Annotated in this window: 52 protein-coding genes, 9 tRNA genes, 1 other RNA gene and 1 pseudogene (2 of these 63 only partly in view); 35 read left to right on the top strand and 28 right to left on the bottom strand. The window is 69.5% G+C overall.

Annotation, left to right across the window (positions count from 1 at the left end):
• The 4 genes from LK06_RS17155 to LK06_RS17140 form a co-directional block, all read right to left on the bottom strand.
• A protein-coding gene (locus tag LK06_RS17155) for a MobC family plasmid mobilization relaxosome protein (RefSeq protein ID WP_234367429.1) crosses the window boundary here: on the bottom strand, positions 1 to 246 show its start. The gene continues 498 nt to the left of window position 1, outside the view; 246 of the gene's 744 nt are visible here — the first part of the coding sequence; the start codon lies at positions 244 to 246; its stop codon lies off the left edge, out of view.
• Positions 247 to 418: 172 nt separating this feature from the next.
• Entirely contained in the window at positions 419 to 1348 is a 930-nt protein-coding gene (locus tag LK06_RS17150) for a DUF2637 domain-containing protein (protein WP_052318966.1), read from the bottom strand.
• 432 nt (positions 1349 to 1780) lie between these two features.
• Entirely contained in the window at positions 1781 to 3091 is a 1311-nt protein-coding gene (locus tag LK06_RS17145) for a DUF3631 domain-containing protein (protein ID WP_043434158.1), read from the bottom strand.
• A gap of 233 nt (positions 3092 to 3324) precedes the next feature.
• Complete coding sequence (locus LK06_RS17140) at positions 3325 to 3555, bottom strand: hypothetical protein (RefSeq protein ID WP_043434156.1); 231 nt, start codon at positions 3553 to 3555, stop codon at positions 3325 to 3327.
• Positions 3556 to 3649: 94 nt separating this feature from the next.
• On the opposite strand from LK06_RS17140, the gene LK06_RS17135 reads away from it, so the two are divergent.
• Positions 3650 to 4336, top strand: a complete 687-nt coding sequence (locus tag LK06_RS17135) for a helix-turn-helix domain-containing protein (protein ID WP_043434154.1) — start codon at positions 3650 to 3652, stop codon at positions 4334 to 4336.
• Positions 4333 to 5970, top strand: coding sequence for a site-specific integrase (locus tag LK06_RS17130; RefSeq protein WP_043434152.1), 1638 nt, complete (start codon positions 4333 to 4335; stop codon positions 5968 to 5970). Before LK06_RS17135 ends, LK06_RS17130 begins: the two co-directional genes overlap by 4 nt.
• A 34-nt stretch (positions 5971 to 6004) precedes the next feature.
• On the opposite strand, the gene LK06_RS17125 is transcribed toward LK06_RS17130, so the two are convergent.
• From LK06_RS17125 to LK06_RS33235, 4 genes are all read right to left on the bottom strand, one after another.
• Positions 6005 to 6077: transfer RNA gene (locus LK06_RS17125), tRNA-Lys, on the bottom strand.
• A gap of 99 nt (positions 6078 to 6176) precedes the next feature.
• The gene (locus LK06_RS17120) at positions 6177 to 7679 is read right to left on the bottom strand and encodes an amino acid permease (RefSeq protein WP_039650335.1); all 1503 of its coding nucleotides are present in this window, start codon (positions 7677 to 7679) and stop codon (positions 6177 to 6179) included.
• 167 nt (positions 7680 to 7846) lie between these two features.
• Complete coding sequence (locus tag LK06_RS17115; protein WP_043434150.1) at positions 7847 to 9952, bottom strand: DEAD/DEAH box helicase; 2106 nt, start codon at positions 9950 to 9952, stop codon at positions 7847 to 7849.
• A 343-nt stretch (positions 9953 to 10295) separates the two neighbouring features.
• Positions 10296 to 10817, bottom strand: a complete 522-nt coding sequence (locus LK06_RS33235) for a hypothetical protein (RefSeq protein ID WP_039650415.1) — start codon at positions 10815 to 10817, stop codon at positions 10296 to 10298.
• Positions 10818 to 11076: 259 nt separating this feature from the next.
• Between LK06_RS33235 and LK06_RS17105 the strand changes: the two genes are divergently transcribed.
• The 5 genes from LK06_RS17105 to LK06_RS17085 all read left to right on the top strand — a co-directional run bounded on the left by LK06_RS17105 (position 11077) and on the right by LK06_RS17085 (position 14099).
• Positions 11077 to 11427 carry a metallopeptidase family protein gene (locus LK06_RS17105; protein WP_039650339.1) on the top strand — a complete coding sequence of 117 codons (351 nt, stop codon included), beginning with the start codon at positions 11077 to 11079 and terminating at the stop codon, positions 11425 to 11427.
• A 210-nt stretch (positions 11428 to 11637) separates the two neighbouring features.
• Positions 11638 to 13158: a metallophosphoesterase family protein gene (locus LK06_RS17100; protein ID WP_039650417.1), complete on the top strand. Its 1521-nt coding sequence runs from the start codon at positions 11638 to 11640 to the stop codon at positions 13156 to 13158.
• An 81-nt stretch (positions 13159 to 13239) separates the two neighbouring features.
• Positions 13240 to 13312, top strand: a tRNA-Glu gene (locus LK06_RS17095).
• A 614-nt stretch (positions 13313 to 13926) separates the two neighbouring features.
• Positions 13927 to 14001, top strand: a tRNA-Asp gene (locus LK06_RS17090).
• A gap of 24 nt (positions 14002 to 14025) precedes the next feature.
• A tRNA-Phe gene (locus tag LK06_RS17085) sits at positions 14026 to 14099 on the top strand.
• 92 nt (positions 14100 to 14191) lie between these two features.
• On the opposite strand, the gene LK06_RS33230 is transcribed toward LK06_RS17085, so the two are convergent.
• On the bottom strand, positions 14192 to 14356 hold the full coding sequence (locus LK06_RS33230; protein WP_159025092.1) for a hypothetical protein: 165 nt from the start codon (positions 14354 to 14356) through the stop codon (positions 14192 to 14194).
• A 139-nt stretch (positions 14357 to 14495) separates the two neighbouring features.
• On the opposite strand from LK06_RS33230, the gene hrpA reads away from it, so the two are divergent.
• The 3 genes from hrpA to LK06_RS17070 all read left to right on the top strand — a co-directional run bounded on the left by hrpA (position 14496) and on the right by LK06_RS17070 (position 19071).
• Positions 14496 to 18452: an ATP-dependent RNA helicase HrpA gene (gene hrpA / locus LK06_RS17080; protein WP_043432658.1), complete on the top strand. Its 3957-nt coding sequence runs from the start codon at positions 14496 to 14498 to the stop codon at positions 18450 to 18452.
• Positions 18453 to 18549: 97 nt separating this feature from the next.
• A tRNA-Asp gene (locus tag LK06_RS17075) sits at positions 18550 to 18624 on the top strand.
• Positions 18625 to 18879: 255 nt separating this feature from the next.
• Positions 18880 to 19071, top strand: coding sequence for a DUF6274 family protein (locus tag LK06_RS17070; protein WP_039650343.1), 192 nt, complete (start codon positions 18880 to 18882; stop codon positions 19069 to 19071).
• 456 nt (positions 19072 to 19527) lie between these two features.
• On the opposite strand, the gene bldC is transcribed toward LK06_RS17070, so the two are convergent.
• Both bldC and LK06_RS17060 read right to left on the bottom strand, forming a co-directional pair.
• Entirely contained in the window at positions 19528 to 19734 is a 207-nt protein-coding gene (gene bldC / locus LK06_RS17065; RefSeq protein WP_003949541.1) for a developmental transcriptional regulator BldC, read from the bottom strand.
• A 586-nt stretch (positions 19735 to 20320) separates the two neighbouring features.
• A complete protein-coding gene (locus LK06_RS17060) occupies positions 20321 to 21163 on the bottom strand; it encodes a DUF8083 family protein (RefSeq protein WP_039650364.1) in 843 nt (280 codons plus the stop codon).
• 200 nt (positions 21164 to 21363) lie between these two features.
• Between LK06_RS17060 and LK06_RS17055 the strand changes: the two genes are divergently transcribed.
• Positions 21364 to 22479 (top strand): Leu/Phe/Val dehydrogenase, encoded by a 1116-nt coding sequence (locus LK06_RS17055; protein ID WP_039650366.1) that lies wholly within the window; start codon positions 21364 to 21366, stop codon positions 22477 to 22479.
• A 290-nt stretch (positions 22480 to 22769) separates the two neighbouring features.
• Complete coding sequence (locus tag LK06_RS17050) at positions 22770 to 23018, top strand: DUF3073 domain-containing protein (protein WP_039650368.1); 249 nt, start codon at positions 22770 to 22772, stop codon at positions 23016 to 23018.
• Positions 23019 to 23084: 66 nt separating this feature from the next.
• On the opposite strand, the gene purM is transcribed toward LK06_RS17050, so the two are convergent.
• From purM to LK06_RS17030, 4 genes are all read right to left on the bottom strand, one after another.
• Positions 23085 to 24167: a phosphoribosylformylglycinamidine cyclo-ligase gene (purM, locus tag LK06_RS17045; RefSeq protein ID WP_039650370.1), complete on the bottom strand. Its 1083-nt coding sequence runs from the start codon at positions 24165 to 24167 to the stop codon at positions 23085 to 23087.
• A 45-nt stretch (positions 24168 to 24212) separates the two neighbouring features.
• Positions 24213 to 25742 (bottom strand): amidophosphoribosyltransferase, encoded by a 1530-nt coding sequence (gene purF / locus LK06_RS17040; protein ID WP_039650371.1) that lies wholly within the window; start codon positions 25740 to 25742, stop codon positions 24213 to 24215.
• A 201-nt stretch (positions 25743 to 25943) separates the two neighbouring features.
• Positions 25944 to 26399, bottom strand: coding sequence for an META domain-containing protein (locus tag LK06_RS17035; protein WP_039650373.1), 456 nt, complete (start codon positions 26397 to 26399; stop codon positions 25944 to 25946).
• A 57-nt stretch (positions 26400 to 26456) separates the two neighbouring features.
• Positions 26457 to 27254, bottom strand: coding sequence for a maleylpyruvate isomerase family mycothiol-dependent enzyme (locus tag LK06_RS17030; RefSeq protein ID WP_039650375.1), 798 nt, complete (start codon positions 27252 to 27254; stop codon positions 26457 to 26459).
• A gap of 150 nt (positions 27255 to 27404) precedes the next feature.
• On the opposite strand from LK06_RS17030, the gene LK06_RS33225 reads away from it, so the two are divergent.
• A complete protein-coding gene (locus LK06_RS33225; RefSeq protein WP_159025093.1) occupies positions 27405 to 27545 on the top strand; it encodes a hypothetical protein in 141 nt (46 codons plus the stop codon).
• A 273-nt stretch (positions 27546 to 27818) separates the two neighbouring features.
• On the opposite strand, the gene purL is transcribed toward LK06_RS33225, so the two are convergent.
• Genes purL through purS form a run of 3 tightly spaced genes read right to left on the bottom strand, consistent with a single transcriptional unit; the run spans position 27819 to position 31023 of the window.
• On the bottom strand, positions 27819 to 30077 hold the full coding sequence (gene purL, locus LK06_RS17025) for a phosphoribosylformylglycinamidine synthase subunit PurL (protein ID WP_039650377.1): 2259 nt from the start codon (positions 30075 to 30077) through the stop codon (positions 27819 to 27821).
• Positions 30074 to 30754 (bottom strand): phosphoribosylformylglycinamidine synthase subunit PurQ, encoded by a 681-nt coding sequence (purQ, locus tag LK06_RS17020; RefSeq protein WP_039650379.1) that lies wholly within the window; start codon positions 30752 to 30754, stop codon positions 30074 to 30076. Before purQ ends, purL begins: the two co-directional genes overlap by 4 nt.
• Positions 30751 to 31023: a phosphoribosylformylglycinamidine synthase subunit PurS gene (gene purS / locus LK06_RS17015; RefSeq protein ID WP_039650381.1), complete on the bottom strand. Its 273-nt coding sequence runs from the start codon at positions 31021 to 31023 to the stop codon at positions 30751 to 30753. Before purS ends, purQ begins: the two co-directional genes overlap by 4 nt.
• A 310-nt stretch (positions 31024 to 31333) precedes the next feature.
• Between purS and LK06_RS17010 the strand changes: the two genes are divergently transcribed.
• From LK06_RS17010 to LK06_RS16975, 8 genes are all read left to right on the top strand, one after another.
• Entirely contained in the window at positions 31334 to 31651 is a 318-nt protein-coding gene (locus LK06_RS17010; protein WP_039650383.1) for a histone-like nucleoid-structuring protein Lsr2, read from the top strand.
• 213 nt (positions 31652 to 31864) lie between these two features.
• A tRNA-Gly gene (locus tag LK06_RS17005) sits at positions 31865 to 31936 on the top strand.
• Between the two features lie 80 nt (positions 31937 to 32016).
• Positions 32017 to 32089: transfer RNA gene (locus tag LK06_RS17000), tRNA-Gly, on the top strand.
• 248 nt (positions 32090 to 32337) lie between these two features.
• The gene (locus tag LK06_RS16995) at positions 32338 to 33276 is read left to right on the top strand and encodes an ABC transporter ATP-binding protein (RefSeq protein ID WP_043432813.1); all 939 of its coding nucleotides are present in this window, start codon (positions 32338 to 32340) and stop codon (positions 33274 to 33276) included.
• A 92-nt stretch (positions 33277 to 33368) separates the two neighbouring features.
• Positions 33369 to 34253: an ABC transporter permease gene (locus tag LK06_RS16990; protein WP_234367428.1), complete on the top strand. Its 885-nt coding sequence runs from the start codon at positions 33369 to 33371 to the stop codon at positions 34251 to 34253.
• Positions 34254 to 34270: 17 nt separating this feature from the next.
• Positions 34271 to 35638 carry a sensor histidine kinase gene (locus tag LK06_RS16985; protein WP_078858763.1) on the top strand — a complete coding sequence of 456 codons (1368 nt, stop codon included), beginning with the start codon at positions 34271 to 34273 and terminating at the stop codon, positions 35636 to 35638.
• Positions 35638 to 36252 (top strand): response regulator transcription factor, encoded by a 615-nt coding sequence (locus LK06_RS16980; protein WP_039650387.1) that lies wholly within the window; start codon positions 35638 to 35640, stop codon positions 36250 to 36252. The genes LK06_RS16985 and LK06_RS16980 overlap by 1 nt, the downstream gene beginning before the upstream one ends.
• A 23-nt stretch (positions 36253 to 36275) precedes the next feature.
• A tRNA-Gly gene (locus tag LK06_RS16975) sits at positions 36276 to 36351 on the top strand.
• 41 nt (positions 36352 to 36392) lie between these two features.
• Here the strand turns inward: LK06_RS16975 and LK06_RS16970 are convergent.
• From LK06_RS16970 to ffs, 6 genes are all read right to left on the bottom strand, one after another.
• A complete protein-coding gene (locus LK06_RS16970; protein WP_039650389.1) occupies positions 36393 to 37292 on the bottom strand; it encodes a phosphoribosylaminoimidazolesuccinocarboxamide synthase in 900 nt (299 codons plus the stop codon).
• Between the two features lie 111 nt (positions 37293 to 37403).
• Positions 37404 to 38906: a N,N-dimethylformamidase beta subunit family domain-containing protein gene (locus LK06_RS16965; RefSeq protein WP_039650391.1), complete on the bottom strand. Its 1503-nt coding sequence runs from the start codon at positions 38904 to 38906 to the stop codon at positions 37404 to 37406.
• Between the two features lie 212 nt (positions 38907 to 39118).
• Entirely contained in the window at positions 39119 to 41029 is a 1911-nt protein-coding gene (locus tag LK06_RS16960) for a M48 family metalloprotease (protein WP_043432810.1), read from the bottom strand.
• A gap of 264 nt (positions 41030 to 41293) precedes the next feature.
• Positions 41294 to 42553, bottom strand: coding sequence for a phosphoribosylamine--glycine ligase (gene purD, locus LK06_RS16955; protein WP_039656595.1), 1260 nt, complete (start codon positions 42551 to 42553; stop codon positions 41294 to 41296).
• Positions 42554 to 42652: 99 nt separating this feature from the next.
• Positions 42653 to 44980: a DNA polymerase III subunit gamma and tau gene (locus LK06_RS16950; RefSeq protein ID WP_043410506.1), complete on the bottom strand. Its 2328-nt coding sequence runs from the start codon at positions 44978 to 44980 to the stop codon at positions 42653 to 42655.
• Between the two features lie 87 nt (positions 44981 to 45067).
• Positions 45068 to 45166: signal recognition particle sRNA small type (gene ffs, locus LK06_RS16945), an RNA gene on the bottom strand.
• 72 nt (positions 45167 to 45238) lie between these two features.
• Between ffs and LK06_RS16940 the strand changes: the two genes are divergently transcribed.
• From LK06_RS16940 to LK06_RS16925, 5 genes are all read left to right on the top strand, one after another.
• Positions 45239 to 45326: transfer RNA gene (locus LK06_RS16940), tRNA-Ser, on the top strand.
• 397 nt (positions 45327 to 45723) lie between these two features.
• Entirely contained in the window at positions 45724 to 46305 is a 582-nt protein-coding gene (locus LK06_RS16935; protein WP_043410509.1) for a hypothetical protein, read from the top strand.
• A gap of 45 nt (positions 46306 to 46350) precedes the next feature.
• Entirely contained in the window at positions 46351 to 46734 is a 384-nt protein-coding gene (locus LK06_RS35290) for a transposase (RefSeq protein ID WP_043404360.1), read from the top strand.
• A gap of 32 nt (positions 46735 to 46766) precedes the next feature.
• Positions 46767 to 47759: an IS3 family transposase gene (locus tag LK06_RS16930; RefSeq protein ID WP_411572771.1), complete on the top strand. Its 993-nt coding sequence runs from the start codon at positions 46767 to 46769 to the stop codon at positions 47757 to 47759.
• A 44-nt stretch (positions 47760 to 47803) separates the two neighbouring features.
• Positions 47804 to 48187 (top strand): restriction endonuclease, encoded by a 384-nt coding sequence (locus tag LK06_RS16925; protein ID WP_107430817.1) that lies wholly within the window; start codon positions 47804 to 47806, stop codon positions 48185 to 48187.
• Between the two features lie 128 nt (positions 48188 to 48315).
• Here the strand turns inward: LK06_RS16925 and LK06_RS16920 are convergent.
• Positions 48316 to 48546 (bottom strand): annotated as a pseudogene (locus LK06_RS16920) (tyrosine-type recombinase/integrase); the annotation flags it as partial.
• On the opposite strand from LK06_RS16920, the gene mobC reads away from it, so the two are divergent.
• Both mobC and LK06_RS16910 read left to right on the top strand, forming a co-directional pair.
• Complete coding sequence (mobC, locus tag LK06_RS16915; protein ID WP_043404363.1) at positions 48508 to 48735, top strand: plasmid mobilization relaxosome protein MobC; 228 nt, start codon at positions 48508 to 48510, stop codon at positions 48733 to 48735. The pseudogene LK06_RS16920 and the gene mobC sit on opposite strands and share 39 nt — an antisense overlap.
• Positions 48725 to 50479 (top strand): relaxase/mobilization nuclease domain-containing protein, encoded by a 1755-nt coding sequence (locus LK06_RS16910; RefSeq protein ID WP_043404444.1) that lies wholly within the window; start codon positions 48725 to 48727, stop codon positions 50477 to 50479. The genes mobC and LK06_RS16910 overlap by 11 nt, the downstream gene beginning before the upstream one ends.
• A 328-nt stretch (positions 50480 to 50807) precedes the next feature.
• Here the strand turns inward: LK06_RS16910 and LK06_RS16905 are convergent, their stop codons facing one another.
• Positions 50808 to 51284: a hypothetical protein gene (locus LK06_RS16905; RefSeq protein WP_043404366.1), complete on the bottom strand. Its 477-nt coding sequence runs from the start codon at positions 51282 to 51284 to the stop codon at positions 50808 to 50810.
• 35 nt (positions 51285 to 51319) lie between these two features.
• On the bottom strand, positions 51320 to 52585 hold the full coding sequence (locus tag LK06_RS16900; RefSeq protein ID WP_071659329.1) for a helix-turn-helix domain-containing protein: 1266 nt from the start codon (positions 52583 to 52585) through the stop codon (positions 51320 to 51322).
• 352 nt (positions 52586 to 52937) lie between these two features.
• On the opposite strand from LK06_RS16900, the gene LK06_RS16895 reads away from it, so the two are divergent.
• The 6 genes from LK06_RS16895 (at position 52938) to LK06_RS16875 (ending at position 55941) form a co-directional block, all read left to right on the top strand.
• Positions 52938 to 53189 carry a hypothetical protein gene (locus LK06_RS16895; protein ID WP_043404369.1) on the top strand — a complete coding sequence of 84 codons (252 nt, stop codon included), beginning with the start codon at positions 52938 to 52940 and terminating at the stop codon, positions 53187 to 53189.
• On the top strand, positions 53186 to 53422 hold the full coding sequence (locus tag LK06_RS16890) for a DUF7848 domain-containing protein (RefSeq protein WP_043404372.1): 237 nt from the start codon (positions 53186 to 53188) through the stop codon (positions 53420 to 53422). The genes LK06_RS16895 and LK06_RS16890 overlap by 4 nt, the downstream gene beginning before the upstream one ends.
• A complete protein-coding gene (locus LK06_RS33220; RefSeq protein WP_159025308.1) occupies positions 53410 to 53550 on the top strand; it encodes a hypothetical protein in 141 nt (46 codons plus the stop codon). Before LK06_RS16890 ends, LK06_RS33220 begins: the two co-directional genes overlap by 13 nt.
• A 99-nt stretch (positions 53551 to 53649) precedes the next feature.
• Positions 53650 to 54810: a radical SAM protein gene (locus tag LK06_RS16885; protein ID WP_052318821.1), complete on the top strand. Its 1161-nt coding sequence runs from the start codon at positions 53650 to 53652 to the stop codon at positions 54808 to 54810.
• Positions 54807 to 55019 (top strand): hypothetical protein, encoded by a 213-nt coding sequence (locus LK06_RS16880; RefSeq protein ID WP_043404388.1) that lies wholly within the window; start codon positions 54807 to 54809, stop codon positions 55017 to 55019. Before LK06_RS16885 ends, LK06_RS16880 begins: the two co-directional genes overlap by 4 nt.
• A 121-nt stretch (positions 55020 to 55140) precedes the next feature.
• Entirely contained in the window at positions 55141 to 55941 is an 801-nt protein-coding gene (locus LK06_RS16875; RefSeq protein WP_234367614.1) for a phosphotransferase family protein, read from the top strand.
• A gap of 90 nt (positions 55942 to 56031) precedes the next feature.
• On the opposite strand, the gene LK06_RS16870 is transcribed toward LK06_RS16875, so the two are convergent.
• Positions 56032 to 56538: a hypothetical protein gene (locus LK06_RS16870; protein ID WP_052318822.1), complete on the bottom strand. Its 507-nt coding sequence runs from the start codon at positions 56536 to 56538 to the stop codon at positions 56032 to 56034.
• A 161-nt stretch (positions 56539 to 56699) separates the two neighbouring features.
• On the opposite strand from LK06_RS16870, the gene LK06_RS16865 reads away from it, so the two are divergent.
• Positions 56700 to 56951, top strand: the 5' portion of a protein-coding gene (locus LK06_RS16865) for a hypothetical protein (protein ID WP_043404395.1). Its footprint extends 2022 nt past the window's final position; the window shows 252 of its 2274 coding nt (coding positions 1–252); the start codon lies at positions 56700 to 56702; its stop codon lies off the right edge, out of view.

Genomic DNA, 56951 nt, shown 5'->3' with positions numbered 1-56951 from the left:
GTCCTCGTCGGGGCCGCCCACGGCCCCGACGTCCCGGCCTGGCGCCCCCTGACGCTGGGCCTCCTCCGCCACCCCCGGGGCGGAGACCCCCGAAGACCGGCCTGGAGTCGGACTCGGGGTACTACTGGCTCCGCCTGGGGCAGCCCGCCCGAACGCGCGGCGCCAACGGTCCACCAGCGTAAGGGACTTCGTCAGCGTCCTCGGCTCGGCGGGGGCGTTCTCGGGGTGGAACAGGTCGTGCTTCATGGACGGTTCTCCGGAGAGGGGTGGGGAGGGCATGCGGATCACCGCGAAGATCGGATGGAGTTCGGACGGTTACCACCTCATCCACAGGTGTGGACGATCGCGCGTTACGTGAGGGCGGTGACCGGCGGGCCGGGTGACCGGAAGGGTTCCGGTCACCCGGCAGCGGTTCCGTTCAGCCGCTGGGCCGATGGGTCTCGGCGGAGGGTTCGAGTTCGGCCCGGAGGATGTCCATCACCTCGGTCAGCCGCTCACTGCCGACCGTCAGCCCTTTGTCCTCAACCGCCGTTCGGACCACGGCCCGGGTGAGCTTGCCCTGCGCAGCGGCAGCAGCCCGGCCGATCTCCACGAGTACCTCAAGCGGGGCGCCGGGCGGACGGCCACCGCGCGACTTGCCTGCGGCAGCGGAGGCGGACGATTCCGTTGACGGGACGGATACGGCGGCCGAGGGCTCAGCGGCCGGGCCGGGTTCAACCAGCAGATCGGCAGGCCCGACTCGCGTGACCGGGAAAGCCTCGCCGGACTGACCGACCGTGGTGGTCAACGGCTCAGTGGGCTGGACGGATGTGGTGGCCGGTGGTTCCGGCGCCTGCGCTGAATCGGGGGCCGGATGGTCGGCGTCAGGCTGCACGACGTGCTCGTGGATCTGCCGCATCAGCACGCCGAAGGCCACCATCGCGGCGGCCGGGGGAACCGCGGCGACCACGTAGTCGAGCAACGGGACACTGCCGACTTCGCGCGTACCGGTCACCCCGGCCACGTTGAGCCCGATGGAGCCGACCGATCCGATGGCCGTCACGCCGATGGCCCACAGGTCGGTGACCTGGCGCAGGCCCGCACGAAGCATGAGCAGCTCGCCCGCGACGATGAACGCGTCCAGCGTCGCGGGCCACGCCCATCGGCGGGTCGGCGAATCGCGGAGTCCGTGCTGGGCGGCGACCTCGGCCAAGTGGGCGTAGGAGAGCCAGAACGCACCGGCGGTAAGGGCCACGATGACGACGCCGGCCGCGCGGAGCACGTACTGCTCCGCGGTGAGCTTCGTCTTCGCCGGCTGCTCCTGACCGGGCCGGTCTCCGCGCGGCGGGCGGTGTCGGCGACGGGACATGCGAGGGATCCTCAAGCGGGGCACTCCTGGGGTAGTGGTGTGGTGCGTCTTTGCCGTCTTGGCCGTTGCAGGCGCAGGTCACAGCGGGTACGGCAACCGCCTCGGCCCTCCGTCCCGGCAGGTACTGCCGACGTTGCATTCCGAGTCGGAACACGCGCGGGACATCCAGCCGAACCTGGTGCCGGTCTGGCCGTGCCCCCGGGCCGGGACGGTGGCGTCGCGTCTTCCGTCCCGGCGGGCAGGGCTGTGACCTGCGGCGATACGGCAGGACGGCGGCGGACGGCACAAGACGGATAAGGGCGGCATCTTGGCGGGAGGGGTGCGACTGATGATGGCGTTCCCGTCTTGGCCCCGGTTGCCGTCTTGCCTGTAGGCCGTGTGACCTGCGAGATCACGGCAGGGACGGCAGGTACGGCAACCAGGGGGCGGGGCTCAGCCCTCGCCGCGAGCGGGGTCGGCGTCGACGGGATGGACGGTGGGGCAGTACCGGCGCCAGGCGTCCAGGAACTTGTTGCGCATGTAGCCCTTGCGCTGTGTCCGGTCGGCCATCCGAACGTTGCCGGGCTTGATCCCGAAATCGCGCAGCAGCCTGCCCAATTCACGGGCGGTCAGCCCGCCCCGCCCCCACTCCGCCCACGGAGCCTCCGCGTCCTGGCGCAGATGGTGGAGGAGTTCCTCGGTGGACAGGCTGTCCGCCTCGCGCTGGGCGTAGAAGACCCGGCGGATGTCGGCGAGGATCCGCGCCCCGCTCGGGTGGTCCTCCTCGGCCGCCACTTCGGCGGCGACCATCCGCGCGCACGCCAGCCGCGCCAGCCGGGGCCAGTGCCCGCCGGCCAGGTCGGCGACGATGACCAGGGGCTCCCACGTGTCGGCGGCACGGTCCTCGACCGGCATCTCCGGCTCCAGGTCCGCGGCCTCCTCCAGCAGTGGCCGGGCCCACGCGTGGATACGGTCGCGCAGATCATGCAGGGCCGGGATGTCGCGCCGCGACCGGAAGGGCTTGACCTTCTCGCCCTCAGCCCTGCGCCGCATCCGGATCACCACCGACCGGTCCATGACCGTGTCCGGCAGATCGCCGATTCCCGCGATGGCCGCCATGGCGAAGGTGGCGAACTTGTGCGGGGTGTGATCGTTGCCGACGACCCGGGTCACATACCGGCCCCGCTGGTGACCGGCGTTGAGCAGGCCACGCGTCTCCTCGTTCTTCTCCGCCACCTTCGGGCCGAAGATGGTGTCGGCCTCGTCCACCAGCAGCGTCGGCGGCTCCTCCTCGGTGATCGACCGGAAGATCGCAGCCGGTGTGGTGTTGATGGTGAGCATCGGTTCGTGGACCGTCTCGGTCAGCACGTCCAGCAGCCGCGACTTGCCGCACCGCTTCGCCGGCCCCACCACCGCCAGACGCGGCGCGTGCTGCCACGCCGCCTGCAGATGCGTCGCCACTACCCACAAGGTGATCGCGTCCAGGGCTTCGGGCGAGGGCGGGATCACGAACTGGGCGATCCGCCCGCGCAGTTCGTCCAGCAGCTCCGAGCCGAGGGTCGGCTCCACATCGGGTATCGCTTCCAGACCACTCGGAGTGTCCGCTGCGTCAGCGCCGCAGGCGCGCGCACCGTCGCTCGCGTCCGCATCGGCGTCTTCAGCCTGCGCGGCGCGCAGGTGGGCGCCGGGTCGGCCGGGGATAGCCGCTGCGGGCCAGATGGCCTGTGCGGGGGCGGAATAGGACTCGGGGTTCTCGGGTTGCACTCGGCAGCTCCTCGTCTGGCGGTGGCGGGCTCGCACGCCCTTGCCGCCGGGTCGGTTCTTCCAGGGCCGTTCGGGGTTGCTCGGGCCTCCGGCGTTGCACCGCCGGGGGCCCACCCCTTGCTCGCGAGCGCCAGGCCATCGCGAGGGAACACGGACCGTACGTCCACGCCTGGCAACAGTCCAGCATTTCTGTGTCAGCTCAGCGCAGAACCTTCTGCTACGGCTCCCCGCTCTCACGCGGCCAGCCCCAGCAGGGCCAGCAGATCTGCGGTCACCACCCGGTAGGCGTTGCCCAGCCGCAGCACCTTGCACGGGTACTGGCCGCGCTTCGCCAGCTCGTACCCCTTGCTCCGCCCCAGCCCCAGCGCCCGATTGCCGGTCTCCAGGTCAACGGCCGCGGGAAGCTCCAGCAGCTCCTCGCGGCTCATGCCCTTCACCCGGCCGACGGGTTCGTTCTCGCGCATACGCGCTCCATCCATGACTGAGCCCTCGGCGAACACGGCGATCGCGCTCGTCTCCAGGCCATGGAATCAACGGTAGGCAAGTTAATGTGTCTGCATGACACAACGCCGTTCGGATGCTGGAAGGGACGAGGACGACGTCCCGGAGTGGGCGGACCAAGTGATGGCCACAGTGGCCGCCGAGGTTCGCAGACGGAGGAAGGAGCTGCGCATGAGCGCCCAGGACCTAGCTGACCGCTGCGAGGAGATCGGCCACCCGATCCCCCGCAATGTGATCGCCAACATGGAGTCCGGCCGCCGCGTCAACCTGCCCCTGGTCGACGTCATCGTCCTCGCCGAAGCCCTGCGGACCTACCCCATCTGCCTGCTCTACCCCGTCGGCTACGTCGACCGAGTCCAGCGCCTTCCCCTGCAGTACTCCGAGCCGACCTGGGATGCCATGCGCTGGTTCACCGGCGACAGCGAGGGCTTCGGCATGGAAGACGACATGCTCCGCTCCTTCCGCGCCCACGTCCGCCACCAGCGCGCCGCCCTGGCCGCCCTGAAGGGCGAGAAGCACGAGCGCTGGAAAGCCAAGACAGCACCCAACCAGGCAGAACGCGAAGAAGCCGTACTCGCCCAAGCCGACTACGCAGAGAGGGCGTTGGAAGCCAAGTACCGGCTCCGCAGCGCCCGTGCCTTCATCCGCGAAGACGGCGGCACGCCACCGACCCTGCCGCCGGAACTCGCCGACGTCGACCCACCCGAAACCGACCCCGACACCACCGAGGAAAACGATCTTTGAAGGGTTCCACCCACCGCCGCTGCTACTGCCGTGACCCTCACACCGGCAAGCCGCTCGGCAAGAAGTGCCCCAAGCTCTCCAGCCGCAAGCACGGCTCGTACTCCATACGCCAGGAACTCCCGCCTCGCGAGGACGGCACCCGCCGCTCCTTCAACCGCGCCGGCTACGAGTCCCTGAAGACGGCTCAAGCCGACCTCGACCACGTCCGCGCTCTGCTCGCCCTGGCGGACAAGGATGACCCCGACAGCCTCCAGCGCCTCGTCGCCCTGCTGGAGGAGGTCGCCGCAGAGAAGGCCCCGCTGCCCGCCATCGAGGAGACCCGACGCCGCCTCAGGGCGGGCCTGGCCCTCCGTGGCAGCCTCACCGTCGGCGAGTGGCTCGACCAGTGGTTCGCAGCGAAGAAGCGCCGCAAGACCACGCTCAACGGCTACGCCTCCCACATCCGCGTCCACCTGAAGCCGCGCATCGGCCACGTACGCCTCGACCGCCTCAACGTCGGCCACTTGGTGGAGATGTTCGACGGGATAGCCGACGACAACGAGGTCATCGCGGCCGAGAACGAGGCCCGCCGCGAGCAGATCGCCCGCTGCAAGCCGAGCAAGCCCGGACGCCCGGTAGGAGCCGAGCGGAAGCTGCTGGCGGCCGAGCGGGCCAAGCTGGCGGAGATGAAGCCGTTCCGGAAGATCACCGGCCCGGCATCCCGTCAGGCGATCCGCCGCACCTTGCGCGCGGCCCTGAATTCCGCGATCGCCCAGCAGCTCATCACATTCAACCCCGCGTCACACGTCGAGTTGGAATCCGGCAAGCGCCCGAAGCCGCTTCTCTGGACCGATGAGCGAGTCCGGCGCTGGCGCGAGACGGGCGAGGTCCCTGGCCCCGTGATGGTGTGGACCCCGCAGCAGTTCGGAGCCTTTCTCGACGCGGCCGAGGGCGACCGCCTGTACGCGATCTTCCACCTCATGGGTACCCGCGGTCTCCGTCGCGGCGAGGCGGTCGGCCAGGATTGGCACGAGATCGACCTCGACGCCGGCCTCATCACGCCCGCCAAGGAGATCGTGGTGGACGGCTGGGACCCCTACGAGTCCGAGCCCAAGACGGACGGCAGCGCGAACACGATCGCGCTCGACAGCACGACCGTCTCCGAACTGCGCGAGCACAAAGCCCGCCAGGAGAAGGAGCGCGCCAAGTGGGACACCGCCTGGCAGGACACCGGCAAGGTGTTCACCAAAGAGGACGGCTCCTGGCTCCACCCCGAGACGGTCTCCGAAACCTTCCGCCGCATCCTCGCCACGACTGACCTGCCGCCCATCACCCTCCGGGACCTCCGCCACGTCGCCGCGACGCTCACGCACGGAGGCGGCGGCGACATCCACGCGGTGAAGGAGACGCTGCGGCACTCCACCATCACGCTGACCTCGGACACGTACACGAGCCTGCTCCCTGAGCTGGACCGCGAAATCGCGGAGAAGGCAGCGAAGCTGATCCCTCGGGCACGTCAGGCGGCTGCCGAACCGTCCGCCCAAACGGCAGCCAATCCGCAGACCACGCCCACATCCGCTCACGCATCGCTCACGCAATGGCTCGAAAACGAGGAAGCGCCCGAGCCGACCGAAGCCGACCCGGACGCTGCGTAGCAGGTCAGAAGGGGTAACCCCTCCTCCACATCCGTAGGCCCTGTGGGACTCGAACCCACAACCAATGGATTAAAAGTCCACTGCTCTGCCAATTGAGCTAAGGGCCCATGCGTGGTTGCCAGTCCGAGCATAGCCGGACTGGGCCGTGTCTCCGATCAGGTATCGACGACACGGCCCCACCGGAAGACCGAAATCGCACGGAACAGTCACTTATGGACCGACTTGGGGGTGGGGGTGGGAGCCCGACCGAGGAACCAACGGCGGGCCGAAGCCAACCACCAGGTCGCCGCGAATCCGAGGACGACGAGGACGGCGACCGGGGCGTAGTTGAAGGTCTCCCAGGTGACCGGGGAGACCTGCGGGAGCATGAACAGGACCGTGATCACGGTGACCCACAGCATCGAGACCACGCCGACCGGTGCGGACCAGCGACCCAGGTGCCACGGTCCGCGTTCGAAGGCGGCACCCTTGCGCACCCGAAGGAAGGTCGGGATGACATAGGCGATGTAGAGGCCGATGACCGCGATCGAGGTCACCGCCGCGTAGGCCGTTGTGTTGATCAAGTAGGGCAGTCCCAGAGCCAGGGCGCCGAGCGCGGCCAGCCAGACCGCCGCCACCGGAGTGCGGGTGCGCGGGCTGACCGTGTGCCAGACGCGGGAGAAGGGCAGTGCGCCGTCGCGGGAAAAGGCGTAGATCATGCGGCTGTTGGCAGTGACCGAGGCCATGCCGCAGAAGAGCTGGGCGCCGATGACCACCAGGAGGAGGAGTTTGCCGGTCGTGGCGCCGAGGGCATCCAGGAGGATCTGGGCGGGCGGGGCCCCCGTGGGGGACGCGAGTTCCTTGTCGTAGGACTGGATGGCGAAGGTGAAACCGAGGAGCAGTACGAAGCCGGCGATCCAGGAGGTCCAGATCGAACGGACGATGCCTTTGGGGCCTGCCGTGGCAGCGTCATGGGTCTCCTCCGTCATGTGGGCGGAAGCGTCGTAGCCGGTGAAGGTGTACTGGGCCATGAGCAGACCGAGCAGGACGACGTACGGGCCGCTGCCCCAGCCGGTCTCGTTGACGAACTTCGTGAACACGAACGACGCCGACTGGTGGCGGTCGGGCACGAGGGCCAGCGCGCCGACGATCACCGCGACCCCGAGGACGTGCCACCACACGCTCATGCCGTTGAGGAACGCGACGATCCGGACGCCGAACGTGTTCAGCAGGCCGTGCAGGAGGAGGATTGCCGCGAACAGCAGCACCGTGCGGCCCGGAGTCACCTCGAAGCCGAACTGCAAGTTGAGGTACGCGCCCAGGAAGGAGGCCGCGCCGAAGTCGATGCCCGCGGTCACCGCCACCTGGCCCAGCACGTTGAACCAGCCCGTGAACCACGCCCAGGCCGCCGCCGAATGCGGGGGTGCCAGACGGTGGGCCCAGAAGTACAGGCCGGCCGAGGTCGGGTAGGCGGAGCAGATCTCGGCCATCGACAGGCCCACGAACAGTGTCATCAGGCCCACCGCCACCCAACCCCAGGTGATCACCGCTGGACCGCCGGTGGTCATGCCGAAGAGGTACAGGGTGAGACAGCCGGAAAGCACCGAGATGATCGTGAAGGAGACGGCGTAGTTCGAGAACGCCGACATACGACGGGCGAGGGCCTGGGTGTAACCGAGCTGGGCCAGCCGTTCCTCGTCCGACAGCCCGCTTGATCTCGCATCTGTCATGCCCCCAGCAATTCCCTCACCGGGGGCGCGACATGCGTGGCCCGTGGAGGTGGGCAAGCCCCTGCCGCCTACGCGGAAGGGCCCGTACGAGCGGAGTCGTACGGGCCCTTCCAGGTCACCCCGTGATCGGCGGCAACCGCCTACCGGCCGTTGCCGCGGACACGGTGTCAGCCGTTGCGCTTCCAGCGCGGCTTGTCCTCGCGACGGCCGAAGGAACCGGCGCCGCGGTGGTCATCACGGCGACCGTACGGGCGGTCGTGGCCGCCGGAACGGAAGCCCGGGCGGTCGTCACGACGGTCGCGGTTGAACGGACGGTCACTGCCCCGGTGCCCACCACGCTCGTCACGGCGGAAGCCGCCACGCTCGTCGCGGCGGTCGAAGGAACGGCCGGCACGGTCACGGTCGAACGAACGCCGGTCATCCCGACGCTCGAAACCACGGCCACCCCGGTCACCCCGGTCGTCCCGGCGCTCAAAGCCACGGCCGCCCCGGTCACCCCGGTCGTCCCGGCGCTCAAAGCCACGGCCGCCCCGGTCACCCCGGTCGTCGCGACGCTCAAAGCCACGGCCGCCCCGGTCACCCCGGTCGTCGCGACGCTCGAAACCACGGTCACGGTCGAACGAACGCCGGTCATCCCGACGCTCGAAACCACGGCCACCCCGGTCACCCCGGTCGTCCCGGCGGTCGAAGCCACGCCGCTCCTTGCGCTCGTACGGCGCAGAGACCGTCTGACGCTCCGCCCGCTCGGACTCGCGCTCCGCAGGCTGCTGGGCGGTGGACGCCTCGGCCAGCGCCTGCGCGGCGGACGCCTGGGCCTCGGCCACGGCGGCCTCCGGGTCCTCGCCACGCTCGCGGGCGACCCGGGCGACGAGCCGGTCGGACTCCTCGCGCAGCTCGGTGGCGCGGCGCTGGGCACGTTCCAGCTGCTTGGTGAGCTGCGCGACCTCGCGCTCGGCCTGCTGGGCGGAGTTGGCCGCGGACTCGGCCTGCACCTCGGTCATGGAACGGGCGCCGGTGATCTCGGCGACCTCCGGCTCGAAAGCAGCACCACCCTGGATGATGTGGCGGGCCGCGTCGACGCCGGCGTCCTCCATCAGGCGGAAGATCTGGCGCCGCTGGTGGGGCAGGGACAGCGAGACGACCGTGCCCGTACGGCCGGCCCGCGCGGTACGGCCCGCGCGGTGCAGGTAGTCCTTGTGGTCACCGGCCGGGTCCACGTTGAGCACCAGGTCGATGCCGTCGACGTGGATACCGCGTGCGGCGACGTCGGTCGCGACGAGGACGTTGACGTAACCGTCCTTGAAGTCGGCCAGGGTACGGGTACGGGCGCCCTGCGTCATGCCACCGTGCAGCGCGTCCGCCTTGGCACCGGCCTCGCGCAGCTGCTCGGCAACGCGGTCCGCGCCCAGCTGGGTACGGACGAAGATGATCGTGCGGCCCTTGCGGGAGGCGATCGCGGCGGTGACCGGTGCCTTGTCCTTGGGCTTCACGATGAGGATGTGGTGCGACATGGTCGTCACCGCGCCCTGGGCCGCGTCCACCTCGTGGGAGACGGGGTTGTCCAGGTAACGATCGACCAGGGTCTGGATCTCGTTCTCCATCGTGGCGGAGAACAGCATTCGCTGGCCGCCCGCCGGAACCTGGTCCAGCAACTCGGTGACCTCGGGCAGGAAGCCCAGGTCAGACATCTGGTCCGCCTCGTCGAGGACCGCGATCTGCACGTCCTCCAGGGAGCAGGCTCCACGGTTGATGATGTCGCGCAGCCGGCCCGGGGTGGCGACGAGGATGTCGACACCGCGCTCCAGGGCGTAGATCTGGTTGCCCATGGACGTACCGCCACAGACGACCTTCATCTTCAGGCCGACAACATCGCCGTACGGCTGAAGGGCGTCAGCGACCTGCATGGCCAGCTCACGGGTCGGGGTGAGGATGACGGCGCGGGGCCGCTTCTTCTCGGTGCGGCCGCCGGCCAGCTGAGCCAGGGTCGGCAGGCCGAAGGAGAGGGTCTTGCCGGAGCCGGTGCGGCCTCGGCCGAGGATGTCCTTGCCGGCCAGGGCGTCCGGAATGGTCGCGGCCTGGATCGGGAAGGGGGACGTCACGCCGTTCTGCGCGAGCTTGCGCACCACGCCCTCGGGGAGACCGAGGTCGGCGAAGGTGATCTGAGGGGTGTCAGTGGCCTCGGGGGCCTCGATGACCTCGGCCGTCGCATCGACGAGTTCGTTCTCGTTCTCGTTCTCGGACACGACGATCTGGTCAGTACTGGACACGGACATGCGAATGCGAAACCTTCCGGAGTCTCGTCGGCACGCGCCCGTCAACTCCGTGATTCGCTCACGACCGCCTCAATGCGGTCCGCCACGGCAAAGGAGAGTACGCGCCACACGGCGCGCTCTGCGGTGGCGCCGGGCAAATGGGATCAAACGATCTACCACCATACGCACCCATCACCCCTGAAGGCAAACCGAGCCTCTCAGCCCCTCATGGGCGCAGGTCAAAACGGCCCTTTGCCCTGCCACTGCACCGAGCCACGGTACTGACCACCACACACCACAGGGCTCCCCCACACGGACGCCAGTTCGGTTTTCCGTAGCGCCGAACCGGCGTCACCCCGAGGAGTCACACCGGAACCCCCGCGGCCGGCGCCGGCTCCCGCTGCACCAGCTGCGGCCCCGGCTCCTCGTGCGCCGACGAGGACGGCTCGGCCGACGGCGGCTCCGAGACGGGCGCGGGCGGCGTGGATACCGGGGACGCGGGCGGCGTGGAGCTGACCGGGGACGTCGACGGGGACTTGCTCGGCGCCGGGTCCACGGGCTGGATGGTCTGCACCGGCTTCACCGGGGTGGCGGAAACGCTGGCCGTCCCGGACGGCGTGGCCGACACCGAGGCCGACTGCTCCGACTTCACCTTGGCCCCGTACCCGTGCTTGCCGTCCTCGACCTCGGTCCGACCGCCATAACCGAGGCCACCACCGCCGCTCCCCGGGCCCGGAGCCCCGTCGGGCACCTCAGCGGCCCGCTGCTCCGCCGAGTGCGAGGGCTTGACCCGGCTCGTGCCCTCACCCACGCTCACACAGCCAGCGGCAGCAGCGAGGGCCAGCACCGCGACGGCCAGACGGACGGGTACGTACAAGGGGCGCACGGCGGCCACCTCCGGGGGCAAGGAAAGAAGTCAGCTTGACCAACTCCCGCCGCCCGCAAGAGGACACGCGCCGCGTTCGAATCGAGACCCGGGCAGAGAGAGGTCCTGCGGCGAGGGCATGCGACCGGGTGGGGAGCGGGTCATGGCTGCGCGCCCCCGCCAACCGACTCGCCCCCGCCGCCTCCTCCGCGTACCCCTGCCAGCCCTCGGTCGGGTGAGGCACGCCCCTGTTCGCACGGTCGTCCCCGACAATGGCCCTGTGCTGGAGATGACGCGCGACAGGTTCGAAGAACTGGTGAGTGAAGCCCTGGACCGGATCCCGCCGGAGCTGACGCGGGTCATGGACAACGTGGCCGTGTTCGTGGAGGACGAGCCACCCGCCGACGACCCCGAGCTACTGGGCCTGTACGAAGGGACCCCGCTCACGGAACGCGGCGAGTGGTACGCCGGAGTGCTCCCGGACCGCATCACGGTCTACATGGGTCCGACCCTGCGCTACTGCGAGACCCCAAAGGACGTGGTCCACGAGGTGGCCGTGACGGTGGTCCACGAGGTGGCGCACCACTTCGGCATCGAGGACGCACGGCTCCACGAACTGGGCTGGGGCTGACTTCCCGGGCCCCTCCAGGCCCGTACTCTTCCCGGGCCTTTGGCCGGGGCCAGGGGAAGGCTGAGGGTTCGGGGCAAGGCATCCGGTGGCGCCGGGGTCCGGAGCACGGGGGCCCCATGGGCAGCAGAGGCAGCAGGCCCTCGCATATCCGGGCCGGTAGGCGGGCATACGGCCCCAATGGCCCGCGTCTCCGTCGCAGCCCTGAACCGTATGCTGAACCGGACCCCGAACCGGGCGCACCCCGCTCGCAGGGCCCGTCCTGCACCGCCTGCCCTAGAGCTCGCCGCACGCCCCAATCCCTGGCTCCGCGCTCTCGGCCTCACTGTGGTCGTCCTCGTCGGGGCCTGGCTGGGCCTGCTGATCGTCGGCAACGTCCGGGTCCCGGTCGGCCCGATGAACACCACGATGGCCCTGCGTCCCTCACTCACCGGCGGCACGAAGATCAACATCTCTCCGCTGGGCGCCCTGACCCTGGACAGCCACACCGCTCCGGTCCGCCTGGACGTGAACGTCGACCAGTTGGACCCGCTCCGGGCGCAGACCCTGGTGGACCATCCCGAGCGGCTCTCCGGCCTCCAGGACGAAGTGGTGCACGACGTCGAGCGCGGCACCATCGACCTCGCCTTGCGCTCCTGCGTCGCCGTAGTCTGCGGCGCCACGGCCCTCGGCCTCGCGGTGTACCGGCGTCCGCGCCGGGCCCTCACGGCCGGTGGACTGGCGCTGGCCCTGCTGGCCGCCTCGGGCGCGTCCGCGTACGCCACCTGGAACCCGAAGTCGGTCCTGGAACCGAAGTTCTCCGGACTGCTGACCTCGGCCCCGTCCGTGGTCGGCAACGCGCGCAACATCGTCACCGAGTTCGACGTCTACCAGAAGGAGTTGGCCCGTCTGGTGACGAACGTGACGAAGCTCTACGACGTCACCTCCACGCTCCCCGTCTACCGGCCGGATCCCACCACGATCCGGGTCCTGCACGTGTCGGACATCCATCTGAACCCGGCCAGTTGGACGATCATCGCCTCGTTGGTGAAGCAGTACGCGGTGGACGTGATCGTCGACTCCGGCGACACCATGGACCACGGCACTGCGGCGGAGAACGGTTTCCTGGACCCGATCGGGGACCTGGGCGTGCCGTACGTATGGGTACGGGGCAACCACGACTCGCTGACCACCCAGCGCTACCTGGCGCACATCAAGAACGTGCACGTTCTCGACGACGGCCGGGCGGAAACGGTCGGGGGCCTGCGCTTCGCGGGCATCGGCGACCCGCAGTTCACCCCCGACCGCTCGGTGGTGCCCGGCGGCGACGCGTCGGAGGAACTGGCGGGCGACCGGCTGGCCAGTGCCCTCGCCGACCAGCGGGTGGCCGGCACTCCCGTGGACGTGGCGATCGCGCACGAACCGTCCGCGGCCCGCGAGACGGACGGCGACGTACCGCTGGTGCTGTGCGGTCATCTCCACCACGAAAGCACCGAGATGCTGAAATACGGCACCCGGCTGCGCATGGAGGGTTCCACGGGCGGGAGCGGGTTGCGGGCAGTGGAGCACCGGTACCCCGCCCCCATCGAGGCCTCCATCCTCTACTTCGACCGGGACAGCCACCGCCTCCAGGCCTGGGACTCGATCAAACTCGGCGGACTGGGACTGGCAACGGCCGAGGTCAGCCGCCATCTGCCGAAGGAGAACCGGCCCGGGGCGACGCCAGTGCCCAGCCCCGTGACCTCGGCGCCGTAAAACCGTTTTGGCGTTACCCCCCGCCATCCCATATGCTTCTCACGTCCCCGACGCGCTGAGAAGCGCCCAGGTGGGCCGATAGCCCTCATCGTCTAGCGGCCTAGGACGCCGCCCTTTCAAGGCGGTAGCACGGGTTCGAATCCCGTTGGGGGCACGAACGAGAGATCCCCTTTCGAGGGGATCTTTTGCTTGTTCACCCCTCTGTTCGGCAGCTGTCTCACGCTCCTCCAGCCCTGCTTCCGCTCGCCTTTCATCCGGCGAAGTGGAACACGACGGCGCACACCAGGACACGACCTCTCCATCGCCGATCACCAGTCACCGCGGCTCACGGGAACGAACTCGTCCGCGCCTCCCGCGACATGACCACCCCCACTCCGACCGGAGAGCGAACGTCGGACACCGGCACGCGAGGCGCCATGGGAACGGTGGGCCGGCCTGTCCGGCCTGGGCCCACGCCCCCGCTCCACTCCCCCGCCCTTGCTTCCCTCTTTCTCCCCTTTTCTCTCAGCCCTCCCCTCGCTCCTCACCCCCACCCCCTCGCCCCTCGCCCCCCGCTCCGCAGGACGCACGCACCGCCGACGTCACCGCCGCGTCTCACCCCCGCACATAACCAGTGCGAGACGCCACTCCCGCTCTGATATGCTGATCCAGCGATCTCGGGCACCAACAAAGTGCAGGTCAGCCAAGGGAAGCCAGCTTCCGGAAGCGACCTCATCGGCATTTTGAAAACCCGTCTCGCCATGTGCGACACTGTCGTACGCAGCGCCTGGTCCTGTGGAGCAGTTTGGAGTGCTCGCCACCCTGTCAAGGTGGAGGCCGCGGGTTCAAATCCCGTCAGGACCGCTGAGGTTTCACGTGAAACCTCGTGGCTGGGTAGCTCAGTTGGTACGAGCGTCCGCCTGAAAAGCGGAAGGTCGCCGGTTCGACCCCGGCCCCAGCCACAGTGGCCCTCATCAGGGCATACGGCCCCACCGAAGACAATTCGGCGGGGCCGTTTTCATGTCACCTGCGCCAACCGGTACGCCAGCGGCTCTCAAGAGAGAGCGTCGCCCAGCTTCCGGAGCGCCTTCCCCTGCTTGTCCAGCAACGCGTGCGCGTAGATCTTCATGGCCACGCCGTTGTCACCGTGTCCCACGACCAGCCAAAAGGTCCCGTTCAGCGGCGGGGCCTTCGTCGTACGGGACGACGCCCGTGGCATCCGTGCAGGAGCGCCGCACAGAACGGCTTCCGCGAGCCGGGTGCGCGGTGACCTGCCGCGAGCCCACGCACGTGATCCTTGTAGCCCGGGTGCAATTCGTTCGCGTGTTATTTGACCGAGGTGAGATCCTGGACCGCGTATGTCTACGCATCCCGCCCCCGCCTTCGGCACCCTCGCTCCCCGCCTGACCGAGCTGTCACTGCGCGACGCGCACCGGCTCGGCCGGCGGCTTGAGGGCGCACGCAAGATCCGTAAGCCGGAAGCCCGTGCCTCCGTTCTCGCCGAGATCGACGCCGAGATCGGCAAGGCCGAGGCCCGGATGGCCGAGCGGCGCTTCCGCGTGCCTGCGGTCGGGTACCCGGCGCAGCTGCCCGTCAGTCAGAAGAAGGACGAGATCTCGGCCGCCATCCGCGCTCACCAGGTCGTCATCGTGGCCGGTGAGACCGGCTCCGGGAAGACGACCCAGATCCCGAAGATCTGCCTGGAGCTCGGCCGCGGTGTGCGGGGCATGATCGGGCACACCCAGCCCCGCCGTATCGCCGCCCGCACGGTGGCCGAGCGTGTCGCCGAAGAGCTGGAGACGCCCCTCGGCGAGACCGTCGGCTGGAAGGTTCGCTTCACCGACCAGGTGAACCCGGACGCGACGTTCATCAAGCTGATGACGGACGGCATCCTGCTCGCCGAGATCCAGACCGACCGCGAGCTGCGCGCCTACGACACGATCATCATCGACGAGGCGCACGAGCGGTCCCTCAACATCGACTTCCTGCTCGGCTATCTCGCCCAGCTGCTGCCGAAGCGGCCGGACCTGAAGGTCATCATCACCTCGGCGACCATCGACCCCGAGCGCTTCTCCCGGCATTTCGGCGACGCCCCCGTCATCGAGGTCAGCGGCCGGACGTACCCGGTGGAGGTGCGCTACCGGCCCCTCCTGGAGGAGGACTCCGAGGACACCGACCGGGACCAGATCACCGCAATCACCGATGCCGTCGAGGAGCTGATGGGCGAGGGACCCGGTGACATCCTCGTCTTCCTCTCCGGCGAACGGGAGATCCGGGACACGGCGGACGCCCTGGAGAAGAAGAAGTACCGGTTCACGGAGGTCCTGCCGCTGTACGCCCGGCTGTCGCACGCCGAGCAGCACCGGGTCTTCCAACCGCACGCCGGACGCAGGATCGTTCTGGCGACCAACGTCGCCGAGACCTCCCTGACGGTCCCGGGCATCAAATACGTCATCGACCCGGGCTTCGCCCGGATCAGCCGGTACAGCCACCGCACCAAGGTCCAGCGGCTGCCCATCGAGCCGGTCTCCCAGGCCAGTGCCAACCAGCGCAAGGGCCGCTGCGGCCGTACCAGCGACGGCGTCTGCATCCGCCTCTACTCCGAGGATGACTTCCTCGCCCGTCCGGAGTTCACGGACGCGGAGATCCTCCGCACGAACCTGGCGAGCGTCATCCTGCAGATGACCGCCGCCGGCCTCGGCGACATCGAGAAGTTCCCGTTCATCGATCCACCGGACCACCGCAACATCCGGGACGGCGTGCAACTGCTGCAGGAACTGGGCGCGCTGGACCCCGTGCAGAAAGATCCACGCAAGCGGCTCACGGACACCGGCCGCAAGCTGGCCCAGCTGCCCGTCGACCCCCGCTTGGCCCGGATGGTTCTGGAGGCGGACCGCAACGGCTGCGTCCGTGAGGTGATGGTGATCACGGCCGCGCTGTCCATCCAGGACCCCCGTGAGCGCCCGGTCGAGAAGCAGACCCAGGCCGACCAGCAGCACGCCCGCTTCAAGGACGAGACCAGCGACTTCCTCGCCTACCTGAATCTGTGGCGGTACATCCGCGAGCAGCAGCGGGAACGCGGTTCGTCGTCCTTCCGCAGGATGTGCAAACAGGAATACCTGAACTTCCTGCGCATCCGTGAATGGCAGGACATCTACACCCAGCTGCGTACGGTCGCCAAGCAGATGGGCATGCGCTTTGAGGAGCCCTCGGCGGGTGCCGACGCCCCAGCCGACCGCATCCACGTCTCCCTGCTCGCCGGCCTCCTCTCACACATCGGTCTGAAGGACGTGAAGGACGGCAACAAGAACGAGTACCTCGGCGCACGCAATGCCAAGTTCGCGGTCTTCCCGGGCTCGGCGCTGTTCAGGAAGCAGCCGCGGTTCGTGATGTCGGCAGAGCTGGTGGAGACGTCGCGACTGTGGGCGCGGGTCAACGCGAAGATCGAGCCCGAGTGGATCGAACCGCTGGCCGGGCATCTGCTGAAGCGGACGTACAGCGAACCGCACTGGGAGAAGGACCAGGCGGCCGTGATGGCGTACGAAAGGGTCACGCTGTACGGCGTCCCGGTCGTCGCGCAGCGGAAGGTGAACTACGGCCGCGTCGACCCCGAGGTCAGCCGCGAACTCTTCATCCGCAACGCGCTCGTGGAAGGCGACTGGCGCACGCACCACAAGTTCTTCGGCGCCAACCGCAGGCTCCTCAGCGAGGTCGAGGAGCTGGAACACCGCGCCCGGCGCCGGGACATCGTGGTCGACGACGACACGCTGTTCGACTTCTATGACCAGCGGGTGCCCCAGCACGTCGTCTCCGGTGCGCACTTCGACTCCTGGTGGAAGCGGAAGCGGCACGAACAGCCCGATTTCCTGGACTTCGAGCGGGAGATGCTCATCCGGGAATCGGCGGAGGCGGTGACGAAGGCCGACTACCCGGACTCCTGGCGGCAGGGGCAGCTCACGTTCCGGGTGACGTACCAGTTCGAGCCGGGCGCGGACGCCGACGGCGTGACCGTGCACATCCCGCTCCAGGTCCTCAACCAGGTCACGGACACGGGCTTCGATTGGCAGATCCCCGGACTGCGTGAGGAGTTGGTGACGGAGCTGATCCGTTCGCTGCCCAAACCCATCCGCCGCAACTACGTACCGGCGCCGAACTACGCGAAGGCGTTCCTGGAGCGGGCGGTGCCCCTGCAGGAACCGCTGACGGTGACGATGGCCCGTGAACTGAAGCGGATGGTCGGTGTCCCCTTCGAAGCGGACGACTTCGACTGGGCGAAGGTCCCAGACCATCTGCAGATCACCTTCAGGATCATCGACGAGCGGCGCCGCAAGCTGGCCGAGGACAAGGATCTGGAGACCCTGAGGCTCAGGCTCAAGCCGAAGGCGCGCAAGGCCCTCTCCCAGGCGGCAGCAGCGACCGCGTCCCGGACGGGTGGTGAGTCACTGGAGCGCTCGGGTCTGACCGACTGGACGTTCGGCGCGCTCACCCGCGTCTTCGAGACCCGGCGGGCCGGCCAGCCGGTCAAGGCGTACCCGGCGCTGGTGGACGACGGCGACACGGTCTCCGTACGCCTCTTCGACACCGGTGCCGAGCAGGCGGAAGCCATGTGGAAGGGCACCCGGCGGCTCATCCTGCGCAACATCCCCGTGAACCCTGCGAAGTTCGCCTCCGAGAAACTCACCAACCAGCAGAAGCTCGCCCTGTCGGCCAACCCGCACGGCTCCATCCAGGCCCTGTTCGACGACTGCGCGATGGCCGCCGCGGACCAGCTGATCGCCGACTTCGGCGGACCGGCCTGGGACGAGGAGTCGTACCGGAAGCTGTACGACAAGGTGCGCGCGGAGATCGTGGACACCACGGTCCGCACGGTCGGCCAGGTGCAGCAGGTCCTCGCGGCCTGGCAGTCCTGTGAACGGCGGCTGAAGGCCGTGAGCAGCCCGGCCCTGCTCGCGAACCTGGCAGACGTCCGCAAGCAGCTGGACGCCCTTGTGAAGCCCGGTTTCGTCACCTGGGCGGGCATACGGCGCCTGCCCGACCTCATGCGCTACCTGGTGGCCGCGGACCGGCGCCTGCAGCAGATGCCGACCGGTGTCCCGCGGGACACCAGCCGCATGGCGAAGGTCCACGAGATGCAGGACGAGTACGCCTGGCTCCTGGAACAGCTCCCGCAGGGGCGCCCGGTCCCCTCCTCGGTGCTGGACATCCGCTGGATGATCGAGGAGCTCCGGGTCAGCTATTTCGCCCATGCGCTGGGCACGGCATACCCCATCTCCGACAAGCGGATCGTGAAGGCGATCGACGCAGCCGTTCCGTAACCGTACCCTTACAAGGGGTGAGTTCGACCAGGACCCGCACCCTCCTGTACAGTCTCTTCTCGCAGCGCAACACGAGAAGTCGAGCGCCGCGAAACCTGGTCCTGTGGAGCAGTTTGGAGTGCTCGCCACCCTGTCAAGGTGGAGGCCGCGGGTTCAAATCCCGTCAGGACCGCAACACGGAAGGGCCCTCATCGTCACCGGTGGGGGCCTTTTCCGCATGCCGCGGCATGCGGTTCGGACCGGCGGGGATGCGACCCGTACGGCGTTCGAGGGCGGAGGCGTTCGAGCCGAGCGGAACGAGGCGTCACGACACCGGCACCGCACGGCGCAGCCGAACCGACAACGCCGCTTGCTCTTGACGACGTCACATTCGCTCGGTACCCAGAGAACAGGGCCCGTTCCTCCTGTGCGGCCCTGGAGGTGGCGCATGACGGCATCGGCCAGGCACGAGACGCGGGCGCTGCTGAGGGCGCACCTGTCGGCCGCCTCGTCCTACCGACACCTCACCCGCCACTGCCCGATCTGCCACCACCTGCTGCGCCTGGCCATGGACGCCGGCCCCAGGCCCCCGGATGCGAGCGAAGAGGCATCCGGGGACGACCGTCCCCGGAGCGCGTAACCCGAGCCTGCCCCCACACGCCCGGGCGTGGGACGCTGGAACGCGTCGCTCCTCGTCACCCACGCACACCGACGGCACCACCCACCCAGGTGTGTGACGGGAGTCACCGCATGAGTTTTTGAAACGGCAGCGCTTACCCCCGCCCTACAACTAGTCAATTTAATATGTGCAATTGCACCCCCTCGGGGGCCCCGCACAGCCGTTCCGACAACCCTCCCCAGACTCCGACAAGGCCGCTCACAGAGACCCGCCACGCCCCCTCACCAGCACACAAGAATCGCGCTGGACTCGGCGGAGTCCAGCGCGATCCACGACGCACCCTGTGTCGCTTGCCTACAACGTGCTCTTCGGCCTGGGCGAGGGCCCTGTTGGGGCAGGTCCCGCGTCGCTTGGAGCTGAGGTTCGGGCACCCCGGCCGGTTGGGGGACCAGCCGCCTTGCCCGCCTATGCAGTTACTCAGGCCTCGCTGCGCTGCTGCGGGATGCCCGCCAGCAGGGCGCGGACCTCGGCCTCGCGGTAGCGGCGATGCCCGCCGAGCGTGCGAATAGAAGTGAGCTTGCCGGCCTTCGCCCACCGCGTGACCGTCTTGGGGTCGACGCGGAACATGGTGGCGACCTCAGCCGGGGTCAGCAGCGGCTCGGCATCAGGGGTGCGAGCGGTCATGAGCGGCCTCCTCGGGAGAACCGACGTTCTCGGTTCTTTCCTCTAAATTCTGCACCTTGACCCGCGTTGCCCGAAATGGCGGACGCGAGTCGAGTCGGTTATAGGACGAACGGCTTGTCCTCGGCACTACAACTACACCATCTGTCCAGCCCCGTCGGCCAAACCGATGGAATTGCCCTCCCAGGTGTCCATCAGCGACGGAAGCCGATGGACCATGCCATAGCGGACAGTCACGCCACTGTGACGATCAGTCACAGGACGATCAGGAGCCACCAGACCCCCCGAAAGCGTGCAATACGGAGATTCCGCCCACAGTGGAGCACAGATGGACGGACAGAGCCCTCCCCGGACTCCTTGTCCTATTTTGGCACGAGGAGAGGCAAGAGGCGCAAGGGCCCAGTACGTGCGGTCCATCACGCTTCAGCCACCCTTGACACAAAAGCCCGGATCAGGATCAACGTCCCGTCAGCTAGTGAAGTGCCGTTGACCGTACGCCGTCCGATACCGTCTCAGCTGTGATGCACGTCACTTTCTGATCACTTCTGTTGAAACGTCAGTTCACCGAAGCGCCTGTTCGCCCCGAGCGTCAGTTCGCCGAACGCCGGTCCCGCACCGCCCGCCACCGGTCCACGAGCCGCCCGTAAGCCTCTCCGGCCGCTGCTCCGTCACCCCGGCGCAGCGCCTCGATCCCACTGGCCACGTCTGCTGCCGAGTGGTCGCCCTCCAGCTCACCCGCCGGCAGTACGTGCACCAGGCCGCCGTAGTCCAGCTCCACCAGCGAGCGGGGGTGGAACTCCTCCAGCCAGCGGCCGACGTCCACCAGGCCGTCGATCAGCGGGCTCTCCTCGACGGTCTCCTTCAGCGTGCGCAACGCCCGCGCCACTCGACGCCTGGCCTGCACCATGGGGGTGCGGTAGCGCAGTACCGGGGGCACCTCGGCGGTGCCCTTGTCGTAACGGCGCTCCTCGTCCGCGACCAGCACGAACCAGTTCAGCGGGACGTGCCAGGTCGCCGTACGAATCCAGGGGCGGGCATCGGGGTTGCGGGCGAGCCAGCGCTCGTAGTCCTGGGCGGCCTGGCGGCGCACCACGGGGGGCAGCACCGCGTCCAACACCGGCGGGGGCAACTCGTCGGCGAGCTCGTCCAGTGCCTGCCAGCCGCGCAGCCGGGTCCGCCAGGGGCACACGCAGACCACCCCGTCCACTTCCAGCACGAAGGCGTCGCCGCTCTCGTGCACCGGCACCGCTACCGGCGGGGTGGGCAGCAAGTCGGCCAGGGAGCGACGCAGTTCGTCCTGGTAGGACGGGCGGTCGGAACGGCGGGCGTAGCGCGCCCAGTGGCTGCGCTCCGGCTCCGGGAAGGCACCCAGCGGCTCGTACACGCGCAGATAAGCGGCGTAGGGGACGACCACGGAGGACACCTTGGGCACGCCTGCTCCCTCCCCATCGAGCCCGGCTCGAAACCACGGCAAATCGTGCCACGGTCATGCGTGCGGAAAGAGCTCGGGGGAGTGATCCTGAACACTGCGCGGACGGTGGTCGTGCCGAGGCTCTACGCTCATGGCACGGTTTCCGCCACCCGCACGGGGACCCCACCCCACTCGCCGCTAAGTACACAGGAGTCACCACAGTGACCGACGTAACCGGCGCACCTGCTGATGTCCTGCACACCCTGTTCCACTCGGATCAGGGCGGCCATGAGCAGGTCGTGCTTTGCCAGGACCGCGAAACCGGCCTGAAAGCCGTGATCGCCATCCACTCCACCGCCCTCGGCCCTGCCCTCGGCGGCACCCGCTTCTACCCGTACGCAACCGAGTCCGAGGCCGTGGCCGACGCTCTCAACCTCGCGCGCGGGATGTCGTACAAGAACGCCATGGCCGGTCTCGACCACGGCGGCGGCAAGGCCGTGATCATCGGCGACCCGGAGCGCGACAAGACCGAGGAACTGCTGCTCGCCTACGGGCGCATGGTCGCCTCCCTCGGTGGCCGCTACGTCACCGCGTGCGACGTCGGCACCTACGTGGCCGACATGGACGTCGTAGCGCGCGCATGCCGGTGGACCACCGGGCGATCTCCCGAGAACGGCGGTGCCGGCGACTCCTCCGTACTCACCGCCTTCGGGGTTTACCAGGGCATGCGCGCCTCCGCCCAGCACCTGTGGGGCGACCCCTCGCTGCGGGGCCGCAAGGTCGGCATCGCCGGTGTCGGCAAGGTCGGCCACCATCTGGTGAAGCACCTGCGCGAGGAGGGGGCGGAGGTCGTGATCACGGACGTGCGCGCGGACGCCGTCCAGCGGATCATCGACCAGTACCCCGAAGGGGTGACTGCCGTCGCTGACACCGAGGCGCTGATCCGGGGCGGCCAGGTCGGCGGTCTCGACATCTACGCCCCCTGCGCCCTCGGCGGCGCCCTGAACGACGACACCGTGCCGGTGCTCACCGCCAAGGTCGTGTGCGGCGCGGCCAACAACCAGCTCGCCCACCCGGGTGTGGAGAAGGACCTCGCCGACCGCGGAATCCTCTATGCACCCGACTACGTGGTGAACGCGGGCGGGGTCATCCAGGTGGCCGACGAGCTGCACGGCTTCGACTTCGACCGGTGCAAGGCGAAGGCGGCGAGGATCTTCGACACCACGCTGACAATCTTCGCACGCGCGAAGGAAGACGGTATTCCGCCGGCCGCGGCGGCCGACCGGATCGCCGAGCAGCGGATGGCCGCAGCCCGCACGGTCCACGCTGCACACTGATTCGATCGCACACTTGAGCGGTACCCGTCGGCGGGAACTTAGAGAGAACTCTCACTTCCACCGGCGGGTCGTTCCCCGAGAAGTGGTTAAAATCGCCACTGACCAGCGAGGACAGGGCGCCTCGAGGGTCGTGGGCACACGCGCGTGCTGCGGGCGACGTACCGTATGGGCGCGGGCTCAGGTACCGTGGAAGCCCTACGGACCGGCCTCTCCGAGGAGAGTCCGTTCCAGATCATGAACGCGTGTCAGACTCTGGGGCCGTCGAGCCCCGTCGTTGAGGGGGTCGAGCCATGGGGCGCGGCCGGGCCAAGGCCAAGCAGACGAAGGTCGCCCGCCAGCTGAAGTACAACAGCGGTGGGACGGACCTCTCACGCCTGGCCGAGGAGCTGGGCGCATCGACGTCGAACCAGTCGCCGAACGGCGATCGGTTCACGGACGATGAGCAAGACGAAGACCTGTATTCTCGCTATGCCGACCTCTACGAGGACGACGATGAGGGCGAGGACGAAGGTCCTTCACAACACCGTCGCGGCGCTTGACCTTGCATTGAGCACCTGCCCGGTCGATGGCTCAGCCACCGACCGGGTTCTGTGCTACCCGCAGGCTCAGCCCGCGTAGTCGCCCACCAGCTCCGCGCCGGTCTCCTTGTCACCCCGGTCGGTGATCTCGCCGGCGATCCATGACTCGACCCCGCGGTCGGCCAGGGTCGCCAGAGCCGCCTCGGTGGACTCCTCCGGCACGACGGCGATCATGCCGACGCCCATGTTGAGGGTCTTCTCCAGCTCCAACCGCTCCACGTCACCGGTCCTGCCGACCAGGTCGAAGACGGCTGCCGGGGTCCAGGTGCCGCGGTCGAGCACGGCGTGCAGGTCGTCCGGAATCACCCGGGCCAGGTTGGCCGCGAGGCCACCACCGGTGATGTGGCTGAACGCGTGCACCTCGGTGGTGCGGGTCAGCGCCAGGCAGTCCAGCGAGTAGATCCTCGTCGGCTCCAGCAGCTCCTCGCCGAGCGTGCGACCCAGCTCCGGAACCTCCGTCTCCAGGGCCAGGCCCGCACGGTCCAACAGGACGTGGCGGACCAGGGAGTACCCGTTCGAGTGAAGACCGGAGGACGCCATGGCGATCACGGTGTCACCCTTGCGGATACGATCCGCGCCGAGCAGCCGGTCGGCCTCCACGACGCCCGTGCCGGCTCCGGCGACGTCGAAGTCGTCCTCGCCCAGCAGGCCCGGGTGTTCGGCCGTCTCACCGCCCACCAGGGCGCAGCCGGCCAGCACACAGCCCTCCGCGATGCCCTTGACGATCGCGGCGACCCGCTCGGGGTGGACCTTGCCCACACAGATGTAGTCCGTCATGAACAGCGGCTCGGCACCACACACCACGATGTCGTCCATGACCATGGCGACGAGGTCGTGACCGATGGTGTCGTAGACGCCCAGCCGGCGCGCGACGTCGACCTTCGTGCCGACGCCGTCCGTGGCGGAGGCGAGGAGTGGACGCTCGTAGCGCTTGAGGGCGGAGGCGTCGAAGAGCCCAGCGAAACCGCCGAGGCCGCCCAGGACCTCGGGGCGCCGAGTCTTCTTCACCCACTCCTTCATCAGCTCTACGGCGCGGTCGCCCGCTTCGATGTCGACGCCCGCGCTCGCGTAGCTGGCGCCGCCCTCGGCAATAGGGGTCTCAGAAGACATGACCTTGAGAACTTTCGTGTCGTACTGCGTGAACGGCAGCAGGGCTTATGGGCGACGGATCGCGTCGGCGGCGGCCGTGGCGGCGGGCCCGGCGGCCAGTTCGGTCTCCAGGAGCTGCTTGCCGAGCAGCTCGGGGTCCGGCAGCTCCATCGGGTACTCCCCGTCGAAGCAGGCGCGGCACAGATTCGGCTTGGCGATGGTGGTCGCCTCGATCATGCCGTCGATGGAGATGTAGGCCAGGGAGTCGGCGCCCAGGCTGGTGCCGATCTCCTCGATGGTCATGCCGTTGGCGATCAGCTCCGCGCGGGTGGCGAAGTCGATGCCGAAGAAGCACGGCCACTTCACGGGCGGCGAGGAGATCCGGATGTGGACCTCGGCGGCACCCGCCTCGCGCAGCATGCGGACCAGGGCACGCTGGGTGTTGCCGCGGACGATCGAGTCGTCCACCACGACCAGCCGCTTGCCCTTGATGACTTCCTTCAGCGGATTCAGCTTCAGGCGGATACCCAGTTGCCGGATGGTCTGCGAGGGCTGGATGAAGGTCCTGCCGACGTAGGCGTTCTTCACCAGGCCGCTGCCGAACGGGATGCCGGAGGCCTCGGCGTAGCCGATGGCGGCCGGCGTGCCGGACTCCGGGGTCGCTATGACCAGGTCGGCCTCGGCCGGGGCTTCCTTGGCCAGACGGCGGCCCATCTCCACACGGGAGAGGTAGACGTTCCGGCCGGCGATGTCGGTGTCCGGGCGGGCCAGGTACACATACTCGAAGACGCAGCCCTTGGGCTTCGCTTCCGCGAAGCGTGAGCTGCGCAGACCGTTCTCGTCGATGGCGACGAACTCACCCGGCTCGATCTCCCGCACGAAGCTCGCGCCGGTGATGTCCAGGGCCGCGGTCTCGGAGGCGACCACCCAGCCGCGCTCCAGCCGGCCGAGGACCAGCGGGCGGACTCCCTGCGGGTCACGGGCGGCGTAGAGGGTGTGCTCGTCCATGAAGACGAGCGAGAAGGCACCCCGCACCTTCGGGAAGACCGTGTGAGCGGCCTCCTCGATGGTCAGCGGCTTGCCGTCCTCGCCGACCTGGGCGGCCAGCAGAGCCGTCAGCAGGTCGGTGTCGTTGGTGGCCGCAACCCGGGTGGAGCGGCTGTTGTTGTCGTTCGGCAGGTCGGCGACCATCTCGGCGAGCTGCGCCGTGTTGACCAGGTTGCCGTTGTGACCGAGCGCGATCGAGCCGTGCGCAGTGGCACGGAACGTCGGCTGGGCGTTCTCCCACACGGAGGCACCAGTGGTCGAGTAGCGGGCGTGTCCGACCGCGATATGACCTTGGAGCGAACCGAGCGAGGTCTCGTCGAAGACCTGGGAGACCAGGCCCATGTCCTTGAAGACGAGGATCTGGGAGCCGTTACTGACCGCGATTCCCGCGGATTCTTGACCCCGGTGCTGAAGGGCGTAGAGCCCGAAGTACGTGAGCTTTGCGACCTCTTCACCCGGAGCCCAGACACCGAAGACGCCGCAAGCGTCCTGGGGGCCCTTCTCACCGGGGAGCAGATCGTGATTGAGTCGACCGTCACCACGTGGCACGGCACTGAGTGTAGGCGAGGTCGACCACTGGTCCGAATTGGGGATGCGGGCCGGTCACGGGCAAGGCGTTGTGGATCACCTTGTCGCTTTCTTCATTTGTGCTGGTCAGCACGGTTCAGCAGGTTCCAGGGCGGCCGTCTGCGGCGCATCTGTGGGCCGTTCTGAGGCCATGTTCCGCACCCATGAGTGAGGTGTCGCACATCATTCGGCCGTACTGCGGCGGAGCTGGATGCGATCGCCGTCGTCGCCGGTGAGTGTCAGCTCCGCGTCATGGGTCCGAGCGGTCAGCGTGCCGGCGGTGAGCGTGTGGGCGAGAGCGCGTTCGAAGTCCATCCGGTCCCGGTCGCAGGCCATCCGGGTGGTGCGGAGGTCACCGAAAGTGATCCGGTCGCCGTGCACGGTGCCCCGTGCACTGAACCAGTTGCAGCCGAGATTCCCGACCGCGCCACCGTCCTCGCCGATACGGAGATGGGCGGCGGCAGGCGCACGCCGGGCCACACCCCCGGCCGTCAGGCCGTCGACCCGCCAATCGATGCCGGTCACCGGCTGCTGGGCAGTCACCGGACCACTGTCCGCCGCTCTGCCGCCGCAGGCCACCGCGAACAGGACCAGCACGGCCGTCACCGTCAGGGATGCGCACCCTTCGTGCCGTTTCATACGGATTCGACGGTCCGACGGCAGAACAGGTTCCGCTCCGCCGCCGGAGCGGTCCCGCTACGTCATCAGCGGCAGCAGGTCCCCGAGGTCCGCCCGCTCCCCACTAGCGTTCACCTTCGCCTCCGCCACGGCGTCCGTCCAGGTCATGCGCCCGGTGGCAAGCCGGATCCAGGTCAGGGGGTCGGTCTCCACGACGTTGGGCGGGGTACCGCGGGTATGCCGGGGACCCTCGACGCACTGGACGACGGCGTACGGCGGCACGCGCACCTCGGTGGACCCGCCGGGCGCCTTCACCGCGAGGGCGTCGGCCAGCAGCCGGGTGGCGGCGGCCAGGGCCTGGCGGTCGTACGGGACGTCGAGGCCCTCGACGGCGGCGTTGAGGTCGTCCGTGTGGACAACGAGCTCGACGGTACGGGTGACCAGGTAGTCGTCCAGCGGCAGCGCGCCCGCGCTGGTCGCCAGCAGCCGGGTGCCGGGATGCTCGGCGAGCAGGATCCGCAGGCTCCGGTCCACATCGGCGAGATAGGCGTCGAGGTCGGGGTGCTCTGCGGCGAGGCCCCGGGTGAAGCCGGCGATGTCGACGGCGCGGGCGGCGGTGGAGAACGGCCACTCGACCGCCGTGACGTCCCGCTTGGGCGGGGCCGGCAGGTCAAGGGCGCGGTGGACGGCGGTGAGCGCCATGCCCAGGTGCGCGATCAGGTCCCGTACGGTCCAGTCGTCGAGCCGGGTGGGCAGCGCGAGCTGCTCGGGGGCGAGGCCGCGAACGGCCTCCCGGACGCCGGTGAACTGGGCGAAGACCGCGGCGCGGGTCCGTGCGGGGTCGTAGCTGCGGGCACGCTTCTTGGCCGGTGGCATGGCGGTGAGCCTATGCGGGCCCGCCACCGCACGGCGAGCGGATACGGGCCGGCGGGTTGGCCTCCGGCAGCGCGCTCGGGCTCTTCCTGGGCCGCCGGTTCACCGCCGTCGAACCGATCCTGCCTGCACGGCCCGGCCCGCGCTCGGGGCGTGCAGGCGTACGTCTCCGCGCTGGACGCGGCATTCCTGTGCGGGGCCGGGGTGATGCTGCTGTGCCTGCTACTGGCGCTTCGGCTGCCGAAGGCCGGGCCGGCCGAGGCGGAGCCCCTGCGGGAGACGGTGGTGGCCTGAGAGGAGACGGTGGTGGCCTGAGAGCCGAACCGCCCCGCCCCCGGCAGGCGGGCAAGCGACGTCCCACGGTCGCCATCCGGAGGCGGCAGGCACACAGCGCACCTCGACGACCCCACCGGCCGCCGGCTGTGGGCCGCGGCCCACAGCCCTCACCCGGCCGGAGTTCCCGCCCCGGCCCGCGCAGCGCCCCGGCCCACCGGGCAGGGCCCGGCGGGCCGGTTTCACCCACCGCGTCCAGCTCCCCGGGCACGTTGGTCCCCCGGGGTACGGCTCCTACGCCAGCAGCGCCGGGATCGTCCCCTCGTGGGCCTCACGCAGGTCGGCCAGCGAGAGCTCGAACTCGCCCTGCACCTCCACCGAGTCGCCGTCCACGACACCGATGCGGGTGGCCGGAAGGCCGCGCGCAGCGCACATGTCGTTGAAGCGGACCTCCTCCGAGCGCGGCACGGCGACCACCGCGCGGCCGGCCGACTCGGAGAAGAGGAAAGTGAAGGCGTCCAGACCGTCGGGGACGACCAGGCGGGCACCCTTGCCGCCGAGCAGCGCGGACTCCACGACCGCCTGGATCAGGCCGCCGTCGGACAGGTCGTGCGCGGAGTCGATCATGCCGTCGCGGGAGGCGGAGATCAGGATCTCGGCCAGCAGTCGTTCCCGCTCCAGGTCCACGGCCGGGGGCAGACCGCCCAGGTGGTCGTGGATCACCTGGGACCAGGCCGAGCCGCCGAACTCCTCACGGGTGTCACCCAGGAGGTAGATCAGCTGGCCCTCCTCCTGGAAGGCGACCGGAGTACGGCGGGCCACATCATCGATCACACCGAGGACGGCCACCACCGGCGTCGGGTGGATGGCCGCCTCGCCGGTCTGGTTGTAGAGCGAGACGTTGCCGCCGGTCACTGGGGTGCCCAGCTGCTGGCAGGCGTCGGCCAGTCCCCGCACGGCTTCGGCGAACTGCCACATGACCGCCGGGTCTTCGGGGGATCCGAAGTTCAGGCAGTCCGACACGGCGAGCGGCTTGGCCCCCGTGGTGGCGACGTTGCGGTAGGCCTCGGCGAGAGCCAGTTGGGCGCCGGTGTACGGGTCCAACTTGGCGTAGCGGCCGTTGCCGTCCGTGGCAATCGCGACACCGAGGCCCGTCTCCTCGTCCACGCGGATCATGCCGGAGTCCTCCGGCTGGGCGAGGACGGTGTTGCCCTGCACGAAGTGGTCGTACTGCTGGGTGATCCACTTCTTGGACGCCTGGTTCGGGGAGCCGGCCAGCTTCAGGACCTGGTCCTTCAGTTCCTCGCCCGTCTCCGGCCGCGGCAGCCTGTTCGCGTCGTCGGCCTGCAGCGCGTCCTGCCAGTGGGGGCGCGCGTAGGGGCGCTCGTAGACCGGGCCGTCGTGGGCGACGGTGCGCGGGGCGACGTCCACGATCTTCTCGCCGTGCCAGAAGATCTCCAGCCGGTCGCCGTCCGTCACCTCACCGATGACCGTGGCGATGACGTCCCACTTCTCGCAGATCTCCAAGAACCGGTCGACCTTGTCCGGCTCCACGACCGCGCACATGCGCTCCTGCGACTCGCTCATGAGGATCTCCTCAGGAGACAGGGTCGAGTCGCGCAACGGGACGTCGTCCAGGGTGACGCGCATGCCCCCGGATCCGTTGGAGGCCAACTCGCTGGTCGCACAGGACAAGCCCGCCGCGCCCAGGTCCTGGATGCCCACCACCAGCTTCTCCTGGAAGGCCTCCAGGGTGCACTCGATGAGCAACTTCTCCTGGAACGGGTCGCCGACCTGCACCGCGGGGCGCTTCGACGGCTTGGCGTCGTCGAAGGTCTCGGAGGCCAGGATCGACGCGCCGCCGATGCCGTCGCCGCCGGTCCGGGCACCGTACAGAACCACCTTGTTGCCCGCACCGGACGCCTTGGCCAGGTGGATGTCCTCGTGCCGCATGACGCCGATGGCACCGGCGTTGACCAGCGGGTTGCCCTGGTAACAGGCATCGAAGACGACCTCGCCGCCGATGTTGGGCAGGCCCAGGCAGTTGCCGTAGCCGCCGATGCCGGCTACCACGCCCGGCAGCACGCGCTTGGTGTCGGGGTGGTCGGCCGCACCGAAGCGCAACGGGTCCACCACGGCGACCGGGCGGGCACCCATCGCGATGATGTCCCGGACGATGCCGCCGACACCCGTGGCCGCGCCCTGGTAGGGCTCGACGTACGACGGGTGGTTGTGCGACTCGACCTTGAAGGTGACCGCGTAGCCCTGGCCGACGTCCACCACGCCGGCGTTCTCACCGATGCCGACGAGCATGGCCTCCGACCGGGGCGCCTTCTCACCGAACTGACGCAGGTGGACCTTGGAGGACTTGTACGAACAATGCTCGGACCACATGACCGAGTACATGGCGAGCTCCGCACCCGTCGGGCGGCGGCCGAGGATCTCCACCACCCGCTCGTACTCGTCCTTCTTCAGGCCGAGTTCGGCCCAGGGCAGCTCGACGTCGGGGGTCGCGGCCGCATGCTCGACCGTGTCCAGAGGCGTCCTGCTCATGCGTTGACCAGCTTCTTGAGGATCGAGGTGAAGAAGGGGAGGCCGTCGGTGCGACCGGTGCCGATGAGCGGCTCCACGGCGTGTTCCGGGTGCGGCATCAGGCCGACGACGTTGCCGGCCTCGTTGGTGATGCCGGCGATGTCCCTCAGGCTGCCGTTGGGGTTGAAGTCGAGGTAACGGAAGGCGACCCGGCCCTCCGCCTCCAACTTGTCGAGCGTGTAGTCGTCGGCGACGTACCGGCCGTCCATGTTCTTCAGCGGGATGAGGATCTCCTGGCCCGCACGGTAGTCACCGGTCCAGGCCGTTGACGCGTTCTCCACCCGCAGCTTCTGGTCACGGCAGATGAAGTGGAGGTGGTTGTTTCCGAGCATCGCGCCCGGCAGGAGATGAGCCTCGGTGAGGACCTGGAAGCCGTTGCAGATGCCCAGGACCGGAAGGCCGGCCTTCGCCTGCTCGACGACGGTCTCCATCACCGGCGAGAAGCGGGAGATGGCGCCGGCCCGCAGGTAGTCGCCGTAGGAGAAACCACCGGGCAGCACCACGGCGTCAACCTGCTTGAGGTCCTTGTCCTTGTGCCACAGGGCAACCGGTTCGGCGCCCGCCAGACGGATCGCACGCCGGGTGTCGCGGTCGTCGAGACTGCCCGGGAAAGTGACGACGCCAATACGAGCGGTCACTTGGCCGCCTCCACGACGTCCGCGGGCTCTTCCACCTTGACGATGAAGTCCTCGATCACGGTGTTGGCGAGGAAGGATTCCGCAAGATCGTGGATACGGGCGAGCGCGGCCTCATCGACCGGCCCGTCCACTTCCAGTTCGAAACGCTTTCCCTGACGTACGTCCGAGATACCTTCGAAACCCAGGCGCGGCAGCGCACGCTGGACCGCCTGGCCCTGGGGGTCGAGGATCTCCGGCTTGAGCATGACGTCGACTACGACGCGTGCCACTGGCACTCCCGGTGTGTGGTGCTGAGCAGGTTCCTTCAGACTACCTGCACAAAATTTCTACGCGAGTAGATTTGTAGGAAACTACGTGAGGCTCATCACGATCGGGTGTCGAAGCCGTACACCCGCGAAAAGTTCTGGGAAAGTTCGACGGTCCGCCGCCGGTGCCTATTGCACTCAGACACGCGGACGGATTTAGTCGGGCTTCACTTTGCATTGCCGGGCACTGTACAAATGAATTGGCAATAGCCGATACTCGGCACGTCATCGCTGTTGAGCCGTGTCGACGTGCCGCACGAAGGGACCGATATTCGTGGCGCAAAAGGTCGTGGTCACTCTCTTTGACGACATCGACGGCTCGGAAGCGGCGGAAACGATCGCCTTCGGACTCGACGGCAAGTCGTACGAGATCGACCTGAACGAAACCAACGCCAAGAAACTGCGCAAGGCGCTCGCGCCCTACGTGGAGGCCGGCCGCAAGCGGTCACGGTCCGGCAAGGCGTACAAGCAAACGGAGATCGCCCCCGATCCGGCGGCCGTCCGCGCCTGGGCCCAGGCCAACAAGATGGACGTCCCGGCACGCGGACGCATCCCCAAGAAGGTCTACGAGGCGTTCCGCGCCGCGCAGTGAGACCCGCGAAGGGGCGAGCCCCCAGGGTCCGTCAGAGGGCCCTGGGGGCCGTGCACTTGGCCACGGAGACGCTCGGAGCACCTCGACCGGGCGCGTCCGGAGGACCCCGGGACGACCGCAAGGGGGAACCGACTTGCGCTACCCCCCCGTTGATCAGCTAGTGTTTGGGACACGCCGAGGGGCGAGGCCGAGAGGCCGAATCCCGAGAGCCGTGCGGGTGTAGTTCAGTAGTAGAACATCCCCCTTCCAGGGGGAAGGCGCAGTGTGCAATCCCTGTCACCCGCTCTGCACCGCCGTTACGACCACTGCTGTGGATCGGGTAGGCTGGTGCGCGCACCGATCGGTGGGAGCCGGTCGGGAGCAATGCGGACGTAGCTCAGTTGGTAGAGCGCAACCTTGCCAAGGTTGAGGTCGCGAGTTCGAGCCTCGTCGTCCGCTCAGGAACAAGACCCCGGTCTGCTGGACCGGGGTCTTTCTTTTTTTTCCGGATCCACCACCCGCGTCGACCCATCCGGATCCACCACCCGGATACCGCCCAGGACCGATTGCCCTCATCCGTTGTCCAGGGTCTGCCCTGTCTGACCCGTCGTCTGCGGTCCGTTTTCCGAATCCGCCCTGACATGTGTCATGCCGGGCGATGACACCACGCACTGCCGGACCGCACCCGCCCCCGGGAGGCTGGCCTCATGGACAACGACGAACATGAACACGTGATCGAGGCCACCGGCCTCAGACGTGTCTACGGGGGCGGGTTCGAAGCCGTACGCGGGATCAGCTTCTCGGTGGCGCGGGGGGAGATCTTCGCCCTGCTGGGCACCAACGGCGCGGGCAAGACCTCCACGGTCGAACTGCTGGAGGGACTCGCCGCACCGGCCGCGGGGACGGTCCGGGTGCTCGGCCACGACCCCTGCCGAGAACGGGCGGCCGTACGCCCCCGCACCGGGGTGATGCTCCAGGAGGGTGGATTCCCTTCCGAGCTGACCGTCACCGAGACCGCACGGATGTGGGCCGGCTGCACCAGCAGCGCCCGGCCGGAGGCGGAGGCACTGGAGCTGGTCGGGCTCGCGGACAAGCTTCGGGTACGCGTCAAGCAGCTCTCCGGTGGCGAGCGGCGCCGTCTCGACCTCGCGCTCGCCCTGCTCGGCGAGCCAGAGGTGCTCTTCCTCGACGAACCGACGACCGGACTCGACGCCGAAGGCCGCCGTGACACCTGGGAGTTGGTGCGCAACCTGCGTGACAGCGGCACCACCGTGCTGCTCACCACGCACTACCTGGAGGAGGCCGAAGGCCTCGCCGACCGGCTCGCCATCTTGCACAAAGGCCGCATCGCCACCGCCGGAACCCCGGCCGAGGTCACCGCGGGCCGCCCCTCCCGGTTGTCCTTCCGACTGCCCGACGGCTACTTCCTCGGCGATCTGCCGCCCCTCACCGGCCTCGGCGTTTGCGAGCACGAGGCCGACGGCCAGGTCGTACGGCTGCGCACCCGGGAACTGCAGCGGACCGCGACCGCCGTGCTGACCTGGGCCGCGGCGGCCGGAATCGAGCTGAGCGGCCTCGACATGCGCTCCGCCTCGTTGGAGGAGGCGTTTCTCGGAATCGCGCAGGAACAGGATGCGGCCGCATGAGCGGAACCAGGACGAAGACGGTCGGACCGAAGACGGTCGGTCGCCCTGTGCAAGGGGTCCGAGGGGGGACGTACTCAAGGAGGCGGGACGGCATGCGCGCGACCGACATGACGACAAACGCGACGAAGGCGAACACACAGGAGACGAACGCGACGAAGGTGGGCCGTCGTGGCCTACCTGGGGTCCCGGGCCTCGCCCCGGGCGGATCCGCACTCGGCCCCACCGCACGCCGACTACGGGCATTGGCCCGCGCCGAACTCACCCTCCTCATCCGCAACCGTGGCGCCGTCGTCACTGCGCTGGTCGTACCCCTCGTTCTCCCGCTCAGCGTGCGGCCGGCCCTCGACCAACTGGATCTGAAGAAGCAAGGGCTGAGCATGGGCACGGTCCTCCTGACGACCGCGATCGGCTTCTCCTTCCTCTTCGCCGTCTACACCTCCCTGGTCAGTGCCTATGTCGCCCGCCGCGAGGAACTCGTCCTCAAACGGCTGCGCACCGGCGAACTCTCCGACACCGAGATCCTCACGGGCACTGCGCTACCCGCGACCGCCGTCGGCCTGGCCCAGGTCGTCGTGCTGTCCGTCGGCTGCGCCGCGCTGCTGCACATCGGAGCACCCAAGGCACCCCAGTTGCTCGTGCCCGGTGTGCTGGCCGGTCTGGTGGTCAGCGCCGCACTCGCCGCGCTCACCGCTTCGGTCACCCGAACCACCGAGAGTGCCCAGGTGACCGCGCTGCCACTGGTGCTGGTGTCCATGGTCGGCTCCGGGGTCGCGATCCCCGCCGAGGTCCTACCCGGCCGGCTCGCCTCCGTCTGCGCATTCCTCCCGCTGTCCCCGGCGATCCGCCTGGTCCGCGCGGGCTGGAGCGGCCAGTTGAGCGCGCACGAGGCGTTCGGCGCCCTGGCGACCGCCTTGGCCTGGACGATCGCCGCGGTGTTTGCTGTACGACGGTGGTTCCGCTGGGAGCCGCGGCGCTGAGGCAGGGGGACGCACGCATGGTGGGGTCGATACGGCGCTGGCAGCAGCGGCACTGGCGCGGACGCAGCAAGGCCGAGCGGGTCGAGTTGCACACCGTGGTCACCTGGTACTGCACGCCCTGGGTGTTCTTGCTCACCTGGCTGCTGATTCCGCTGCTCGGCGGGCTCGACCGCCGACCCGTGCCCCTGGTCCTCGGTGGGCTCCTCCTCCTCGTGGGAACCCTGCAGTGCGCCACCGCCAACCGGCTCACCCGGCCCGTCCTCGACCACTACCTGGGGCGCGCCAAACTACCGGCCGGCGCACAGTACACCTCGGCGGTCCTGCTCGGGCTGGCGCTGGCACTGGTCCTGGCCCTCACCGCACTGCATGCTGCCGACCCGGTGACGACCCGGTTGGCGATCGGCGCCGGTCTGCTGCCGTTCGGGCTGCTCCACGGGCTCATCGTGCCCGTGCGGGTGTTCCTGCGTCGCTCGGCCGTGCTCGCGCTGCTGCTCATGGCCGTGTCCGAGGTGGCGCGTCCCGACGGACTCGGCCTGTTCATGACCGGCGCGGTGACTGCCTTCGGCGCGCTCCTCTCCCTCCTGGCATGCCGGTGCGGCGCCTGGACCCTGGCGGTGCTCTGGGAAGCGGAGCGCGGCCGCGAAGTGGAGGCTCGGCTCGCCGTCGCCGAGGAGCGCCTGCGGTTCGGGCGGGATCTGCACGACGTGTTGGGGCGGAATCTGTCCGTGATCTCCCTGAAGAGCGAACTGGCCGTGCAGTTGGCCCGGCGGGGCCGACCGGAGGCCGTGGAGCAGATGATCGAGGTGCAGCGCATCGCACAGGACTCCCAACGGGAGGTCCGGGCCGTCGTACGCGGCTACCGGGAAGCTGATCTGGACATCGAGCTCGCGGGCGCACGAGGTGTACTGGCAGCCGCCGGGATCAACTGCGAGATCCACGCGGAGACCGTGGAACTGCCCGCCGAGGTGCAGTCCGCGCTCGGCTGGGTGGTGCGCGAGGCGGCCACCAACGTCCTGCGGCACGGGGACGCTGGACACTGCACGGTGGAACTGCGGATACAGGAGGGGAATGTGGTGCTGACCGTGGAGAACGACGGAGCTGACCACCCCAGCCCCACCGGCAACACCGGCCATATGCGCAGCGAAGACCACGCAGGCGGCGGAGCCGACCGGATACCGGGGTCGCACGGCAGCGGCGGGTCGGGACTCGCCGGGCTGCGGGAGCGGCTGGCCGCCGTGGACGGGTCCCTGGAAGCGACGGCCGTCGGCCAGGACCGGTTCCGGCTGATGGCAGAGGTGCCACTGGTGAACGACGAGGCGTCCCGGCACAACGACGAGGCGTCCCGGCACAAGGACCGGGACACGGAAGCGAGCGGAGCCAGGTGATGAGCGGTCCGGTACGACTGCTGCTCGCCGACGACGAGCATCTGATCCGGGGTGCGCTGGCCGCCCTGCTCTCCCTGGAGGACGATCTCCTGGTCGTAGCAGAGGCCGCCAGCGGTCCCGAGGCACTGGCCATGGCTCGGGCACATCAGCCCGACGTGGCCGTCCTCGATCTGCAGATGCCCGGCGCCGACGGTGTGAAGGTCGCCACATCCCTGCGCACCGAACTGCCCGGCTGCCACGTACTGATCGTCACCGGGCACGGGCGGCCGGGACATCTGAAACGGGCGCTCGCGGCGGGCGTACGGGGCTTCGCCCTCAAGACCGTCAGCGCCCAGCGTCTCGCCGAGATCATTCGCACCGTGCACGCCGGACACCGCTATGTGGACCCCGAGTTGGCAGCCGACGCGATCTCCGCCGGAGACTCCCCGCTGACCGCGCGAGAGGCCGAGGTGCTGGAGCTGGCGGCCGATGGAGCGCCGGTCGCGGAGATCGCCGGGCGGGCCGCACTGTCGCCCGGGACCGTACGGAACTACCTCTCCTCGGCCGTCACCAAGCTCGGTGCCGAGAACCGGCATGCGGCAGTGCGTCTCGCACGCGAGCGAGGTTGGGTATAGTTGCTCTCGCGCCACGGCGCAACGCGGACGTAGCTCAGTTGGTAGAGCGCAACCTTGCCAAGGTTGAGGTCGCGAGTTCGAGCCTCGTCGTCCGCTCCAGATCGAGCCCCCCGGTTTCTACCGGGGGGCTTCTTCGTGCGCTACGACCAGCTGGTGCCGGTCAGCAGCTCGTACGCCTCCACGTACTTCTGCCGGGTCGCCGCCACCACGGCCTCCGGCAACGGCGGCGGGGGCTGCTCGCCCTTGCGGTCCCAGCCGGACTCGGCGGAGGTCAGCCAGTCACGCACGTACTGCTTGTCGTACGACGGCTGCGCACGGCCCGGCTGCCACCGGTCGGCCGGCCAGAAGCGCGAGGAGTCCGGGGTGAGTACCTCGTCGGCGAGGAGCAGTCGGTCACCGTCGAAGCCGAACTCGAACTTGGTGTCGGCCAGGATGATTCCGCGGTCCCGGGCGATGTCCCGGGCGCGGGAGTACACGGCGAGCGTGGCCTGGCGCAGCTGGGTGGCGGTCTCGGCACCGACCTGGCGGACGACCGCCTCGTAGGAGACGTTCTCGTCGTGCTCACCGACCTCGGCCTTGGTGGCTGGAGTGAAGATCGGGGCGGGGAGTTCGGAGCCGTCGACCAGGCCTTCGGGAAGCGCGAGACCGCAGACCGTTCGGGACTCGTTGTACTCCAGCAAGCCGGAGCCAGTGAGGTAACCGCGGGCCACGCACTCCACCGGGACCATCTTCAGCGACTTGCAGACGAGTGTGCGGCCCGCCCAGTCGGCGGGCGCGCCCTCGGGCAGCTCGGTGCTGATCACATGGTTGGCGGCCAGGTCGCGCAGCTGGTCGAACCACCACAGGGAGAGCTGGGTGAGGACACGACCCTTGTCGGGGATCTCCGTGGGCAGCACCCAGTCGTAGGCGGACATGCGATCGCTGGCGACCATCACGAGGTCACCCGCCTCGTTCTGGTACAGCTCGCGCACCTTTCCGGTGTGCAGGTGCACCAGGCCCGGAACCTGGATCGGCTCGGGCTTTTCTACGAATCCGGACACGGTTCCTCCCCGTGGTTCTGTCCCATGCCTCGATTCTCCCGTATGGGGTGATCGGGTGCGGCCGTGGGGTGGGTTGCGTCTCCCGGCGGGCCGGTTGCTGCGGCCGGCGGGTCAGTTGCGTTTGCAGATGCGGTCGAGGAGGTTCGCCGTGGCGCGCTGGATGCGGGGGTCCACGTGACCGGGGCGGTCCAGGGCCGGGGACCACGCGAAGGTGCCGGAGGCGAAGACCCAGGCTCCGGAGGGGGCGCGGTAGAGGGAGGTCTCCTGGTGACGCAGGACTCCGTCATTGTCCGTGTAGGGGGAGTGGGCGAGCAGGATGCGCTCGTCGTGCTCGGGCAGCGGGGCGCGTGGGAAGTACCGGTCGGCCTCGCCAGCGACCAGGCCCGTGATCTCGTCGCCCTCATGCGCGCCGGTCGCCTCCCACAGCCAGTGGCGGGCGTTGCGGACAATCAGCGGGTGCGGCTCGGGCACCCGGCCTGCGTACTGGATGCCGACGAGCTGCTGCTCGGGCCGATCGATCTCCCGCCACAGCACGGATTTGCCCGGCCCCTTGCGCTTGCGACAGGTCAGCAGCCGGTCCGGGACTCCGGATGGGGACGGCGCCAGGTCCACCTGCCAGTACATGGTGTTGGCGGAGAGGAAGACCAGCGAGGTGCCCCGGTCGCGGGCGTCCTCGACGGCGCGGCGCATCGCCACCGACCAGTACTCGTCATGGCCCGGGAAGACCAGGCCCCGGTAGCGGGTGGGATCGACGCGGCCGGCGTGCAGATCGCGGGCCTCGGCGTACCCGAGGTCGTAGCCGTACCGCTCGGCCCAGCGGATGAAGTCGTAGGCGTGGCCGACGTGCAGGGGCAGGCCCGCACCCGCGTAGGGACGGTCAAAGGAGACCGTGGTCGCCGCGTCGGCCTCACCGAGGAGACGGCCCTTCTCATCCCAGGCGTGGTAGAGACTGGCGCCGGTACGGCCGTCCTCCGGATAGAGGTTGTACGCCTGCCAGGTGATGTCGGGCAGCAGCAGGAGCAGGTCGGCGGGGTGGTCGTCGCGGACCGTGAACGGCACATGAGAGCGGTAGCCGTCGGCGGTGGTGAGCACGGCCACGTAGGCGCCGATGCTCCAGTGGGAAGGCACTTGGAGCCGCCAGGACAGCCACCAGTGGTGGCAGGAGACCGTGCGGTCGGCGGCCAGCGGCGGGGGCTGGACGATGCCGGACAGCCGCGGACTGGTGGTGATCTTGGCAGCGCCATCGCCGCCGTAGTGGCCGATCCGATAGACGTCCACGCTGAATTGCTGGGGCGGGTCGACCGTGATGTGGAAGTCGATCGCCTCGCCGGGCGTAACCGTGCCGGTGGCGGTGAAACCCTTGATCTGGCGGTGCACGTCGTCCGCCGAGCGAGGCCCGGAGTCCGCCGTACGAGGCGCGGGTACCCGGGGGTCGCCCGAGGCATCGGCGGGCCGCTGCGGGCTCGGGTCGACGTACCAGGGCACGACATGACCAGTGTCGTCGAAGTAGGTCTCGCTGCCCCGCAGCCAGGGCACCGGGCCCAGGCCGAAGGGATCTGTGACGGCGTGCGCGAGTGCTCCGGACTCCCAGCGGCGGATGTGGTCCAAGGCCATGAACGCTCCCCTCCCTCGTACCCCCGTGTGCTGTGTAGGTGGTGCTCGGCCTTACCGTCGTATGTCGCATGCCCTTGCCACGCGCGTGGTCGGTCCCAGCACATCACATAACGCACGAGCCCGGTCACTAGTCGTTGCGAATTGACCTGAACTGGAAGTCGCAGCTCCGTTAGGGCAGTTGGGGCAGCGGCGCGCCCCTGCGCACCCCTGTGTCAGACGAGCCGCACGGGCTTCTCGGGGCGTATCCCGGAAGCGGCCAGCCAGTCGCGCAGCGGGCCCGGGTCTCCGTCCTCGATGAGGCTGAAAACCTTCGGTGTCAGGTCAGCGGTCCGTTCGCCGCCCAGCAGCAGGGACGGACCGTCCAGCCAGTCCAGGGCCGGCGACCCGCCGGCGGTATCGACGGCCGCGCAGCACACCATCGCCGTGACGTGGTCGGCGAGCAGGTCACGGGCGGTGCGCGGGGGCTGCAGCGGGAAGAGCGGCAGCCCGCCGTCGTCCCACTCGGCGCGTTCGGAGCTCTGGCCGACGGCACTAGCACCTCGCGGCACGGCGGCCTCCTCCCGAGCCAGCTCGGCGCTCAGTCCCGCGGCGAGAACGGCACTGCGCTCGGTCCCGGAGTCGGTGTCATCGCCGTCCCCCAGGCCGTCGTCCTCGTCGTCACAGGAGTGCAGAACGCCCAAGGCACCAGAAGCGTCACAGGCCTCGGAGACGTGGCCGAGGCCGGACGGATCGGGGCCAGACGGATCGGGGCCGGAGGCACTCTCGGGAACGCCGGTCCGCGCGCCGGAGCCCCCGGTGCCGTCGGGCACCTGGTGCGGCTGTACGGAGTGCCCGGAGGTGGGTTCGGTCAGGTGGTCCAGGACCCGGGCCAGAGTCGGGCCGCCCGAGTCGGGTGCCGTCGGGTCCGGGGAGGCATGGACGCCCAGGGAGTCCAGGACGCGGTGCAACCGGGCCGCGTCGGCGCGCCAGGTGCGATCCACGACCTCCTCCGGGTAGGCCTGCCAGTCCACCGGGGCCCAGTCGGGGCCGGGCTCGGCCGGGCCGCCGTGGAAGAGGCGGGCAGCGAGCAGCGAGGCCGCCTCGTCCACCACGCCGGGCTCCTCCAGCAGGTCGCAAGCGGGACGCTCACCGAGCCGGGAGGTGAAGTTCTCGGCCAGCCGGTCACGCCGGGACAGCTCGGTCAGCGCGGCCACCACACCGACGTCCAGCCGGGCGGGCCAACGGCCCATGCGCCAAGCGGGAAGAGCGACCCTGGTCAGCAGCCGGTCCCAGCCGGCGTAGGCGAGGCCGACCTGTTCCTGGGCGACGATCCGCAGGCCGTAGTCCACCGTCTGCGCCCGCTCGGCCGCCGCCGCAGCGACCCCGCGCTCCATCTGCGTCGCGTGCTCCCGGCAGCCCCGCAGCAGCAGCCGGGCCACCCAGCCGAGGACCGCGCACACCCCGCGGACCGGCAGACAGCGGCCGGGGGTCGAGGCGACGGCCACCGCCGCATCGAGACCGCTCACGAAGCGGCGGGCGGCGGCTATGTCCGGATGGGCAGAGGGGCCCGTACCGGCGATGACCGGGGCGATGACCGCGCGCAGCTCACCAACCCGCATCCACCACAGGAACGGTGAACCGATGACGAGCACCGGTGCGGCGGGGGTACGGCGGTGGGCGCGCCGCCCCGGGCCCGGTGTCTCGTCGGGCCCCGGAGGCGGGGGCGGGCCGTGCGCCGCATGGGTACGGTCCTCCAGCCAGCTGTCGCAGTCCGGGGTGACCGCTATGGCTGAGGGGGCCGGCACGTCGAGGCGATCGGCGAGGTCGCGCACCATTCGGTACAGGTCCGGGGCGGCCTCCTCCGCGACCGGGACCGTGGGACTCACTGCAGGGCGGGCCCTGGCCAGGACCAGGGCGACACCCGCAGCGGCCAGCAGCACCAGAACGGCGAGTACGCTCACGATCCAGCGGGCGGTGTCCCAGCCCCGCCCGACGAGATGGCCGGTCGAACCGCCAGTCAGCAGGATCACCGCGGCACCCGCGGGCAGCAGGGCCACGCCCAGTGCCCGGCCCCGGACCCGGAGCACGGCGACGGCCCGTGAGCGCGCGGCCTGCGCACCCACCTCCATACCCATTCCGGTCACGTGCCGACCTCACCCCCTCCCTGCCGATGCAGTGCCGCCCTGGTCTTGCTCACTCCCCCACTGTGGCACCCCTCACTGACATCGCAATGCCAGTGGGCCAAGTGCCGGAACGCTTGCGCGGCACCCTAGTTGGGGCCTCGGCCCCCGTCAGCCGGATGGGGGATTGCTCACCCGATGGAATGGCTTTGGTCAGAGCTGGGTGACAGACGGCAAAGATCAGGCCCCGGATCGTGGATCCGGGGCCCGGGCTGCCAGAAGGGCAGGTCAGAGGCTTGGCACCTGCGCTGCCTTCGCTGCGATGTCGGTGCGGTGCTGGGAGCCGTCCAGGCCGATCCGGTCCACCGCCCGATACGCCCGCTCACGTGCCTCGGCCAGGTCCTTCCCGGTGGCCGTGACGGAGAGCACCCGTCCTCCGGCGCTGACGACGGTGTCGCCCTGCCGCTTCGTCCCGGCGTGCAGCACGTACGCGTGCGGAGCGTCTTCAGCGGCCACCATTTCCAAGCCGGTGATCGGGTCGCCGGTGCGGGGGGTGCCGGGGTAGTTGTGCGAGGCGACGACGACGGTGACGGCCGCTTCCTCACGCCAGCGGAGGGGCTCCAGATCAGCGAGAGTGCCGTTCGCGGCGGCGAGCAGCACACCGGCCAGCGGGGACTTCAGCCGGGCCAGCACGACCTGGGTCTCGGGGTCACCGAAGCGGGCGTTGAACTCGATGACCCGGACACCGCGCGAGGTGATCGCGAGCCCGGCGTAGAGCAGGCCGGAGAAAGGGGTCCCGCGGCGGCGCAGCTCGTCCACGGTCGGCTGCAGTACCGTCTGCAGCACCTCGTCGACCAGCTTGGGGTCGGCCCACGGCAGCGGCGAGTACGCACCCATCCCACCGGTGTTAGGGCCCTCGTCGCCGTCCAGGGCGCGCTTGAAGTCCTGGGCGGGCTGCAGCGGCACGACGGTGCGACCATCGGTGATGGCGAACAACGACACCTCGGGGCCGTCGAGGAACTCTTCGATGACCACCCGGTCGCAGGCGTCGGCGTGCGCCTTGGCCACCCCGATGTCGGAGGTCACCACAACGCCCTTGCCCGCGGCGAGTCCGTCGTCCTTGACGACGTAGGGCGCGCCGAAAGCGTCGAGAGCCTCCGCAGCTTCCTCGGCGGTGGTGCACACGTAGGAGCGCGCCGTCGGCACTCCGGCCGCTGCCATGACGTCCTTGGCGAAGGCCTTGGAACCCTCCAGCTGCGCGGCCTCCCGAGACGGGCCGAAAACCGGGATGTCCGCCGCCCGGACAGCGTCGGCCACGCCGGCGACCAGCGGGGCCTCCGGGCCGACAACGACCAGGTCGGCACCGAGGCCGGTGGCCAGCGACACCACCGCCCCACCGTCGAGCGGGTCGACCTGGTGCAGCTCGGCCACCTCGGCGATGCCGGCGTTGCCGGGGGCGCAGTGCAGCGCGGTGACGTCGGGGTCGAGGGACAGGGAACGGCACAGGGCGTGTTCGCGGGCGCCGCTGCCGATGACGAGGACCTTCACGGGGTCAGCCTACTGGCAAGGCCACCGAAGGCCGGGAGCCGGGTTTGCTGGAGCTTCCTCCAAAGGAGCTGGGCCGGCGCCCTGATGGCCTTCCGGTCCCTACTCGCTGGAGAACTCCTCCACCACCGTCGCCCCCAGCTCACGCACGATCAGTTCGTGGCCGGAAAGGGCCGACTCATCCAGATCCGGATCGTCATCCTCGGGAATGTCGTCCTCGGGTGCGACGGGGGGCGGCTCGGATGCCCTGGCCGGTTGGGGGGCGGCCGGTGCCAGGCCGGCCGGGGAACCGCTCTGCGGGGGTGCGGAGGGGGGCCGGGGGGCCGAGGGTCGGGGTGCGGCCGGTGCGCCGTGGCCGGCACCACCGGGCTGAGCCCCACCGTAGCCGCCGGAGCCGGACATGGCCGGGGGACCACCGTAGCCGCCGGAGCTGCCGGAGGCGCCGCCGGACACCATGGCGGAGCCGCCGGACGGGTCGACAACCGCCTCGATCTTCCAGTGCACGTGGAACTGTTCGGCCAGTGCCTGCCGCAGCACGTCCTCGCTGCCGCTGCCGGCGAAGTTGTCGCGGGCACCGGCATTGACGAAGCCGATGTGGAGGGTGGTGCCGTCGAAACCGGCCACCTGGGCGTTCTGGCTGAGCAGGATCCAGGTAAAGCGGCGGCGGTTCTTGACGGCTTCCAGGATGTTCGGCCAGAGCGCACGGGGGTCGAGTCCGCCGGTGGGCGCGGCCTGGGCCGGCGCCGGTACCGCGGGGGCCACCTGCTGCTGCGGGGAAGCCGGGGCGCGGCCGGGGGCCGGCGTCTGCGGGGCGCCGGGGGCGGGAGCGGCAGCCGTGGGCCACCCACCGGGACGCCGTCCGCTGCCGGCGGGAGCGGCGGTGGGCCAGGCGCCGGGAGCCTGAGCAGCGGGGGGAGCCGTCGGCGGCGAAGGGGGTTGGGCCGCGGGAGCGGGAGCCGTAGTCCCTGCCGGAGTCGAGGCGGGGACAGCCCCGGGGACAGCCCCGGGTACAGAGGCGCGAGCGGGTGCAGGGGCCTGCGTAGGGGTGGATGCGGGGACGGGGTCAGACGCTGCGGGAGCCGCCGGAACCTCCGCAGGAGGCGAAGTTGCCGGAACGGCGCCTGCTCCGCCGCCGCCCGGGGCACCCGCGCCCCGTACTGCCGCACGGACCGCCGCGGGCCCACCACCGGGCGGTACGGGGGCACCGCCGACGTGGGCCTCGGGGTCGGGCGTATAGCCCATGGCGGGCGCACCGGCACCGCCCGAGAAGCTGACCCCGCGCTCCAGACGGTCGAGGCGGGCCAGCACCGAGCGCTCGTCACCGTAGGCGGCGGGAAGCAACACGCGCGCACAGATGAGTTCCAGCTGGAGACGGGGCGAGGTGGCGCCCCGCATTTCGGTCAGGCCCTCGTTGACCAGGTCGGCTGCACGGCTCAGCTCCGCGGCGCCGAAGGTGGAGGCCTGAGCCTGCATGCGCTCCAGAACATCCACGGGGGCGTCGATGAGGCCCTTCTCGGTGGCGTCCGGTACGGCGGCGAGGATCACCAGATCGCGCAACCGCTCCAGCAGGTCAGCGACGAACCGGCGAGGATCATTTCCGCCCTCGATGACGCGGTCGACGACCTCGAAGGCCACGGCTCCGTCACCGGTGGCGAAGGCCTCGACCACGGAGTCGAGGAGGGAGCCGTCGGTGTACCCGAGGAGCGCCGTGGCCATGGCATATGTCACGCCCTCCGCCCCGGCGCCGGCGAGGAGCTGGTCCATGACGGACATCGAGTCACGCACGGAGCCGGCACCGGCGCGCACGACGAGCGGAAGCACACCTTCCTCGACGGGGATGCTCTCTCTCCCGCACACGTCGGCGAGGTAGTCCCGCAGCGTGCCCGGAGGGACGAGCCGGAAGGGGTAGTGATGGGTCCGGGACCGGATGGTCCCGATGACCTTCTCGGGCTCGGTGGTCGCGAAGATGAACTTGAGGTGCTCCGGGGGCTCCTCCACGACCTTCAGTAGCGCGTTGAACCCGGCCGACGTGACCATGTGGGCCTCGTCGATGATGTAGATCTTGTACCGGCTGCTGGCGGGCCCGAAGAAGGCCTTCTCACGCAGCTCACGGGCGTCGTCCACGCCACCGTGGGAAGCGGCGTCGATCTCGATGACGTCGATCGAGCCCGGCCCGTTCCTGGCCAGGTCCCGGCACGACAGGCACTCGCCGCACGGTGTCGCGGTGGGACCCTGCTCACAGTTCAGGCAACGGGCCAGGATGCGTGCGCTGGTGGTCTTCCCGCACCCACGCGGTCCGCTGAACAGGTACGCGTGATTGACCCGGTTGTTCCGCAGCGCCTGCTGCAGCGGGTCGGTGACATGCTCCTGCCCGATGACCTCGGCAAAGGTTTCCGGGCGATAGCGGCGGTACAGCGCGAGAGACGACACGTATACGAGGTTATAGGCGCCCGCTGACAACGGGCCCCGCCCGAGGCCACCCCCGCGCGCCCACGGCCACTCCCGGGCCCCGCCGGGAACGCAAGCGCCCCCCACGCACCCGCCAGAGCCAACCTACCCTTGCTGCCTTCCGGCCCTGGGGGAGTTCAGTCAGATAGCGCCGCGTGAGGGGCTCCGCACAGGGTACCCGATGCTGGCCCGCAAGAACGAGTTCGCGAGCACTCCCCTCGGTCATGTAATGTTTCCGGCGGAGGATTCGCCTAGAGGCCTAGGGCGCACGCTTGGAAAGCGTGTTGGGGGCAACCCCTCACGAGTTCGAATCTCGTATCCTCCGCCAGTGCCTCACCGGGCACGATGTCGAAGGGCCCCACCGTTCGCGGTGGGGCCCTTCGACGTTGAGGGTTGCAGTTTGGGTTGCAGTTACCGAGATCAACCGCTGGGACGGCCCTACTCCGCCAACAGCCGGCCGACATCCTCCTGCGTTACTGAAGATCCCTAACGGATGGCCCGCTGGGGCCAGTGCCTGGTCATGTCGGACTGAGAGCTGCCCGGCCAGACAGCGGAGAGACCGGACCGCAATCACTACCGGCCCCAGGAGAGCCCACGACCGACGGACGGATTCGCAAGCGACAGTGCTCTGTCTCGCGGCCCCGCCAGCGGGCCGGAAGCCAAATAACATTCTCTGCTTGAGGTGACGGGTCCTCAGTCGACCCGCGGGGAGAAGGTAGGGGAACGTGGCAGCCGAGCCGATGCCCACGAAGCCGATCAGTCCAGCCGCATACGGTGCGCTCGGATCCGCCCTCAAGCACATCTTTTGGTACAAGGGTGACCTCGAAGGCTTCATCCGCCGGTGGGCCAAGGGATACCCAGAGCTCCTCGCTGCACTCGACTTCTCTGGCTACAAATGGCAGACCGCCGAGGAGTTCGTGGACCGGCTGCACGGCAACGAACGGCGGTATGGCGACCTGTCGATCAACCTCATGGTCGAGGTTTCGGAGATGACGAGCTTCCCCAAGCTCAAGCGGCACGAGGATGCCGACACGTTGATCACCGAAGCTCTGGAGGCAGTGGCGGCACTGAAGGCTTGTGTGGACCGGCACCGGGGCCTCATCGCGGACGAGGCGCGCTTCACGAGCGACCTGGCGGAGCACCGCGCGGCGACCGAGACCCGCCGCAGTTTTGCTCAGCGACTGTCGGAGCTGAAGGACGAGTTCTTGCGCTTGGAGGCAGAACCCAATCGACAGAAGGCCGGACGTGAGTTCGAGCCATTCCTCAACCAGCTCCCCTCTCTGACACCGTTGGGTGAGACGCCCTGAAATGATCAGATATTGTGGGCGTGCACGACAGGAGCACCCATCCGCATGTCCCGTACCAATTCTTCCGAGCAGGTTCCCGCTCCGCGGCCGAAGCGTCGTCGCTTCTCGGCCGAGTACAAGTTGCGCATCGTCGCCGAGTACGACGCCGCCCCCGCCGGAGACAAGGGCGCGATTCTGCGCCGGGAGAGGCTGTACCACTCCCACGTCATCGAGTGGCGTCAGGCCAGAGACGCCGGCGCGCTGGAGAAGCTGACCGACCACCGCACCAGCCCCACCCGCCCGAAGAAGCACCCCGCCGAGGCCGAGAACGACAAGCTGCGGCGTCAGGTGGAGCGGCTGGAGAAGGAGGTTGCGAAGCGGGATGCCGCGCTGGAGGTGCTGGGAAAAACACACGCGCTCTTGGAAGCACTCTCCAAGAGCGCGGACTGAAGGACGCCCTGGAGCCGCTCCTCCACGAGGCCGTGGAGGAGCTGACCCCGTACCTGGGCATCGTGGCGGCGTGCCGGATCGCCGGACGCTCCCGGGCCACCCATCACCGGCGGCTGAACCCGGCCCCGCCCAGACCCAAGGCGCCGAGGCCCACGCCGGTCAACGCCTTGTCGGACACCGAGCGGCAGGCGGTGCTGGAGCTGATGAACCGGCCCGAGTACGTGGACCTGCCACCCGCGCAGATCTACGCCCGGGAACTGGACGACGGCCGCTATCACTGCTCCGAGCGCACCATGTACCGGATCCTGAAGGAGGCCGGGCAGGACGGTGAACGCCGCCGTCAGGCCACCCACCCGCCCCACACGGTTCCCGAGCTCGTGGCCGACGGCCCCTCGCAGGTATGGAGTTGGGACATCACATGCCTGGCCGGCCCGGCGAAGGGAAACTGGTACCACGGCTACGTCATCCTGGACATCTACTCCCGCTACGCCGTCGGCCACACCGTCGAGGCGGCCGAATCCGCCGCGCGGGCCGAGGAGTTGATCCGTGAGGCGATCGACCGCAACGGGATCGTGCCGCACACCGTGCACGCCGACCGCGGCACCTCCATGACGTCCAAGCAGGTCTCCCAGATGCTCCTCGACCTCGGCGTGACCCGTAGCCACTCCAGGCCCAGGGTCAGCAACGACAACCCGTTCAGCGAGAGCCAGTTCCGCACCACGAAGTACCAGCCGGACTACCCAGAACGCTTCGATTCCCTCGCCCACGCGCGGGAGTGGATGGACGCGTTCATCTCGCACTACAACCACGTGCACAGGCATTCCGGGATCGGCTACCACACCCCCGCCAGCGTCCACTTCGGCACCGCCGAACTCGTCCGCGAGCAGCGGGCGGCCACCCTCACAGCCGCCTTCGAGCAGCATCCCGAACGCTTCAACCGCCGCCCCGCACCACCGACGATTCCCCAGCAGGCATGGATCAACGACCCCGCCAGGCGGCGTGAACCACAGCAACACAACTCATAGCCGCACATACGTTTCATTTGACTTGACAGCTACCGCTCTTCCGCCTGTTCGACCTGGACCCGCGACTCTCCTACAGCCTGTCTTACGAGCAGATCGATGGATCCATCACGTACGACACGGACGTGTACATCGTGGAGGCGAAGTGGTTGAAGGAGCCGGTTGAGGTCCACTACCTTGGCAGCTTCGTCGAGAAGGTGCGACACAAGGGCAAGAACGCGCTCGGCTTGTACATAAGCGTGCGCGGGTTCACAAAGGGCGCCAAGGAGCGCTACGCCGAGGGGACGTGCTTCATCACAATGGAGGGCGTCGACATCTTCGCCGTGCTCGACGGGCACACCACGCTCGATGAGCTGCTAAGCCGCAAGAAGCGTCACGCCAACGACACAGGCAGTTGCTACTACCCGGCCTCGTTGATGATGAGTGAATGACCCGCTGCGGCTCGGCCGCACCCCCGGGCCTGCGGTGCTGAACACGACGGGGTACACCCGCCCGAAACCTCGCCGTGAGGTGAGGGCCCGGTGGGGAAACCGCGCCCTCACCCTCACAGAGGGTTCGGTCAGTCAGTTACCTGCTCCCAAAGCAACCCGCCGATCTTGTCGGCGGTGTCCTTGAGCACCCGGTCCGTCAGGTGCTGGTATCGCCGACGCATGCGGGCGGACTGGCCGGGCCCCCATCCCATGATCACGTCCACGACGGTGTCCGGAACCCCGAGGATGAGCAGGACGGTACCTGCGGTGTGACGAGCGTCATGGAGTCGGCCGTCACGGATGCCCGCAGCCTTGAGCAGAGGTTCGGCAGGCTGCTGCGGGAGTTCCACCGGATCGGCTCGAACCTCAACCAGATCGTCCGCGCGATCCACAGCGGCGACTTGCCCGACCGTGCCGAACAGGTCCTGGACGAACTGCACCAGGTCGCGCGGCTGGCACGTCGCGCGCTGGAGCAGGTTCTGGCGGGTGGTGGTCGCCGTGGTGCCTGACGTTTCCACTGGGGATCGCACTCGCGGCCTGCTCTCCTACCTCTTCGGACCGGGCCGCCGCAACGAGCACACCGACCCGCACATCGTCGCCGCCTTCGCCATGCCCGGTATCACCGACCCCGGACGCGTCCCCCTCGACGAGCACCAGTCCGCGCTGTCCGAACTTGCGCAGTACCTCGACCAGCCGGTCGAACTGCGTCGGCAGCGCACCGGGAAGAAGGTGCCGCAGCACGTATGGCACTGCCCTGTCCGCACAGCCCCCGGTGACCGCTACCTCACCGACACCGAATGGGCCGAGGTCGCCCGCCGCGTCGTCCACGCCACTGGCATCGCCCCGCACAGCGACGACTCGGGCTGCCGGTGGATCGCGGTGCGGCACGCCGAGGATCACATTCACATCCTGGCCACCAGCGTGCGCGAGGACGGCCGGCGCCCCCGCAACAAGGGCGACGGCCGGCGCGCCCAGGCCGAGTGCCGCAAGATCGAGATCGAACTCGGGCTTCGGCGCCTGAAGTCCGGCGACGGCACCGCCCCGAAAACACCCACCGGGGCCGAGGTGGCCAAGGCCGAGCGCCAGGGCCGGAAGACGACCACGCGGCAATGGCTGCGCGAGCACGCATACGCCGCAGCAGCCGCCGCGCGCGATGAGCACGAGTATTTCGCCGTACTCACGGCCCTGGGCATCAAGGTCCAGACACGGATCGGCCCGGGGACCGGTGAGACCACCGGCTACAGCCTCGCCGCCCCCGGCGACACCGACGCCAACGACGAGCCGATCTACTACGCCGGCTCCACCCTCGCCCCCGACCTGTCCCTCAACCGCCTGCGTGAACGCTTCCTCCCGACCCCCGCCGACACCACGGTCAGGGCATCGGTCCGGAACGGCCAGAGCACGAAGGCCGACGCATGGAGGTGCGCGGAGACCGAACTGCGCACCACCCACACCTTCCTCCTCTGGCCGGAGGACGGACATGACCAAGAGGCGTTCGACAGGCAGGTACAGGCCCAGGCGGCAGCGTTCGCCGAACTGCTCCACAACACCGCCGCCACCGCCCCGAAGGGAGCCCGAGCCGAACTGCATGCCGCAGCAGCCGCGTTCGACCGCGCGAACCGCTCCGCGATCCGCGCCGAACACCAGAGCGCATACGCTCTACGGCAGGCAGGCAAGGAACTGATGCGCGCCGTCGGCGGCGAGGACGGCTCCGCCGTGGTAGCCCTGCTGGCCACCGCGGTCTACGTACTGATCGCCCTGGACCACTGGCACCAACAACGCGGACACGAGCAGCAGGCCGCCGCCGCACGGCAATCCCTCACCCACCTGCAGGCCGCCTACCAGCACACCGCCCGACCTGTGCTCGCCCGCCTGGCCGAACGCACCCCCGGACCGGACGAGACCCGACGCCTCGCCGCAGCCGTCCAGGCGGTCGTACCCGAGCACGCCCAACGCATCCTCACCGACCCGGCCTGGCCCGCCCTCGCCACAGCCCTGGCCCAGGCCGAGTCCGCCGGCACCCCACCCCGGCACGCACTCACCGCTGCCGCTGGACGACGCGAACTGGACAGCGCCGACCACCCCGCCCAAGTCCTCACCTGGCGACTCCGCAACAACACCGCCGACCAGACAAACGCCCGCACCCGGGCGGCCACCACCCGCACCCGCCAAGCGACGACCACCAGCACCCAGTCCACCCCCACACCAGCCGCCGTCCAGCGGCCTGACGACACCCTGCGCCGCAGGCGCTGACACCAACGCCGGGGATGGCTGTCCACACTCGCCACGTCTCGGGCCGAGGCCGATGCTCTCCTCCAAGGCCGTTCAGAGACTGAACATGCCCCGCGTCCAAAACAGAACAACAGCCGGATCCGTGTTCCCTCGGGGAACAGTGTCCTCCCGCAACGGGAGGCCACGCTCGGCGCTGAATCGTTCTCAGAGGTCGCCACGCTGGCCGACCGGGTGCGGGTGCTGGGCCCTGGTGGGCTCTTTCTCCGCTCGCCCGACTGCGGCTGTGCCGGAAACGGGGATACTGCGGTCGCGGCGCTGACCTGCTGAGATCGTCAGGACGAAGACGGGATCAGTCCCGGGTGGCGCCTTCGGGCCAGATGATCCGGACCGGCACTCCCTTCTGGCGGGCGTAGGCGACGACGTCGGCCGTGCCGCCGTAGCCGCGCGCGGGAAGGCCGTCCCAGACGGCGAGGAGTTCGTCGGCCTGGTCGACGAGGAGTTCGCTGCCGGCCATGTGCGCGTCGGAGCCCGAGGAGTCGAGGCCGGTGCGGTGCGTTCGTCCGGCCCTGGCGAGGAGGGCGTCGAAGGTCGGATGGTGCCAGTCGGGCAGGTCGGCGCGGTACTGCTCGGCGGGCAGCACCGCTTCGAGCTGGCCGCCATGGTCCAGGATGGTCTGGGCGAACCAGGAGTCGGGGCCGTCCGCGAGGCAGCTCAGGCCGACGAGGTCGGCGGAGGCGTACCCGCCGACCGTCTCGGTGAGCAGTGCGCGTACCTGCCGCTCGACCGCCTCGGGCAGGCCGCGGTGTCCGGTGATGCCGAGTCTCATGGATGTCGTTCTCCTGACGGGGTGGGGTCCGACGGTTACAGATACGCGTCGTGCAGCTTGGCGTCGAAGTCGCGGATGAGGCTGGGCGGATTGGCTGAGGTGTAGGTACGGCGGAAGGCGCGGGCGCGTTCGACGACGCGGCCGGAGCGCAGCGTGAGTCCGGCGTCGAGTGAGCGGGCGGCCAAGGCGAAGGCGGTGTCGAGGTTGCCAGCGGCCATATGCCCGGCGGCGACGTCGAGTCCGAGCAGGGCGCGCTGCTTCACATGGTGGGAGGAGAGAGCGGCGGTGGCGTCGTCCAGAGAGGTGAGCACCCACCGCGGGCGGGCAAGCCGGGCACCGCAGGTGACGCGGGCGGCGGCGACCTTGCGCTCGTCGAAGGCGAAGACCCACGGCCAGGGTGGGGCGTCCTCACCCGGGATCTGTTCGACCTCGGAGGCGCTGACGAGCAGAGCCTGGTCGGCGGCTCGCCCGTCGCCCGCCGTCGCGTGGGCGACTGCTTCGAGTGCTGAGAGCCAGGCCGCCGCTATGGCAGGGAATTCGGTGCCGAGCTGGCGGCGGGCGCCCCGAATCAGGCCGAGCCCCTGGGAGACGTTGCCGGCCTCGACCTCGAACTGGGCGAGACTGCCCTGCTGGTACGCGATGAGCAGCCGGTCCTGGGACCTACGGGCGGCCTTGATCGCCGCGCCGTACCAGGTGCGAGCCGATCCCGCGTCGGCCATGTCCCAGCTCAACCAGCCTGCCAGACTGGCTACTTCGCTGCCGACAGCCGCCAGCTCGGCACGGGCGACTTGGTCCGGCGCCTGCGAGGCGACCGTACGCACCAGACGCATGTGCCCCTGCACGGCGTCCGAGAGCTGCCGAGCCGGCACCGTGGCGTCCAGGCGACGGTACGCGCTTGTCGCGACACGCAGCACCTCGGCCTGGTCGGCTCCCGTCTGGGGCAGTCGTGGCAGCGCACCCGTGATGCCGGCGGGCGCCGCAACGGCAAGCGCCCCTGCGATGAACTGGCGCCGTTCCACTGGTTCAAGTCCCTCTGCTGGCGCGGCGGGCACCGAGCCGGTTTCCGCGAGTCCGACCAGGGTCGGCGGAATGCCGAGGTGGCCGGCGGCTCTCGCGAGAATGGTCATGTTGTAGTCGCCGACACCCCGCTTCTCCATCCGGGATACCGCCGACTGTGACAGGCCACAGGCGTCGCCGAGCTGTCTCTGGGTCATACGCGCCGCTCTGCGAGCCACCTCGATGACACGCCCGTAGTCGCCCGCCCTGGAGGCTTCGCGGGCGACGCCTCCCGACCAGTTCATGTCCGCTTCCCCCTCACGGTATGTACCGGGCCCGCCGGTTCGCGAATCGGGATATGCGTCCACCGCATACGCGCATGAATGCCCCGCATCAACGCTCGCCGTTCCCCCGACACAGGCGTTTTCCTCATGACGCACCCCGTGACGACATGGTCACCGCCCGCTGCCTGACGAGGAGGGACGCGCAACGATGCGGCTCCACCAGGGAAGATCCCGATCGCCCGTCTGGGCTCGAACTCTCCATCAGCCGAGGCTACTTGCCGCCGGGCAGGACTGGGACGCCGTTCGGGTCGCGTCGGACCTCGGTATGCGGGCGGTTCGGTTTCTGGAAACTTCGGACGCCCCGGTCGGTCCAGTGCTCCACGATCTGTCGAGCGGACGGGCGTACTTCCTCACCCGGCCCGGCACCGCGCGGATCTGGCACGTGCCCGACTCCACCGCGCTCGGGTCGGGTTCGTGGGTGGTGCTGGCTCCTCCGGGTTGGGACGGGCTGCTTCGGTGGGTGAGCGGACCGTGCGACGGACCGGCGTTCACCGAGGCGGAGGACCTCGTAACCGCGCTGGCCATGGCGAGTCTGCGGGGCCCCGCCGAAGAGGCCGGCCGATGAGCACGCGTGCGGTCGTCCGCCATCAGCAGTGGACACTCCAGCCCGACCGCGAGCCGGACGCCGAGCCGAGCAGCTACGCGATGCAGTGCGCGGTGTGCGGCGAGACCTCGCCCACGGACACCGAATACGAGGCCCCGCAGGACTGGGTGTTCGCGCACGGCGGCCGCAATCCGTCGCACCACACCTACCGGGAGATCATCACCCGGCCGTGGAGGGCCTGGTGGAAGCCGTGACCGGCCGTATCAGCGCCCTGGTCAGCCGAGTCGCCCGCTACACGGGACCGCTGCTGATCGTGCTCGTGTCCGCCTCGTGCGGCTTCGTGATCGGCGTGGCTGCGTCGACGACGCGGACCACGCCCTGACCTGCGCTGAGCGAAGAAGTCCACCGCCCTGGGGCTCCTGGCTGATCAGCGCCCACGATCGGGCCCGCTCGACCCCTCGCACCTACCGATGGAGGTCCCATGACCGCAACGAGTGCCAGTACCCATGAACCGCCGAGCAGGCCGCTCCCGCGACTCGTGGCCAGCCCGTTCCTCGCCCAGTACCTCCTCGTCCAGCCCGGCCGCGCGGCTGGCGTACGTATCCCGGAGGTCCGCTACGAGGAGCTGCGGGCCGCCGACGCAAAGAACCGGCCTATTCCGCCCTGGCTCGTCGACGCGGCGAGGCAGGCATGGGGCACCGAGCTGCCCGCGCTGCCGATCGGTGACGTCGTCCTCGTCCGCGAACGGTCCCGTTTCGCATACGGCAAGGCGTCGTGGGAGATCAACCTCGGCTGCGACTACGACTGCGAGTTCTGCTACCTCGGCGAGAAGCGGTTTGAGGGCCTGGACTGGGCAGGCAAGCAGACGCTTCTCCGGACACTGCGGGACGCTGGGGTCCTGTGGTTGCAGATCACCGGCGGCGAAGCACTGATCGACCGCGAGTTCGGCGCCGCGTACGAGTACGCCCACCAGCTCGGGATGATGGTCCAGGTCTCGTCGAACGGCTCCAGCTTGCGGAAGCAGCCGATCCGGGACCTGTTCGCCCGCCACCGGCCGTACCGGCTGACCCTGAGCGTGTACGGCGCGACCGCCGGGACGTACGACAAGGTCACGCGGAACCGCGGGGCGTTCAGCAGGTTCCTGAAGGGCCTCGACGCCGCCCGCGAGGACCGGCTGCCGGTCCGCCTGAACGTGATCGTCTCGGACGACAACGTGCATGAGACCGACGCGATGGTGCGCCTCGCCCAGTCGTACGGCTTCCCGCACCAGGTCTTCACGAACATGTCGCCCACGATCGACGGCGAGGCTAACCCGCTGGCGACGCAGGCGCAGAGCCACCTCAAGGCCAGGAGTATCTTCACCGGCTGCAACGCCGGCCGCACGTTCTTCCACGTCAACCCACACGGCATCGCGTCGATCTGCAAGGTCGGCCGCGACCCCAGCGTGAACCTCATCACCGAGGGCGTCGAAGCCCTCCCCCGACTCGGCGCGATCGCCGAGTCCCTACAGCTCCGCACCGGTGGATGCTCCGGCTGCACGAAGGTCGGCACGTGCCGCACGTGCCGACCGCTGGCCAGGCTCTACCAGGAGGCGGGGGACCGACGAGAGCTCTACTGCCAACATGGAGGTTACGGATCATGACTCCGCCCAGCGCAACCCTGACCCCACCCAGCGAGCCGGTGCTGCTCACCATCGGCCGCCGCCCGGCGGACGGCCCGACCGGTGTTCTGCCGGTGCCGCTGACCACCGCGTCGATCAAGGACGACGAGTTCCAGATCATCGCCGACCTGGACGAGGCCGCCGAGGGTGCCGAGTGCAGCTGCTCGGCCGGTGACGACCAGCCCTACTAGATCAACCACGGGTGGCGCCCGTGCCGCCCCCCTGTTCCACCCCTTGAGTGCCGTCCCGGCCGTACCCTGGCCGGGGCGGCACTCCCCATACCCGAGCACCCCTGAGGAACCGCGCGTGTCCATGTCCCGCATCCCCTTCGAGCAGCTCCCCACCGGCATCCGCCAGGCCGTCGCCGACAAGACCGGCGCCGTGCACCAGGCGCTGACCGTGCAGGGCGGCATGAACTCCGGCATCGCCTCCGTCCTGGAGACCGAGAGCGGCAGCGTCTTCGTGAAGGGCATCCCGACCGACCACCCCCAGGTCGCCGCGCAGCGCCGCGAGGCGGCGGTCGCCCCGCACCTGCCAGCGTCCTGCCCGCGCCTGTACTGGCACCTGGAGCTCGACGGCTGGAGCTTCCTCGGCTACGAGGTGGTCGACGGTCGCCACGCCGACTACGCGCCCGGCTCACCCGACCTACCGCTCGTGGAAGCCGCGCTCACCGAACTACAAACAGTCACGGCCCCGGCCGACATCGAGATCAAGGACGCTGTCGACCGGTGGGCGGACTACGCCCCGCCGGGAACGGTGCATCACTTCAGCGGCAACACCCTCCTGCACACCGACTTCGCCCCGGACAACGTCCTGATCGTCGGCGAGCGGGCCCGGCTCGTCGACTGGGCATGGCCGACACGGGGCGCGGCATGGATCGACCCGGGCGCCCTGGCACTGCGGCTCATGGACGCCGGCCACCCGGTGGAGGCGGCGGTCGCCTTCGCGGGCCGCTTCCCGTCATGGCGGGACGCCGAACCGGAAGCCCTCGCGGCGTTCGGCGCGGCCACCTCAGCACTGTGGCGGGAGATCGCCGAGGAGGACGGGACGCCGTGGAAGCAGGGGATGGCGGAGCGGGCGGCGACACTCGCACATGTCCTTGCCAAGGGATAGGCGCTCCGGGTCCCCGGTGTGAAGCCCAGCGGCGTCAGCAGTGATCTTGCATGAGGTCCGTCAGCTTGCTCCCGCGCCCTTTCTGCTCGCTCAGAACGAACTACCCCGGATGCGGGCGATGGCGTGCAGCATCTCGCCGCGGTTCTTGGCGTGTTTGATCCAGGTCGGCAGGCGGGCGATGAGCGTCATCTTCTGCCCGGTGTCGTACCAGGGGGCGCGCTCGCGCAGGGACGCGGCGACGTAGTCGTGGATGAGAGTGAGGTGCTGCGGGTTGTAGGCCCAGAGCCAGCCGTGGCGGGTCTCGGTTTGCAACAGCAGTGGGAGCCCGAAGTACGGGTCGGTCATGCCGCGTGCGGTGCCGTGCGGGAAGATCAGCTCACGACGCGCGCGGGCCTTCGTGAGGCCGCAGTGGAGGCAGGTGAGCCGTCGCGGGGCGAAGAACGGACGCTGACTGGGTTCCGGATCGGAAACGGGCCGTACAAAGGCACTCCTCATGCACCGCGGGCAGACCACGCTGATCTCAGACAGGAAGTCGTAAGCGGTCCGCCGGGGATCGCGGAACCGCTGACTCGACGGGCGGCGCGAAATCGTGGACACTCGCCGAGTATGGTCGGCTGCGCTCTCACCCGCACACCAATTCCGGCCCTCTGGCCTGGCGGATCTGGGCGAACGCGTCCCGCCCCGGAGCCCGGTCTCGGTCGTGCTGCCGAGGTGGGCGCAGCCGACCGTTGTCGGTTCCAGGTGGCATGATCCGCGGCATGGATCTCCCCCTCGTCTTCGCCGGCATCGACCAGGTGGACTGGTCACAGTTGCGCCATGCCTATGGCTCCGCAGAGGACGTCCCCGCGCTGCTTCGGGATCTCGCGTCCCCGGTGGAGGAGACTGCCGCGGAGGCGGAGCAGGAGTTGTGGGGCAGCATCGTGCACCAGGGCACGGTCTACACGGCGACAGCGCCCGCGGTGCCCTTCCTGGCGCGACTCGTTGCCGAAGGCGTGCGCCGAAGCGCCTTG

Origin of the sequence: Streptomyces pluripotens (assembly GCF_000802245.2) — a bacterium.
GTDB classification, from domain to species: Bacteria; Actinomycetota; Actinomycetes; order Streptomycetales; family Streptomycetaceae; genus Streptomyces; species Streptomyces pluripotens.
Note: the sequence above shows the minus strand (reverse complement) of the source record. Positions and strands in the feature narration are given on the sequence as shown.

Bases quoted from the DNA above. Each gene is read 5' to 3' on its own strand.
- LK06_RS17115 (WP_043434150.1), bottom strand. From the start codon at position 9,952: ATGTCCGTGTCCAGTACTGACCAGATCGTCGTGTCCGAGAACGAGAAC.
- LK06_RS17120 (WP_039650335.1), bottom strand. From the start codon at position 7,679: ATGACAGATGCGAGATCAAGCGGGCTGTCGGACGAGGAACGGCTGGCC.
- LK06_RS17100 (WP_039650417.1), top strand. From the start codon at position 11,638: ATGCTGAACCGGACCCCGAACCGGGCGCACCCCGCTCGCAGGGCCCGT.
- LK06_RS17070 (WP_039650343.1), top strand. From the start codon at position 18,880: ATGACGGCATCGGCCAGGCACGAGACGCGGGCGCTGCTGAGGGCGCAC.
- LK06_RS16880 (WP_043404388.1), top strand. From the start codon at position 54,807: ATGACTCCGCCCAGCGCAACCCTGACCCCACCCAGCGAGCCGGTGCTG.
- LK06_RS17150 (WP_052318966.1), bottom strand. From the start codon at position 1,348: ATGTCCCGTCGCCGACACCGCCCGCCGCGCGGAGACCGGCCCGGTCAG.
- LK06_RS16995 (WP_043432813.1), top strand. From the start codon at position 32,338: ATGGACAACGACGAACATGAACACGTGATCGAGGCCACCGGCCTCAGA.
- LK06_RS17030 (WP_039650375.1), bottom strand. From the start codon at position 27,254: ATGCCACCGGCCAAGAAGCGTGCCCGCAGCTACGACCCCGCACGGACC.
- LK06_RS17135 (WP_043434154.1), top strand. From the start codon at position 3,650: ATGACACAACGCCGTTCGGATGCTGGAAGGGACGAGGACGACGTCCCG.
- mobC (WP_043404363.1), top strand. From the start codon at position 48,508: ATGGAGTCGGCCGTCACGGATGCCCGCAGCCTTGAGCAGAGGTTCGGC.
- LK06_RS16985 (WP_078858763.1), top strand. From the start codon at position 34,271: ATGGTGGGGTCGATACGGCGCTGGCAGCAGCGGCACTGGCGCGGACGC.
- LK06_RS16875 (WP_234367614.1), top strand. From the start codon at position 55,141: ATGTCCCGCATCCCCTTCGAGCAGCTCCCCACCGGCATCCGCCAGGCC.
- LK06_RS16990 (WP_234367428.1), top strand. From the start codon at position 33,369: ATGCGCGCGACCGACATGACGACAAACGCGACGAAGGCGAACACACAG.
- LK06_RS16890 (WP_043404372.1), top strand. From the start codon at position 53,186: ATGAGCACGCGTGCGGTCGTCCGCCATCAGCAGTGGACACTCCAGCCC.
- LK06_RS16905 (WP_043404366.1), bottom strand. From the start codon at position 51,284: ATGAGACTCGGCATCACCGGACACCGCGGCCTGCCCGAGGCGGTCGAG.
- LK06_RS17035 (WP_039650373.1), bottom strand. From the start codon at position 26,399: ATGAAACGGCACGAAGGGTGCGCATCCCTGACGGTGACGGCCGTGCTG.
- LK06_RS16980 (WP_039650387.1), top strand. From the start codon at position 35,638: ATGAGCGGTCCGGTACGACTGCTGCTCGCCGACGACGAGCATCTGATC.
- LK06_RS35290 (WP_043404360.1), top strand. From the start codon at position 46,351: ATGTCCCGTACCAATTCTTCCGAGCAGGTTCCCGCTCCGCGGCCGAAG.
- LK06_RS17050 (WP_039650368.1), top strand. From the start codon at position 22,770: ATGGGGCGCGGCCGGGCCAAGGCCAAGCAGACGAAGGTCGCCCGCCAG.
- LK06_RS16965 (WP_039650391.1), bottom strand. From the start codon at position 38,906: ATGGCCTTGGACCACATCCGCCGCTGGGAGTCCGGAGCACTCGCGCAC.
- purM (WP_039650370.1), bottom strand. From the start codon at position 24,167: ATGTCTTCTGAGACCCCTATTGCCGAGGGCGGCGCCAGCTACGCGAGC.
- bldC (WP_003949541.1), bottom strand. From the start codon at position 19,734: ATGACCGCTCGCACCCCTGATGCCGAGCCGCTGCTGACCCCGGCTGAG.
- LK06_RS17140 (WP_043434156.1), bottom strand. From the start codon at position 3,555: ATGCGCGAGAACGAACCCGTCGGCCGGGTGAAGGGCATGAGCCGCGAG.
- LK06_RS16900 (WP_071659329.1), bottom strand. From the start codon at position 52,585: ATGAACTGGTCGGGAGGCGTCGCCCGCGAAGCCTCCAGGGCGGGCGAC.
- LK06_RS33230 (WP_159025092.1), bottom strand. From the start codon at position 14,356: ATGCCACGGGCGTCGTCCCGTACGACGAAGGCCCCGCCGCTGAACGGG.
- LK06_RS16885 (WP_052318821.1), top strand. From the start codon at position 53,650: ATGACCGCAACGAGTGCCAGTACCCATGAACCGCCGAGCAGGCCGCTC.
- purL (WP_039650377.1), bottom strand. From the start codon at position 30,077: ATGAGCAGGACGCCTCTGGACACGGTCGAGCATGCGGCCGCGACCCCC.
- hrpA (WP_043432658.1), top strand. From the start codon at position 14,496: ATGTCTACGCATCCCGCCCCCGCCTTCGGCACCCTCGCTCCCCGCCTG.